This is a genomic window from Nocardiopsis alkaliphila YIM 80379 (assembly GCF_000341005.1).
Taxonomy (GTDB): Bacteria; Actinomycetota; Actinomycetes; order Streptosporangiales; family Streptosporangiaceae; genus Nocardiopsis; species Nocardiopsis alkaliphila.
The window spans coordinates 1-56,626 of the sequence record NZ_ANBD01000071.1; the positions used below are offsets into that span (position 1 = coordinate 1).

Annotated in this window: 58 protein-coding genes, 2 pseudogenes and 1 riboswitch (1 of these 61 cut by a window edge); of the genes and pseudogenes, 18 read left to right on the forward strand and 42 right to left on the reverse strand. The window is 68.9% G+C overall.

The features are described from left to right. Positions 1-18: 18 nt before the first annotated feature. The gene (locus tag D472_RS25310) at positions 19-168 is read left to right on the forward strand and encodes a homocysteine S-methyltransferase family protein (RefSeq protein ID WP_083903441.1); all 150 of its coding nucleotides are present in this window, start codon (positions 19-21) and stop codon (positions 166-168) included. Positions 169-224: 56 nt separating this feature from the next. Here D472_RS25310 and D472_RS0110970 read toward each other — a convergent pair whose 3' ends face one another. The 4 genes from D472_RS0110970 to mraZ all read right to left on the reverse strand — a co-directional run bounded on the left by D472_RS0110970 (position 225) and on the right by mraZ (position 4,394). After that, entirely contained in the window at positions 225-2,204 is a 1,980-nt protein-coding gene (locus tag D472_RS0110970) for a peptidoglycan D,D-transpeptidase FtsI family protein (protein WP_083903438.1), read from the reverse strand. Beyond that, positions 2,201-2,650, reverse strand: coding sequence for a hypothetical protein (locus D472_RS27555; RefSeq protein WP_026117578.1), 450 nt, complete (start codon positions 2,648-2,650; stop codon positions 2,201-2,203). Before D472_RS27555 ends, D472_RS0110970 begins: the two co-directional genes overlap by 4 nt. Positions 2,651-2,662: 12 nt before the next feature. Next, complete coding sequence (gene rsmH / locus D472_RS0110980; RefSeq protein ID WP_026117579.1) at positions 2,663-3,691, reverse strand: 16S rRNA (cytosine(1402)-N(4))-methyltransferase RsmH; 1,029 nt, start codon at positions 3,689-3,691, stop codon at positions 2,663-2,665. A gap of 271 nt (positions 3,692-3,962) precedes the next feature. Beyond that, a complete protein-coding gene (gene mraZ / locus D472_RS0110985; protein ID WP_017604535.1) occupies positions 3,963-4,394 on the reverse strand; it encodes a division/cell wall cluster transcriptional repressor MraZ in 432 nt (143 codons plus the stop codon). Positions 4,395-4,865: 471 nt separating this feature from the next. Between mraZ and D472_RS0110990 the strand changes: the two genes are divergently transcribed. From D472_RS0110990 to D472_RS0111000, 3 genes are all read left to right on the forward strand, one after another. Continuing rightward, positions 4,866-5,858 (forward strand): AAA family ATPase, encoded by a 993-nt coding sequence (locus D472_RS0110990; protein ID WP_017604536.1) that lies wholly within the window; start codon positions 4,866-4,868, stop codon positions 5,856-5,858. Positions 5,859-5,927: 69 nt separating this feature from the next. Beyond that, a complete protein-coding gene (locus D472_RS0110995; RefSeq protein WP_017604537.1) occupies positions 5,928-7,184 on the forward strand; it encodes a DUF58 domain-containing protein in 1,257 nt (418 codons plus the stop codon). Between the two features lie 8 nt (positions 7,185-7,192). Beyond that, complete coding sequence (locus D472_RS0111000; protein WP_017604538.1) at positions 7,193-9,529, forward strand: transglutaminase family protein; 2,337 nt, start codon at positions 7,193-7,195, stop codon at positions 9,527-9,529. 202 nt (positions 9,530-9,731) lie between these two features. Here the strand turns inward: D472_RS0111000 and D472_RS0111005 are convergent, their stop codons facing one another. From D472_RS0111005 to D472_RS0111055, 11 genes are all read right to left on the reverse strand, one after another. Further along, positions 9,732-10,151: a DUF3040 domain-containing protein gene (locus D472_RS0111005; protein ID WP_026117580.1), complete on the reverse strand. Its 420-nt coding sequence runs from the start codon at positions 10,149-10,151 to the stop codon at positions 9,732-9,734. 245 nt (positions 10,152-10,396) lie between these two features. Beyond that, positions 10,397-11,683, reverse strand: coding sequence for a DNA polymerase IV (gene dinB, locus D472_RS0111010; RefSeq protein ID WP_017604540.1), 1,287 nt, complete (start codon positions 11,681-11,683; stop codon positions 10,397-10,399). A 65-nt stretch (positions 11,684-11,748) separates the two neighbouring features. Beyond that, complete coding sequence (locus tag D472_RS0111015) at positions 11,749-12,546, reverse strand: methyltransferase domain-containing protein (protein ID WP_017604541.1); 798 nt, start codon at positions 12,544-12,546, stop codon at positions 11,749-11,751. Between the two features lie 47 nt (positions 12,547-12,593). Then, on the reverse strand, positions 12,594-13,007 hold the full coding sequence (nusB, locus tag D472_RS0111020) for a transcription antitermination factor NusB (protein WP_017604542.1): 414 nt from the start codon (positions 13,005-13,007) through the stop codon (positions 12,594-12,596). Then, positions 13,007-13,570, reverse strand: coding sequence for an elongation factor P (efp, locus tag D472_RS0111025; protein ID WP_017604543.1), 564 nt, complete (start codon positions 13,568-13,570; stop codon positions 13,007-13,009). Before efp ends, nusB begins: the two co-directional genes overlap by 1 nt. A gap of 155 nt (positions 13,571-13,725) precedes the next feature. Then, positions 13,726-14,826 carry a 3-dehydroquinate synthase gene (aroB, locus tag D472_RS0111030; protein ID WP_017604544.1) on the reverse strand — a complete coding sequence of 367 codons (1,101 nt, stop codon included), beginning with the start codon at positions 14,824-14,826 and terminating at the stop codon, positions 13,726-13,728. Next, a complete protein-coding gene (locus D472_RS0111035; protein ID WP_017604545.1) occupies positions 14,823-15,326 on the reverse strand; it encodes a shikimate kinase in 504 nt (167 codons plus the stop codon). The genes aroB and D472_RS0111035 overlap by 4 nt, the downstream gene beginning before the upstream one ends. Positions 15,327-15,558: 232 nt before the next feature. Continuing rightward, entirely contained in the window at positions 15,559-16,740 is a 1,182-nt protein-coding gene (aroC, locus tag D472_RS0111040) for a chorismate synthase (protein ID WP_017604546.1), read from the reverse strand. Between the two features lie 199 nt (positions 16,741-16,939). Further along, a complete protein-coding gene (locus D472_RS0111045; RefSeq protein ID WP_017604547.1) occupies positions 16,940-17,872 on the reverse strand; it encodes a prepilin peptidase in 933 nt (310 codons plus the stop codon). A 91-nt stretch (positions 17,873-17,963) separates the two neighbouring features. After that, positions 17,964-18,677 (reverse strand): SseB family protein, encoded by a 714-nt coding sequence (locus D472_RS0111050; protein ID WP_017604548.1) that lies wholly within the window; start codon positions 18,675-18,677, stop codon positions 17,964-17,966. Between the two features lie 192 nt (positions 18,678-18,869). Continuing rightward, a complete protein-coding gene (locus D472_RS0111055) occupies positions 18,870-19,337 on the reverse strand; it encodes a MarR family winged helix-turn-helix transcriptional regulator (RefSeq protein ID WP_017604549.1) in 468 nt (155 codons plus the stop codon). Between the two features lie 143 nt (positions 19,338-19,480). On the opposite strand from D472_RS0111055, the gene D472_RS0111060 reads away from it, so the two are divergent. From D472_RS0111060 to D472_RS0111075, 4 genes are all read left to right on the forward strand, one after another. Further along, entirely contained in the window at positions 19,481-20,023 is a 543-nt protein-coding gene (locus tag D472_RS0111060) for a YceI family protein (RefSeq protein ID WP_017604550.1), read from the forward strand. Between the two features lie 203 nt (positions 20,024-20,226). Then, the gene (locus D472_RS0111065) at positions 20,227-20,535 is read left to right on the forward strand and encodes a DUF2470 domain-containing protein (RefSeq protein WP_017604551.1); all 309 of its coding nucleotides are present in this window, start codon (positions 20,227-20,229) and stop codon (positions 20,533-20,535) included. Positions 20,536-20,770: 235 nt separating this feature from the next. Beyond that, complete coding sequence (locus D472_RS0111070; RefSeq protein ID WP_017604552.1) at positions 20,771-23,428, forward strand: protein kinase domain-containing protein; 2,658 nt, start codon at positions 20,771-20,773, stop codon at positions 23,426-23,428. A 47-nt stretch (positions 23,429-23,475) separates the two neighbouring features. After that, positions 23,476-24,420: an aldose 1-epimerase family protein gene (locus tag D472_RS0111075; RefSeq protein ID WP_017604553.1), complete on the forward strand. Its 945-nt coding sequence runs from the start codon at positions 23,476-23,478 to the stop codon at positions 24,418-24,420. Positions 24,421-24,465: 45 nt separating this feature from the next. On the opposite strand, the gene D472_RS0111080 is transcribed toward D472_RS0111075, so the two are convergent. The 10 genes from D472_RS0111080 to fmt form a co-directional block, all read right to left on the reverse strand. Continuing rightward, on the reverse strand, positions 24,466-25,038 hold the full coding sequence (locus D472_RS0111080; protein ID WP_017604554.1) for a nucleotidyltransferase family protein: 573 nt from the start codon (positions 25,036-25,038) through the stop codon (positions 24,466-24,468). Positions 25,039-25,211: 173 nt separating this feature from the next. Then, the gene (locus tag D472_RS0111085) at positions 25,212-26,378 is read right to left on the reverse strand and encodes an XdhC family protein (RefSeq protein WP_017604555.1); all 1,167 of its coding nucleotides are present in this window, start codon (positions 26,376-26,378) and stop codon (positions 25,212-25,214) included. A 170-nt stretch (positions 26,379-26,548) separates the two neighbouring features. Continuing rightward, on the reverse strand, positions 26,549-27,010 hold the full coding sequence (locus D472_RS0111090) for a PH domain-containing protein (protein ID WP_026117583.1): 462 nt from the start codon (positions 27,008-27,010) through the stop codon (positions 26,549-26,551). A 95-nt stretch (positions 27,011-27,105) separates the two neighbouring features. Next, a complete protein-coding gene (ribH, locus tag D472_RS0111095; protein WP_017604557.1) occupies positions 27,106-27,579 on the reverse strand; it encodes a 6,7-dimethyl-8-ribityllumazine synthase in 474 nt (157 codons plus the stop codon). Between the two features lie 66 nt (positions 27,580-27,645). Next, the gene (locus D472_RS0111100) at positions 27,646-28,932 is read right to left on the reverse strand and encodes a bifunctional 3,4-dihydroxy-2-butanone-4-phosphate synthase/GTP cyclohydrolase II (RefSeq protein ID WP_017604558.1); all 1,287 of its coding nucleotides are present in this window, start codon (positions 28,930-28,932) and stop codon (positions 27,646-27,648) included. Between the two features lie 39 nt (positions 28,933-28,971). Continuing rightward, positions 28,972-29,622 carry a riboflavin synthase gene (locus D472_RS0111105; protein ID WP_017604559.1) on the reverse strand — a complete coding sequence of 217 codons (651 nt, stop codon included), beginning with the start codon at positions 29,620-29,622 and terminating at the stop codon, positions 28,972-28,974. A 115-nt stretch (positions 29,623-29,737) separates the two neighbouring features. Then, a riboswitch (FMN riboswitch) is annotated at positions 29,738-29,868 on the reverse strand. A gap of 44 nt (positions 29,869-29,912) precedes the next feature. Then, positions 29,913-30,932 (reverse strand): phosphatase PAP2 family protein, encoded by a 1,020-nt coding sequence (locus D472_RS0111110; protein ID WP_033303611.1) that lies wholly within the window; start codon positions 30,930-30,932, stop codon positions 29,913-29,915. Positions 30,933-31,247: 315 nt separating this feature from the next. Beyond that, positions 31,248-31,916 carry a ribulose-phosphate 3-epimerase gene (gene rpe, locus D472_RS0111115; protein WP_017604561.1) on the reverse strand — a complete coding sequence of 223 codons (669 nt, stop codon included), beginning with the start codon at positions 31,914-31,916 and terminating at the stop codon, positions 31,248-31,250. 144 nt (positions 31,917-32,060) lie between these two features. Then, positions 32,061-33,524, reverse strand: coding sequence for an RsmB/NOP family class I SAM-dependent RNA methyltransferase (locus D472_RS0111120; protein ID WP_026117584.1), 1,464 nt, complete (start codon positions 33,522-33,524; stop codon positions 32,061-32,063). Positions 33,525-33,605: 81 nt separating this feature from the next. Next, the gene (gene fmt / locus D472_RS0111125) at positions 33,606-34,541 is read right to left on the reverse strand and encodes a methionyl-tRNA formyltransferase (RefSeq protein WP_026117585.1); all 936 of its coding nucleotides are present in this window, start codon (positions 34,539-34,541) and stop codon (positions 33,606-33,608) included. 124 nt (positions 34,542-34,665) lie between these two features. Between fmt and D472_RS0111130 the strand changes: the two genes are divergently transcribed. Beyond that, the gene (locus D472_RS0111130; protein ID WP_017604564.1) at positions 34,666-36,861 is read left to right on the forward strand and encodes a primosomal protein N'; all 2,196 of its coding nucleotides are present in this window, start codon (positions 34,666-34,668) and stop codon (positions 36,859-36,861) included. A gap of 14 nt (positions 36,862-36,875) precedes the next feature. Here the strand turns inward: D472_RS0111130 and D472_RS0111135 are convergent, their stop codons facing one another. Together D472_RS0111135 and D472_RS0111140 are read right to left on the reverse strand one after the other, a co-directional pair. After that, a complete protein-coding gene (locus tag D472_RS0111135) occupies positions 36,876-37,424 on the reverse strand; it encodes a DinB family protein (RefSeq protein ID WP_017604565.1) in 549 nt (182 codons plus the stop codon). Then, entirely contained in the window at positions 37,415-38,125 is a 711-nt protein-coding gene (locus D472_RS0111140; protein ID WP_017604566.1) for an SAM-dependent methyltransferase, read from the reverse strand. Before D472_RS0111140 ends, D472_RS0111135 begins: the two co-directional genes overlap by 10 nt. Positions 38,126-38,669: 544 nt before the next feature. Here D472_RS0111140 and D472_RS0111145 point away from each other — a divergent pair. The 4 genes from D472_RS0111145 to D472_RS0111160 all read left to right on the forward strand — a co-directional run bounded on the left by D472_RS0111145 (position 38,670) and on the right by D472_RS0111160 (position 42,158). After that, complete coding sequence (locus D472_RS0111145; protein ID WP_017604567.1) at positions 38,670-39,053, forward strand: DUF3870 domain-containing protein; 384 nt, start codon at positions 38,670-38,672, stop codon at positions 39,051-39,053. Beyond that, the gene (locus tag D472_RS0111150; RefSeq protein WP_017604568.1) at positions 39,050-40,327 is read left to right on the forward strand and encodes a CaiB/BaiF CoA transferase family protein; all 1,278 of its coding nucleotides are present in this window, start codon (positions 39,050-39,052) and stop codon (positions 40,325-40,327) included. Before D472_RS0111145 ends, D472_RS0111150 begins: the two co-directional genes overlap by 4 nt. Before the next feature lie 46 nt (positions 40,328-40,373). Continuing rightward, positions 40,374-41,567, forward strand: coding sequence for an acyl-CoA dehydrogenase family protein (locus D472_RS0111155; protein ID WP_017604569.1), 1,194 nt, complete (start codon positions 40,374-40,376; stop codon positions 41,565-41,567). A gap of 120 nt (positions 41,568-41,687) precedes the next feature. After that, positions 41,688-42,158: a nitroreductase/quinone reductase family protein gene (locus D472_RS0111160; protein WP_017604570.1), complete on the forward strand. Its 471-nt coding sequence runs from the start codon at positions 41,688-41,690 to the stop codon at positions 42,156-42,158. Positions 42,159-42,386: 228 nt separating this feature from the next. Here the strand turns inward: D472_RS0111160 and D472_RS0111165 are convergent, their stop codons facing one another. The 8 genes from D472_RS0111165 to ruvC form a co-directional block, all read right to left on the reverse strand. Then, positions 42,387-43,295 (reverse strand): GNAT family N-acetyltransferase, encoded by a 909-nt coding sequence (locus D472_RS0111165; RefSeq protein WP_017604571.1) that lies wholly within the window; start codon positions 43,293-43,295, stop codon positions 42,387-42,389. A 68-nt stretch (positions 43,296-43,363) separates the two neighbouring features. Beyond that, positions 43,364-43,570: a hypothetical protein gene (locus D472_RS25315; RefSeq protein ID WP_017604572.1), complete on the reverse strand. Its 207-nt coding sequence runs from the start codon at positions 43,568-43,570 to the stop codon at positions 43,364-43,366. Between the two features lie 14 nt (positions 43,571-43,584). Then, the gene (locus D472_RS0111175; protein ID WP_026117587.1) at positions 43,585-45,765 is read right to left on the reverse strand and encodes a RelA/SpoT family protein; all 2,181 of its coding nucleotides are present in this window, start codon (positions 45,763-45,765) and stop codon (positions 43,585-43,587) included. A 628-nt stretch (positions 45,766-46,393) separates the two neighbouring features. Beyond that, positions 46,394-46,948 carry an adenine phosphoribosyltransferase gene (locus tag D472_RS0111180; protein WP_017604574.1) on the reverse strand — a complete coding sequence of 185 codons (555 nt, stop codon included), beginning with the start codon at positions 46,946-46,948 and terminating at the stop codon, positions 46,394-46,396. A 113-nt stretch (positions 46,949-47,061) separates the two neighbouring features. After that, a complete protein-coding gene (yajC, locus tag D472_RS0111185; protein WP_017604575.1) occupies positions 47,062-47,430 on the reverse strand; it encodes a preprotein translocase subunit YajC in 369 nt (122 codons plus the stop codon). A 255-nt stretch (positions 47,431-47,685) separates the two neighbouring features. Further along, complete coding sequence (gene ruvB / locus D472_RS0111190; protein WP_017604576.1) at positions 47,686-48,744, reverse strand: Holliday junction branch migration DNA helicase RuvB; 1,059 nt, start codon at positions 48,742-48,744, stop codon at positions 47,686-47,688. A gap of 9 nt (positions 48,745-48,753) precedes the next feature. After that, positions 48,754-49,368, reverse strand: coding sequence for a Holliday junction branch migration protein RuvA (gene ruvA, locus D472_RS0111195; protein WP_017604577.1), 615 nt, complete (start codon positions 49,366-49,368; stop codon positions 48,754-48,756). 47 nt (positions 49,369-49,415) lie between these two features. Then, positions 49,416-49,964: a crossover junction endodeoxyribonuclease RuvC gene (gene ruvC, locus D472_RS0111200; RefSeq protein WP_026117588.1), complete on the reverse strand. Its 549-nt coding sequence runs from the start codon at positions 49,962-49,964 to the stop codon at positions 49,416-49,418. Positions 49,965-50,171: 207 nt separating this feature from the next. Between ruvC and D472_RS27560 the strand changes: the two are divergent. Next, positions 50,172-50,611 (forward strand): annotated as a pseudogene (locus tag D472_RS27560) (NUDIX domain-containing protein); the annotation flags it as partial. Between the two features lie 433 nt (positions 50,612-51,044). Here the strand turns inward: D472_RS27560 and D472_RS29395 are convergent. Further along, a complete protein-coding gene (locus D472_RS29395; RefSeq protein WP_338036514.1) occupies positions 51,045-51,173 on the reverse strand; it encodes a hypothetical protein in 129 nt (42 codons plus the stop codon). 155 nt (positions 51,174-51,328) lie between these two features. Here D472_RS29395 and D472_RS29500 point away from each other — a divergent pair, with 155 nt between their 5' ends. From D472_RS29500 to D472_RS29050, 4 genes and pseudogenes are all read left to right on the forward strand, one after another. After that, the gene (locus tag D472_RS29500) at positions 51,329-51,508 is read left to right on the forward strand and encodes a hypothetical protein (protein WP_017604582.1); all 180 of its coding nucleotides are present in this window, start codon (positions 51,329-51,331) and stop codon (positions 51,506-51,508) included. Between the two features lie 56 nt (positions 51,509-51,564). Continuing rightward, positions 51,565-51,618: pseudogene (locus D472_RS29505) on the forward strand (hypothetical protein); the annotation flags it as partial. A 118-nt stretch (positions 51,619-51,736) separates the two neighbouring features. Continuing rightward, positions 51,737-51,955 carry a hypothetical protein gene (locus D472_RS29510; protein ID WP_394295615.1) on the forward strand — a complete coding sequence of 73 codons (219 nt, stop codon included), beginning with the start codon at positions 51,737-51,739 and terminating at the stop codon, positions 51,953-51,955. Positions 51,956-51,969: 14 nt separating this feature from the next. Beyond that, positions 51,970-52,125 (forward strand): hypothetical protein, encoded by a 156-nt coding sequence (locus tag D472_RS29050; protein WP_017604583.1) that lies wholly within the window; start codon positions 51,970-51,972, stop codon positions 52,123-52,125. Positions 52,126-52,161: 36 nt separating this feature from the next. Here D472_RS29050 and D472_RS0111240 read toward each other — a convergent pair whose 3' ends face one another. From D472_RS0111240 to D472_RS0111265, 6 genes are all read right to left on the reverse strand, one after another. After that, positions 52,162-52,656 carry a DUF4282 domain-containing protein gene (locus tag D472_RS0111240; RefSeq protein ID WP_017604584.1) on the reverse strand — a complete coding sequence of 165 codons (495 nt, stop codon included), beginning with the start codon at positions 52,654-52,656 and terminating at the stop codon, positions 52,162-52,164. Positions 52,657-52,828: 172 nt separating this feature from the next. After that, entirely contained in the window at positions 52,829-53,575 is a 747-nt protein-coding gene (locus D472_RS0111245; RefSeq protein WP_017604585.1) for a YebC/PmpR family DNA-binding transcriptional regulator, read from the reverse strand. Continuing rightward, positions 53,491-54,180: a pyridoxal 5'-phosphate synthase glutaminase subunit PdxT gene (gene pdxT / locus D472_RS0111250; RefSeq protein WP_017604586.1), complete on the reverse strand. Its 690-nt coding sequence runs from the start codon at positions 54,178-54,180 to the stop codon at positions 53,491-53,493. The genes D472_RS0111245 and pdxT overlap by 85 nt, the downstream gene beginning before the upstream one ends. Positions 54,181-54,280: 100 nt before the next feature. Then, entirely contained in the window at positions 54,281-55,192 is a 912-nt protein-coding gene (pdxS, locus tag D472_RS0111255; protein WP_017604587.1) for a pyridoxal 5'-phosphate synthase lyase subunit PdxS, read from the reverse strand. Between the two features lie 230 nt (positions 55,193-55,422). Then, positions 55,423-55,962 carry a hypothetical protein gene (locus D472_RS0111260; RefSeq protein WP_017604588.1) on the reverse strand — a complete coding sequence of 180 codons (540 nt, stop codon included), beginning with the start codon at positions 55,960-55,962 and terminating at the stop codon, positions 55,423-55,425. Between the two features lie 17 nt (positions 55,963-55,979). After that, positions 55,980-56,626, reverse strand: partial view of a glycosyltransferase family 4 protein gene (locus D472_RS0111265; RefSeq protein WP_017604589.1) — the 3' portion only. The gene runs 553 nt beyond the window's last position; the window shows 647 of its 1,200 coding nt (coding positions 554-1,200); its start codon lies off the right edge, out of view; it ends in the stop codon at positions 55,980-55,982.

Here is a 56,626-nt window from a genome sequence, read left to right on the forward strand (position 1 = left end):
TGGGACGCACGCGCAAGGATGTGGACCGGCTCGGGGTCGGCCGAGGGCTTCGGGGAGGCGGCGGCCGGCTGGTGCGCTGACGGCGCGGTGGTGGTGGGCGGATGTTGCCGTACCGGGCCCGACCACATCCGGTCCGTCCGCAGCGCGCTGAACGCACGGTTCGGCTGAATCCGAGTGTGGTCGGGCCCGGCGAGCCGGTCACCTCCGGGCCGACCCGATCCCTCTCAGCTCCTGGCCCCCTCGTCCTCGGTCAGGCGGATGGCCGGGGCCTCCTCGTCCGTGGGTGGAACCTTGAAGGTCTTCAGGGCGAAGGACATGATGTCGTTGAACACCGGTCCGGCCGCCTCACCTCCGTAGTAGGTGTCCTGCGGGTTGTGCAGCACCACCTGGACCACGAGTTCGGGATCGTCCGCGGGGGCGAAGCCCGCGAAGGTCGCCGTGTAGCCGCCATCGTCGTAACTCCCGGTCTCCGGATCGATCCGGTTGGCGGTACCGGTCTTGCCCGCGACCCGGTAACCGTCGATACGGGCCTGGGGCGCGGTGCCCGCGTCGCTGGTGACCGCTTCCAGCATCAACCGCAACTGATCGGCGGTCTCCTCGCTGATGATTCGTTCACGCGTTGGCTCCTCGGCCGGTGTGAACTCGCCCTCCGGATCGACCGTTCCGGCGATCAGACTGGGTTCGACCCGTACTCCCCCGTTGGCGATGGTGGAGTAGACCGAGGCCATCTGTACGGCGTTGACGGACAACCCGTGGCCGATGGAGACCGAGGGCAGCTGGGTCCCCCACCAGTCATCGGGGTCGGTGAGCACCCCGGTCTCCTCGCCCGGCAGGGCCAGACCGGTGGGCTGTCCCAGCCCGAAGTCCGTCATGTACCGATGCAGGACCCCGCCCCCGACCTCGTCGGCGATCTTGATGGTGCCCACGTTGCTGGACTCGGCCATGATCCCGTTGACGGTGAGGCGTTGGGTGCCGTTGTTGGTGGAGTTACGGAAGGTCTGGTCGTAGTACTGGAGTGCGTAGGGCACGGTGTAGACCGTCTCCGGGGTGGTCTTGCCCTCCTCCAGTGCGGCGGCCACCGTGATGACCTTGTTGGTGCTGCCAGGCTCGAAGGTGGAGGCCACCGCCCCGTTGGACCACTCCTTTGGTCCGCTACCGGATATGTCGCTCTGGGAGTAGGTGGGGTAGTCGGCCATGGCCAGAATCCGCCCTTCCTTGTCGGAGACCACCACGCTGCCCGCCTGGGCCTCCAACTCCTCGACCCGATCGGCCAAGGCCTGTTGGGCGTACCACTGAAGGTCCCGGTCCAGGGTCAGACGTACGTCCCGACCGGCCTCGGGTTCGCGCACCAACCCTCCGGCCATCGGGATCTGGGTACCGTCCTGGCCCACCTCGACCTGCCGTTTACCGGCCTCACCGGCCAACGTCTCGTCCAGGTAGCCTTCCAGCCCCTCCAGTCCGTGGCCCTCCGCGCCCACGAACCCGATCAGGTCCGCGGCCCCGGTCTCCTCGGGATAGACGCGCTCGTAGTCGACCTCGGCGCCCACCCCGGACAGGCCCAGGTCGCGTACCTCCCGCCATTCCTCGGGGGTCACCTTCGTGGCCACCACCTGGTAGCGGCTGGGCGCGGCGTCGACCTTGCCGGCGACCTCCTCCTCTTCCAGGTCGAAGCGGGTGACCAACTCATCGATGAGGCGGTCACGCTCTGCGTCCTCGACCTCCTCGGGGTCCACGAAGACCTTGCGCGTCTCCACCGACAGGGCGAAGGGGTGGCCGTTGGCGTCGGTGATCTGTCCACGCAGGGTGGGAATGTCGATGGTCTGCATACGCAGGTTCGCCGCGGCCTCGGCGTAGGTGTCGGCGTCGATCCCCTGGATCTGGGTGAGGCGCCCGGCGAAGAGCAGCAGGATCACCACGATGATGGCCCCACCGATCTTGATCCGCTTGCGTGGATCACCCGCCCGGAAGGTGCGGCGTAGCAGCGGTGGGGGCGGGGGCGGTGCGCTCCCTCTACCCGGTGGACGTCTTCCACCGCGCCGTACCGGGCGCGCGTTGCTGCCCGAGCCGCCGCCCACGCGGGTACGGCCGCCCGGGGCGGGGCGCCGTGGTCGTCTCTGTGGCCCCTTGCCCGGCCGCGACCCGGAGCGGCTGGTCGCTCCGGGTCTGCGAGGGTCGCGCGGGCGTCGGTCCCGAGGGGTACTCACTCATCGCTCCCGGCGTCCCCGGTGATCTCACCGTTGTCCAAGTCCAAAAAGAGCGGGGCCTCTCCCGGTTCCATGCCCATCTCCTCGGCCTCGCGCGCGATGCGTTCGGAGGTCTCCAGGCGGGCGACGGACTCCTCCAGCCGCTGTTCCACGTAGGACAGCTCGCGGTTCTCCGATTGCAGACTGGTGATGGCGTACGCTTCCTGGGCCACGACGCTTCGCAACAACAGCAGGCTCACCAGGGCCCCGCCCAACAGGCAGAGGATGAGCAGCACGAAGGGGATCTTCGGGGCACGTCCCGGCCCGGAGGGACGCCGCGTACTCGTTCTGGCCGCGGGGCCCTTGGCGGATACGTGGCCCCGGGACACGGTAGGACGCCTGCCCGTCCCGGTGCGTTCGGCCACCCGCCCTTTGGCGGTACGGCGTGTGTCCGTCTTCGTGCCCATCTGCTCTCCCTACTACCGCGACGGTTCGCGTACGCGTTCGGCCGCCCGGAGGCGAGCGGACTGCGCACGCGGGTTACGTTCGTTCTCTTCTTCCGTGGGGAGTTCGGCTCCCCTGGTGAGGAGCTTCAGTTCCGGTCGACGATCCGGGAGGGAGACCGGAAGGTCGGCGGGAGTGGTGTCGGTGGCGAGCGCCGCGAAGGCCTTCTTGGTCATCCGGTCCTCCAAGGAGTGGTAGGACAGCACCGCGATGCGGCCACCCACCGCCAGTCGGGACAGGGCCGCGGGCAGGGTCTGGTCGAGGATGGACAGTTCGGCGTTGACCTCGATACGAAGCCCCTGGAAGGTGCGCTTGGCCGGGTGGCCACCGGTGCGCCGGGTCGCGGCCGGGATGGCCTCGCGAACCAGGTCGGCCAACTCCCGAGTGGAGGTGATGCGGCCCCGGGCCCGGCGGCGCTCGATGGCCCTGGCCACGCGGGGAGCGAACTTCTCCTCCCCGTAGGAGCGGAGCACCCGGATGAGTTCCCCCACGGGGTAGTCGTTGACGACCTCCTCGGCGGTGAGCCCTTGGGTGCGGTCCATGCGCATGTCCAAGGGCGCTTCCTGGGCGTAGGCGAAGCCTCGGTCGGTCTCGTCCAACTGTGGGGAAGAGACTCCGAGATCGAGCAGGACCGCATCGGCCCGGGTGTGTCCGGCTTCCTCCAGGGCGCGCGGGATCTCGGAGTAGAGGGCGTGTACGAAGTGGGTGCGGTCGGCGTGGGGCGCCAATCGTTTCGCGCTGCGCTCCAAGGCGGTGGTGTCACGATCCACCCCGACCAAGCGCATCCGTGGGCAGGCCTGGAGGAGGGCCTCGGAGTGGCCGCCCAAGCCGAGGGTGCCGTCCACGAATACCGCGCCGGGGCGGGTGAGCGCCGGAACGAGCAGTTCGACGATTCGGTCGAGCATCACCGGCACGTGTGCCGGGGACGCGGTGGCGTGGTCTTCGTGGTCCTGGTGTGGCGTGTCGTCCCCGTCGGGCCGATCATGCTGCCGGGTGTCCCCCATGCGGTGCTGTTCCTCCACGCTGTCGCGGTCTCCCCCTGAGTCCGTGAACACGCCTGGGGCGTGCCACGGTGTCCTTCGCGTGGTCCGACCGGGAGCTACCGGCGGGCCTCCGGACACGGCCGCTATTGTCCACCCTTTCGAGGGACGTGCGCTCACGACCTGGCACCGGGGAAGTCGCGCCAGCTCGAGTCGACCATCTCCGGAGACCACCACCGGCCCCGGCGTTGCATGGACTGTGTGCCGTCCACGGGGCGGCCGAGAGCCGCTCCGTTCACAGCACCCCGGGCAGCACCTCCTCTGAGAGCCGTGCGAACGCCTGCTCCTGTTCGGCCTCGTAGTCCGACCACGTACGAAAGTCCCAGATCTCCAGACGCGTGTTGGCGCCGATGACGACGCACTCGCGGTCCAGGCCCGCGTATTCACGCAGCTTCGATGGAATGGTGATCCGGCCCTGTTTGTCACAGGCCTGTTCCGACGCGCCGGCGAAGAGGACGCGGCTGTAATCACGAACCGCCTTGGCGGTCACCGGTGCCGAACGCAGGGATTCGGTGAGACGAGCGAACTCATCCGTGGGGAAGACGTAGAGACAACGCTCCTGCCCCTTCGTGATCACCACACCCCCCGCCAGCTCTTCGCGGTACTTCGCGGGGAGGAACAGCCGCCCCTTCTGATCGAGGCGGGGCGTGTGGGTACCGAGGAACATGCTCACCCCTCACCCCCTGAAGTGGAGAATTCGCCCTCTCCACATTCCCCCACCTTACTCCACTCTTCCCCACCGTCAACAGCTTCAATCGGTGCGCATCACCTGAATCGCCGATAAGTCCGCAGGTCACGGCCGCAGCACCGAGGGGGAGGTAGGAGGGCTTGCTGGTGTGGACAGGAGGGTGCCACGTCTTGACCACCACCACCTGGCCGGGCCGGGCCCGCCCGACCCGGTCTCCCCCGAGGGCGCGCGCACCACCCGGCGACCCGACATGCCCGGTTTTCCATATCCGTCCCGCTTCCCCAAGACACCGCGTTACCAATGATCAGAAGCGTGTTTCGGAAGCATGAGGCACATAGGTCTTTGAAACCCCCGTTCGACGACTGATTCCGGCACTTTGGTTTGCAATCGGCCTGATTGGGCCTAGCCTCGGATCGATAACACCGGGGCGTACGGAGCGGGAGGAGTCTCGTGTCACTCGGCACACAGCACGACGGTCACGGGGGTGACGTCCGAGAGGACACGGACACCGTCGCCGCCGTCGCCGACCGCGTCCGCGGCGCGATCGAGACGGTCATCGAAGGAAAACCCGACGTGCTGCGCATCGCGTTGACCGTCCTGCTCGCCGAGGGCCACCTGCTCATCGAAGACGTTCCGGGCGTGGGAAAGACCATGCTCGCCAAGGCCTTGGGGCGGGCCGTGGACTGCTCCGTGCAGCGCGTGCAGTTCACCCCCGACCTGTTGCCCAGCGACATCACCGGGGTCAGCGTCTACCACCAGGACCGCAACGAGTTCGAGTTCAATCCCGGTCCGGTGTTCGCCAACATCGTGCTCGGCGACGAGATCAACCGCGCCTCCCCCAAGACCCAGTCCGCGCTGTTGGAGTGCATGGCCGAGCGCCAGGTCAGCGTGGACGGCCGGACCCGAGCCCTGGAGCGACCGTTCATGGTCGTGGCCACCCAGAACCCCGGGGACATGGAGGGCACCTACGCCCTGCCCGAAGCCCAACGGGACCGCTTCATGGCCCGTGTCTCGGTCGGTTACCCCTCACCCCAGGCCGAACTCGACATGATCGACTCGCACGGTTCCCGCTCTCCCTTGGAGAACCTGGCCTCCGTCACCAACGCCGCCGAGATCCGGGACCTGATCGAACGCGTTCAACGCGTCCACGTCGCCCCGGGCATGCGCCGTTACGTCGTCGACCTGGTCAACGCCACCCGGACCGCCCCCGAACTCAAGCTGGGCGCCTCCCCGCGCGCCACCTTGCACCTGGTGCGTGCGGCCCGTGCACACGCCGCCTTGGAAGGGCGCCACTACGTGGTCCCCGATGACGTACAGACCCTGGCCGTGCCCATCTTGGCCCACCGACTCCTGCCCGGCCCCGAAGCACAGATGGAACGCCTCACCGCCGAGCAGATCGTGGCCAAACTGGTGGCCAGACTCCCGGTACCCGCACCCCGCTGACCTCGGACCCTGGCCGACCCGTCCCGGTGACATCCGAACCACCTCCGCCCCGACTCCGAGAGACGGACCATGCGCCCGCAACGAACCCTCACCGCCCGTGGCGGCCTGATGATGTTCTTCGGCCTGGTCGCACTCGTGTGCGGATTCGCCATCGGCCAACGAGAGATCGTCGGTGCCGGCCTACTCCTGCTCCTGGTCCCGGCGATCGCCGCGCTGACGATCCTCGGCGCGGCCGACCGCGTCTCCCACAGCCGGGACCTGCGTCCCCAACGGATCCCCGCAGGCACCGACACCCAGGTGCTGATACGGATCACCAACACCTCCCCCACCTGGCCCGTGGGGTGGATACGTTTGGAGGACACCCTCCCGGTCCGGCTGGGTCACGAGCCTCGATACACCATGGGCTACCTGGGACCGGGTTCCGCCCACGACATCGTCTACCTGGTGCGCCCGGCCGTACGCGGCCGTTACCCGGTGGGGCCTTTACGGGTCAGTGTGCTGGACTCCCTGGGATGTGTGCGGGTGACCCGAACCCTGGGGACGCCCACTCCTTTGCTCGTGACCCCGCGATTGGTGCCCCTTCCCGAACTCGGCCGGGCCGACGGGTCCCAGGGAGAGGACGCCCCGCGCCGTTCGGTGACCGGAACCGGCGAATCAGACCCCATCCCCCGCGCCTACCGGCACGGCGACGACCTGCGCCGGGTGCACTGGCGCTCCACCGCCAAACACGGTGAATTGATGGTGCGACGGGACGAACAGTACCGACGTGAATACGGCAGCCTGCTGCTGGACACCCGCGTCGGCGCTCACTCGGGCGAGGGCCCGCACAGTTCTCTGGAGACGGCCGTGAGCGTGGCGGCCTCGGTGGCCTTGCACCTGTTGGAACACGGACACGAACTGCGTTTCCACACCGAACGAGGCCGCCTGGCCAACGACACACCCTCGGGCGTGCTGGATGGTCTGGCCGTGATGGAGCCCTCCGAGGCTCCCGGACTCATGGCCGGTATCAACGGGCTGGAGGGGGCGCACGGTACCTCTAGCGACCTGGTCGTGGCGGTCCTTGGCGCTTTGACCCCACAGGACGCCGCCGCGCTGGCCCGGGTGGGCGGATCCGTTCCCCGCGTGGCGGTGCTGTGTTCCCATGCCGCCTGGCCCGACGCCCAGGCCTCGCACCGCGTGGGCGACCTGCTGAGCGCCAACGGCTGGCGGGTCCTGCCCGTGACCGATCCCACCGAACTCCCCGCGTTGTGGCACCGGGCCCTCACCCCCGCAGGGGACCACGCCACCTCCGCGGGCATCCGAGCCCCCTGGGAGAGCCCGCGTTGAGAGCACTGATGCCCCTGGCCACCCTGGTCACGATGTGGTCGGCGCTACCTCTGTTGGGCGGTCTGATCCGTGGGGACCAATGGTGGGTTCCGGCCGCCGTACTCATGACGGTGGCGGCACTGGCCTCGGCGCTGTACCGGTGGTGGCTACGCGACTCCTTGGCGGTGCCCTTTCTCCAGTCGTTCGCGGTACTGCTGCTGTACACCCCGCTGTTCGCTCCACAGACCGCCGTGGTGGGGATCTTCCCCACCCTGGACACCCTCGACCACACCCTGGCCCTGTTCGAGCAGGGCGTGCACACCATCGACACCAACGCACCACCGGTCTCGCCCACACCGGGGCTCGGCATGATCATCGCACTGGTGTTCGTGGTGTTCCTCATGACCGCGGACTTCCTGGCCGTGACGGCCCGCTGCCCGGGCATGGTGGGCGGGCTCCTGCTGGCGCTGATGCTGGTCCCCCTGGTCGTGGACGAAGCAGGGTTGGGCTGGGGTCGGGCCGCGATCTGCGCTTTCGGCTTCCTGGCGCTGTTGGCCGTGGACATGTGGGTCCGTGGTCGCGAGTGGGGGGTCCCGATCCCCTCGGGGCACGGCCCCGAATCCCGCGCCGGGGCCGTCTTCGGCCGAGTGGGAATCGCCGCCGCCTCCTCGGTCCTGGCGATCACCCTGGCCCTGCTATTGCCCTTGTCCATGCCCTCGCTGAGTTCGGACGCGGTCTTCACCAAGGCGGAGAACACTCAGTTCGGCTCGAACGGCTCGGTGACCACCACACACCCGATGGTGTCCCTGCGTCGAGACCTGACCTCCGCCTCGGACCGGACCGTGCTGACCTACCGCACGGACGAGGAGAACCCCGAATACCTGCGTACCTTCGTCTTGGACGAATTCGATGGCGAGGACTGGACGATGACCCCGGTGCACGCCGGCCGCGACAACAACGCCGACGAGGCCTTGCCCCTGCCTGCCGGCCGGGAGGGGGAACCACCCGAGGAGGAGATCGTCACCACCAGGGTCTCCATGGACTCGGACACCGTCCCCATGGACTTCCTTCCCCTGCCCTACCCGGCCCGTTCGGTGGAGATCGCCGGAGACTGGTACGTCGACGAGAGCACCCTGATGGTGTTCACCACCGAAGCGCCCCCGAGCGGCTACAACTTCGTGGTGCGGTCGGCACGGAACCGACCCAGCGCGCAGACCCTCGCCTTGGCGGGGTCCCCCCGGTCCTTGACCGATGACCAACTCCACCTACCCCGTGAACTGGACGCACGGGTCCAAGAGCTCACCGACTCGCTGGTCGAGGGGACCGAAACCGACTACGAGCGGGCCCTGGCCCTGCAGAACTTCTTCACCGACGGTGACTTCACCTACGACCTGAACCCCCCGCCGGTACCCGAGAACGCCGACCCCCTGACACACTTCCTGTTCGAGGACCGGATCGGCTACTGCCAGCAGTACGCGAGCGCGATGGCGGTCATGGCTCGACAAGCCGGGATCCCGGCCCGGGTGGCGGTGGGATACACCTCGGGTCGCCCCAGCGGTGACGACCGGTGGACGGTGTCGGTACGGGACGCGCACGCCTGGCCCGAACTGTACTTCGAGGGCTCCGGCTGGATGCGGTTCGAGCCCACCCCCGCCGACCCGAACAGTGGCCAGGGCAGCGCCTCGCCACCGGACTACGGCTCGGGTTCGACCGAACCACCGGATGATGAGGGCTCCGAGCCGGAGCCCTCGCCGACCTCCGAGGCCGGTGATTCGCCTCGGGAACCCTCCCCCGACCCGGAGGACGACGAGTCCGCGCCGGAGGAGGGCCCCGCCGCCGCGGGGACGGACGAGATCTCGTCGAGCGACGGAGCATCGCCGGTGTGGGCGCCGATCGTCGGAATCGGGATCGCCGTATCGGCACTGATGGCCACGCCCGCACTGGGTCGAATGTTCCTTCGTTGGTCACGAAGGTCGACGATGGCCGCGGGTGGGGCCACCGCCGCGCACGCCGCCTGGCGGGAGCTGCACGACACCTGTCTGGACCTAGGGATGTCCTGGGACTTGGCCGAGAGTCCGCGTGCCACCGCCAAGCGGCTGGCCTCGCTGAGTGTGGCCGATGGAGGCGAGCCGACGGAGGTCGCCCGGGGCGCGCTGTGGCGATTGGCCTTGGCCGAGGAGAACGCCCGCTACGCACCCGAACCGCAGGGCGGTCAAGAGCTGGGGGGCGATCTGGACGCGGCCCAAAGGGCCCTGCTGGCGGCGGCCTCCCCCGGGCGGCGATCGCGTGCGCTGCTATTGCCACCTTCCCTGGCCCCGTGGCGGCGCTCCAGGACCGAGTCGAAGCCGCTGCCCACCGTTTTCTGAAGGCCCTACGCTCGCCTCGGGCGGTCCTTCGAGGAGGGCCGCCCAATCCCAGAACGGAGGGCCCGATGCGCCCTCCTCCACACGACGACGGTGGGGCCCGGCAGCGACCATGAATGGTCGCTGCCGGGCCCCACCGTCACACACGCTCGTGTTCCAAGAGCGGCGCGACCGACGTCGAAGGGGCCGCGCCCGCCTTGCTCGACTACTGCTCGTCGCCCTCTTGGCGGCGACGCCAACGCTCCTCGAAGCGGTTCATCATTCCGGGCTTCCGGTCGCCCTTGCGCCGCTTGGGCGTGGGTTCCTCGACGGCCATCTCGGCGCCGCCACCCGTCGACTTGCGCCAGGCGTTGGCGCCCATCAGGAAGGAGGACAGCATCAAGACGAAACCAAGAACACTGATGGTCACCGGAAGCACCATCGAGGCGTCCGGATCGCTCAACAGCAATCCCATGAGCAACAGCACGATACCGGCGACGAAACCGACACCGGCTCTGATGATCCAGCGCTTGTAATGCACGGAGGGGTTCGTCTGCCGAACGGTGTTGGCGAACTTCGGGTCCTCGGCATACAGCGCCCGCTCGATCTGGTCGAGCATGCGCTGCTCGTGTTCAGAGAGCGGCACGGCGCCTCCCTACGGCAGTCCCCGGGTGGGGTGACGGGTACTGGTGAACAATCTCTTGATCAGTGGTATGCCCAGAATACGGGGCGCTAGCGCCTGGTGGAAAGAAAAGCTGCGTGCGTACCTGGCCCACCACAGCCACGATACCCCCGCCCTGTAGAGGAATCACCGGCTCCCATGCCTCTCTTCTTACCCTGGCTTCCGGTCCTACCTTGAGTAACGCTCGAAGGCTCCCAGAAGTTGCCGTATCATACGTCGTTTTCGTCACGCTTGGCCAATACGGCCGACTGTATCGCGCCTGGGCCGAAACGTGCCGTTACACGGTCCATAACCCGTTCGACATCCCTCCAACCCGGTTCCTCCTCCCCCAACGCCAACTGACGATGAGCCCGTTCCGCCGGCACGACCCCCTCCACACGCACCCCCACCAGGCGCAACGGGGCCCCTTTCAGCCCTGATGCGGCGTGAAGTTCACGCGCCACGGCACTGATCCGGCGGGCCACGTCGGTGGTCTCGGACAAGGTGCGAGAACGGGAGATCGTGGAGAAGTCGGACCGACGTAGTTTCACGTTCACCGTGCGCCCTACCTGGCCCGAGGCACGGAGTCTGCGCGCCACCTTTTCGGATAGACGCAGCAGTTCACGGTCGATCAGTTCCGGGTCGTCCACGTCGGTGGGGAAGGTCTCTTCCGCTCCGATGCTCTTGTCCGGGGTATCCGAGACCACGGGGCTGGGATCATGTCCACGCGCGAGCTCGGACAGGCGGGTACCGGCCTTGTTCCCCAACTCCATGCGTAGCAGTTCGGTGTCCAAGCGGGCCAAGGCGCCGATCGTGCGCACCCCCAACCGGGACAAGAGCCGCTCGGTCTTGTCCCCCACCCCGGGCAAGGCCCCCACCGGAAGCGGGTCCAAGAAACCGCGGACCGCGTCGGTGGGCACCACCAACAACCCATCGGGCTTGCAGTGGGTGGAGCCGAGCTTGGCCACGAAGCGGGTGGCGGCCACGCCCACCGAGCAGGTGAGGCGTTGTTCTCGACGCACCCGTTCCCTGATCATCGCAGCGATACGGGCGGGGCCTCCCAGGCTCCTACGGGCCCCGGAGACGTCCAAGAACGCCTCGTCCAGGGACAGGGGTTGGACCAGGGGCGTGACCGATCGCAGGATGTCCATGACCGCCTCGGAGACCCGCCGATAGGCATCGCCGTCGGGCGGATAGACCAGGGCCTGCGGGCAAAGACGCATCGCCTGGGCCATCGGCATGGCCGAATGTACCCCGTGACGACGGGCGATGTAGTCGGCGGAGGAGACGACACCGCGTGGACCCGTACCGCCCACGATCACCGGTCGACCGCGCGCCTCGGGGTGGCGTAGCCGTTCGACGCCGGCGAAGAACGCGTCCATGTCCAAGTGGAGGATGTCGCAGTCGAAGTCCGGGCCCGTGCCGTCGAGGGGGAAGTCGGCGTCGAGCGCGGCGATGCCCTCACGCGTCACCACACCCCGCAGAACGGCCCCGCGTTCCAGCTGACGTCGGCTCATACCGTCAGATTATGCCGTTTCCCACACCGGTCGTCCCCGGCCCGTGCCCACGGGGAGCGGCCACTTCAGCCACGATGGGCGATCAGGTGCAGCTGGGTGGCGATACCGGTGAGCTCGGGGTGCTCGGCGGCCGCCTTCTCCAACTCCACCAAGTGCTGGCCGACCTGGGCATCCCCCTCCCAGGCGTGCCCGGGCAGGACGTCGGCGAACACCCGAACCCCACGGATACTCGTCTCGGTCAGGCCTGCCCGGCCGATGAGCTCCAAGAGTTGGTGTCGCGTGAAACGCCGCGGCATCGGGTCGGCCTCGCCCCATCGGCCGTCGGGGTCCGACAACAGATGGTGGGCGTCGGTGATGTGCCCGGCCAGGGCGCGGTGCAGGGCCCCGGCGACCGCGTTGGTCGCCAACAGGCTGACCGCGCCCCCGGGCCGGACGATTCCGACGACGTCGGCCAGTGCCGCGACGGGTTCGTCGACGTACTCGAGAACGTTGTGCATCAGCACCAGGTCTGCGCCACCCTCGGGGAACAGGGAAGGCAGGTCCCGGGTCTCACCCTGGAGCCCGCGCACCGTGACACCGCTCTCCGCCGCGCGGCGCTCCAAGGCGGCCAAGGAGTCCGGGCTGGGTTCGACCACGGTCACCCTGTGGCCGAGTTCGGCGAGTGGGACGGCCACGCCCCCGGTGCCACCACCCGCGTCCACGATCTCCAGGGGGCCGTCCTCGGAGAGGCCGGCCAGCAACTGCGAGAGCGCGTCCCACACCACCGCGGTCCGCGCGGCGTTGGCCGCTCGTGCCGGGCCGGTCACACCGCTCGCCCCGAAACCACCCGTGGCGGTCGCGGACGTGCCGCTCCTGTCAGTCACCTGTTCCCTCAATCAGCTAATGGGCCCTCGCCCGGCCCCGGTGGACCTCAGAGCGAGAGCGTCGACTTGTTCTCCATCAGCCTAGACAGAAGTCCGCTGATGAAGCCCGGCGACTCGTCGGTGGACAGTTCCTTGGCCACGCCGACGGCCTCGGCGATCGCCACACCGTCGGGGATGTCCTCGGCCCACAGCAGCTCGTGGGCGCCCATCCGGAGGATGTTGCGGTCCACGACCGGCATGCGTTCCAGGGTCCAGCCGATGGCGTACTCGTCCAAGAGTTCGTCGATACGTGCGCGCCTCTCGTCCACGGCGCGGGCGAGGCGCTCGGTGAACTCGTTGATCGGCGGTTCGGGTTGGGCCCGGCGGCGCTCGATGACGTCCTCGACGGTGATGCCACGAACCTCGGCCTCGTACAGGACCTCGATCGCGCGGCGACGGGCCTTGCGCCGTGCACCGCTCATCAGTTGACACGCCCGAGGTAGTCACCGGTACGGGTATCGACCTTGACACGCTCGCCGGTGGTGATGAACAGCGGCACCTGAATGGTGGCGCCGGTCTGCACGGTGGCGGGTTTGGTGCCACCGGTGGAGCGGTCGCCCTGCACGCCCGGGTCGGTCTGGGTGATCTCCAGTTCGACGGCGGCGGGCATCTCGATGTAGAGCGGGTCACCCTCGTGGGTGGCCACGGTGACCGTGGTGTTCTCCAACAAGAAGCCCTTCGCGTCACCGACGACGGTCTCTGAGACCGGGATCTGGTCGAAGGTCTGGGTGTCCATGAAGATGAAGGACTCGCCGTCGTGGTACAGGTACTCCATGTCGCTGCGGTCCACGTTGGCGAACTCGACCTTGGTACCCGCGTTGAAGGTCTTGTCGACGATCTTGCCCGTGACGACGTTCTTCAGCTTGGTGCGGACGAACGCGCCGCCCTTGCCCGGCTTGACGTGCTGGAACTCCAGGACGTTCCACAGAACGCCACCGTCGAGTCGAAGGGTGGAGCCGTTCTTGATGTCGTTCGTCGTAGCCACTTCGGTCGTCTCTCCAAGGGGTCTGACACGTCGGAGACCGGCACTGGTCGGTCCGGTCGGTGGTTCGGGTGTGGACTCCACGCTCCGTCGAGGCTCTGCGGCCACGGAACACATGCGCGTCCTCGGTACGCGGGCACTCCCCGCCCTCACGCAGTCTAGTGGCTTCGCGGAACCCCGGAACCGTCTGAGACCGCACGGTAGGCCTCGCCCAGCAGCTCGGGGGACGGGCCGGCGAGGATGGTCGGGCTGGCGAGGTCGTCCAGGACCACGAAACGCAGGGTGTTTCCGCGGGCCTTCTTGTCCACGCTCATGGTGGCGCGCAGCGCCTCCCAGGAATCCGCGGTGTAGGAGGTCGGCAGGCCCACCGAGGCGAGCACGTCCCGGTGGCGTCGGACCAGATCGGCGTCGATCCGCCCGTCCAGACGAGCCAGTTCGGCGGCGAAGACCATACCGACCGAGACCGCGTAGCCGTGCCGGAACGTGTAGTTCTCGGCGCGTTCGATGGCGTGACCGAGGGTGTGCCCGTAGTTGAGGATCTCCCGGCGACCGCTCTCTCGTAGATCACCGGAGACCACGTCGGCCTTGAAGCGAATGGCCCGCTCGATCAGTTCCCGGGTGTGTCCACCCTTGGGGGTGGTCGCGCCCTCGGGGTCGTCCTCGATCAGGTCACAGATGACGGGATCATCGACGAACCCTGCCTTGATGATCTCCGCGAGCCCACCGATGTAGTCGGCCTGGGGCAGACTCTCCAAGGTGGAAAGGTCGCACAGGACCCCGACCGGTGGGTGGAAGGCGCCCACGAGGTTCTTGCCTTCGGGGGTGTTGATGCCGGTCTTGCCGCCCACGGCGGCGTCGACCATGCCGAGCAACGTGGTGGGCACCAGCACCGAACGCACCCCGCGCAGCCAGGTCGCGGCGACGAAGCCCGCCAGGTCGGTGGCGGCGCCACCACCCACGCCCACCACCGCGTCGCTTCGGGTGAAGTTGAACGAGCCCAGCCGCGACCACAGCTCGGTGGCGACCGCGGCGGTCTTGGCCGCCTCCCCGTCCGGTACCGGCATGGGACGGACGGTGTACCCACCGTTGCCCAGGGCGTCGATGACGCTTCGGGCGATGTCGCCGAGTCCCTCCGGGTGGATGACCGCGACCTGGGCGGCCCCCTCCACCAGCGCGGGAAGCTCGCCGAGCAACCCTTCCCCGACCAACACCTCGTAGTGTCCGGTGGGGTCCCCCACACCGATCCGGGTCACGGTCACTTCCGGGTCTTCCCTTCGGGCAGTGAGGAGACGATGGTGTCCACGATCTCCTCGGGGTGGTGGTCCGTGGTCGGCACCGTCACCGAGGCCAGGCCCTCGTAGATGGGCAGGCGCTCGTTCAACAGCTTGCGCAGCCGCGTGCGGGGGTTGCCGGACAGCAGGGGGCGGGCCACGTCCATGCCCACCCGTTTGGCGGCCTCGCCGAAGTCGACCTGCAGGTAGACCACGTGGTGTTCGCCGAGGTCTTCACGGGTGTCCTCGTCCAGGATCGCGCCGCCACCGACCGCGATGACGCCCTCCCAGGACCGCAGACCCTCCGCGACGACCTCGCGCTCCAGGGTCCGGAAGTGCTTCTCCCCGTCCTCGATGAAGATGTCGCTGATGGGTTTGCCCGCGCGCTTTTCGATCTCGGTGTCGGTGCACAACAGGTCCGCGCCCAGACGCCGGGCCAACGCCTCACCGACGGTGGACTTGCCCGAACCGGGCGAACCGATGAGCACCGCGATCGCTCTTGCCACGCTCTGCCTACCTATGGGGGTCGCGCTTCCCGCACGCGCGGGAAGGAAAATCGCTGCCGTTCGCCTTCTTGTCTAGCAGAATCCCCACCCGGACGCGCACGTGGAGCCACGACGGGCTCCGCTCCGGTGGCCGGGCGAGGGGGTGGTGCGAGGAGGCCTCGACGGGAAGGGCCCGCCCCCCAGGAACCGTTTCGGGGAGGCGGGCCGTCGATCTCTAGCGGATCGCCAACGAGTCCAGGTAGTTCTGGAGGTTGCGGGCGGTCTCGGGGACCGAGTCACCACCGAACTTCTCGATGGCGGCCTCGGCGATGACCAGGGCCACCATCGCTTCGGCGACCACGCCCGCGGCCGGGACCGCGGTGACGTCGCTGCGCTGGTGGTTGGCCCGGGTGGGCTCGCCGGTCTCGACGTCGATGGTGTCCAGCGCGCGGGGCACGGTGGCGATGGGCTTCATCGCTGCGCGCACCCGTAGCGGGTCACCTGTGCTCATGCCCCCCTCGACGCCTCCGGCGCGATTGGTGCGACGACGCACTCCGTCCGGGCCGGGCTCGATCTCGTCGTGTGCCCGCGAACCACGACGGGCCGCGGTACGGAAGCCGTCACCGACCTCCACGCCCTTGATGGCCTGGATGCCCATGAGGGCACCGGCCAGACGCGAGTCCAGACGACGGTCCCAGTGCACGTGGCTGCCCAGCCCGGGCGGCAGGTCGTAGGCGAGCACCTCGACCACGCCGCCCAGGGTGTCACCGGACTTCTTGGTGTCGTCGACCTCTTCGACCATGCGTGCGCTGGTGGCCTCGTCGAAGCAGCGCAGTGGGTCGGCGTCGATGGCCGCCAGGTCCTCTGGGCGTGGTTCGGGTGCGTCGTCCGGGACGGAGACCGGCCCCATGGACACCACGTGGCTGAGGATCTCCACCCCTAGGGCCTGTCGGCAGAACTGTCGGGCGACCTCACCGATGGCCACTCGCGCCGCGGTCTCGCGGGCGCTGGCGCGCTCCAGGATGGGACGGGATTCGGTGTGCCCGTACTTTTGCATACCCACGAGGTCGGCGTGACCGGGACGGGGGCGGGTGAGCGGCGCGTTGCGCGCCACGCCCTCCAGTTCCTCGGCGGGAACCGGGTCCGGTGACATCACCTTCTCCCACTTGGGCCACTCGGTGTTGCCGACCTCGATGGCGACCGGCCCCCCTTGGGTACGGCCGTGTCGGATGCCTCCGATAACGGAGACCTGGTCTTTTTCGAACTTCATCCGGGCGCCTCGACCGTACCCGGCGCGGCGGCGGAGCAGCGCGGCGGCGATGTCGTCAGAGGTGACGGACACACCGGCCGGGAGGCCCTCCAAAATCGCGACGAGTGCCGGTCCGTGGGACTCCCCCGCGGTCAGCCAACGCAACATGTGCACGATCTTCCCACGGATCGAGGGCCGAGGTGTCACTCGGGATCGATGTTCGGGCGCCCTCAGGCCGGGTTCGTTCCGACACCGCGCGAGCCGGGTCGATCCGCGAACACCCGCCAGGGCTGCGCGGCGGACGTCCGTGGAGGGCGGGACCGATGAGGTGGCGGGTGAGAGGAGCACAGGGCCCGAAGGAGCACGCTCAAGGGAGGAGGGGGCGGCCGGCCAGGAGCGTGGCGAGGGTGGCGGCGACCATGAACGGGCCGAGCGGGAGGGGGTCGGAGCGGGTGACCCTGCGCAGCAGCAGGAGGAGCAGGCCCACCACGGAGAAGGCGGCGAAGGCCCAGAACGCTCCGGCCAAGGCGCCGACCGGGCCGGCCGCCCACCCCGTGTACAGGCCGGTCAGCCCGGAGAACTTGACGTCACCGAAACCGAGCCCACGTGGGTGGACGCGCCACAGGATCCAGTACAGGACCGTGATGAGCACCATGCCGACCAAGGCCCGGGCTCCGCGGTTCAGGTCCGGGCCGCTGGGTGGTAGGAGCACCGCGGCGGTCAGCAGGAGTCCGGCGACGGGGTAGGCGGGGGCGACCACGGCGTCCGGCAGCCGCATGACGCGCAGGTCGATGGCGGAGAGCAGGGTGCCCAGGGCCACGAACCACAACACGGCCAACGATCCGAACAGGGCCCACTGCTGTAGGTGGAAGGGCAGGACCGCACCGACCAAGGCGAAGAGCAGCATGGTGACGATGGTCACCGGGACGTACGGGGCCACTCCGTGGGCGCACTCGGGACAACGGCCATCTCGGTGGAAGCCACGGACGGCCACGGCGGGTAGGCCCCGAACGAAGCGGAGTTCGGTGTGGCAATGCGGGCAGCGGGGGGGTGGCGGCCGATCGTCTTCGAGCGTGCCCTCCCCTGCCACCGGTTCCGGCATGGCACCGTCCTGGTTTGGCGGGCCCTCGGATCTGGTAGGCGCCATGGGAACCGCTTCGGTGTGCGGGTGGGCCGGACCGAAGAGGTGGACCAGGCGTCCGGTGGCGCGCCCGAGGGCCAGGCCGAGCACCCCTAGGAGGAGAGCCGCCGGGATCGACCACAGTGCCGCGGAGAGTGTGAGCGCCAAGGGGGTGGACATGTTCGGAAACTACCCCTTGGCGCGGCCCGACGACAGTGCTTCGGCCGCCCTGTGGACGACTCCGGTGAGGACGGCGCGGAGCCGCCCCCGCTCATTCCTCCTTCTCGCCGCGAGGAGCGCGCACCACGGCGCTGAGCTCGATGCCACCGGGCAGGATGTGCCGGAGTTCGGTGGAAAGGCGTTCGGCCACGCGACGCAGCGACTCGTCGTCACGTTCGTCCAACTCGAGACGGATACCGATGTCACCGTGCTCGGAGGGGTGGATGCGAACGCGTTCGATCCCGAACTCCGTGTGGGTGATCCGGTAGATCAGGGCCAGCACCTGCGGGTCGTCCTTGGGCTCCGGGACGCTTCCTTGCTCGGCGAGCATGCTGAGGAAGCGACCCTGGATGGTGTACGAGACCGGGCCGGACACGTCCAGGACCAGTGCGTCGGCGTTCTCCTCCACGGTGGCCCGGCAAGCGTCCTGGGTGGTGAAGGGGACCGGGCGGGCGTCGGGACGCCAGCGTCGTACCGCGTCCACCGAGGTGAAGGCGAGCACACCCCGACGACCGTCCTTGCCGGTCATGATGGGTATGGCGACCTCACTGTTCTTGTCCTTGGTCAGACCACCCACGCCTTCCTCTGTCTCGGTGGCCACGGCCACGACCGGAATGAGCACTCGGGAGTCACTGAGTGCGGCCAACACCTGACGGTCACCGACCTCGCCCGCCGCGTGGTCGCGCAGCCGCTCCTCGACTGCCGGATCGGCGCCGCCGTCGTCGTCACGGAAGTTCTGGGCTCCGATGATGGATGGTCTGCTCACGATTCCCGACTCTACCCGGGGTGCGTGTCCACCATGGGAACACCTCTCGAACGGGACCATGTGACCTCTCCCCCGCTCCCGTACCGGGTCGGCCCCTCGAACACCCGCCGCCCCCTCTCCGGTTTCACGGGTGCGAAGGGTGGATACCCATGGTTTCGCCGAGAAGGCCCGAAGGGGTCGCACCGGCCCGGCTCATCGCCGCCCCTCCTCGGGCGTGGGCCCACCGCCCAAGGCGCCGACGATCTCGCGCAGGTGCGCGACCTGCCGTGGATCGAGACGGTCGAAGAGCAGGGAGCGCACCCGCTCGGCGTGGCCGGGGGCGGCCTTCTCCAGTGCGGCGGTCCCCGAGTCGGTGAGGACCGCCCAGAGTCCACGACGGTCGTCCTGGCAACTCTCCCTACGTACGTGACCGGCGCGCTCCAAACGAGCGACCTGGTGGGACAGTCGGCTCTTGGAGACGATGACGGATTCGGCGAGCCCGCGCATACGCATACGCCGCCCCGGTGCCTCCGACAAGTGGGCCAGGATGCCGTACTCGATGAGCGAGAGCCCCTCACGTTCACGCAGGTCGCGTTCGAGTTCGTCGTAGATCGAGGAGTTCATCCGCAAGAACCCGCGCCAGAGCTCCTGTTCGCCGGAGGCGAGCCACGCCTTGTCCATGGCCGAAATTCTAGCGGGAGGGCTTGCGTTCCGAAGATAGCTCCCATAAGCTACTTCCCAGGAAGATATTTCCAAAGTACTTTGTTCTTGGTTAGAGAATCAGCCCCGCAACGCCGGGGCACCACGACACGAGGAGAGACAGCATGGCCACTCAGGAACTCAAGCCCGGCACCTGGAAGATCGACACCGCGCACAGCATCGTCGGCTTCTCCGTCCGCCACATGATGGTGAGCAAGGTCCGCGGTCGCTTCGAGAAGTTCGACGCCACCCTGACCGTGCCCGAGGACCCCACCCGGTCCTCCGTCGAGGCCACCATCGACGCGGGCTCGATCAACACCGACAACACCGACCGCGACGCCCACATCCGCTCCGCCGACTTCTTCGGCGTCGAGGAGAACCCGGACTTCCGCTTCCGGTCCACCGGAATCGAGACCAAGGGCGAGGACTTCGTCCTCAAGGGTGAGCTCACCATCAAGAACAACACCCACCCGATCGAGTTGGACCTGGAGTTCAACGGCTCCACCCTCGACCCCTACGGCCTGGACCGCGCGGGTTTCTCCGCCACCACCACCATCAGTCGCAAGAAGTTCGGTGTGGACATCGAGATGCCGATGGACGGCGGCGGCGTGGTCGTCGGCGACAAGATCACCATCGAGCTCGACGCCGAATTCACTCGCCAGGCCTGAAGAACCGCCGCTGGGAAGAGCCCTGGGGGCACGGGTCACCCCAGGGAGACGGCGTCCGAGAGTGGCCGATCGGGGGAACGGCCACCACTCGAGACTTGACGACACTTCGTCGTCAAAATCGCGGGGCCTCGGATATCGTCGATGGGGGAGGGCGCCACGGCCCTCCCCCATTTCTCGTGTGCCCACCACCAGGAGCCCTCACCGTGTCGTCCAGCCCTTTCTCCCCCGAGGTCGTCGCCGCCGTCACCGGCCACATGAACGGCGACCACCCCGAGGACACCCTGATCATCTGTCGTGCCTTGGGCGGCGAGCCCGAGGCCACCTCGGCCCGGATGACCGGCCTGGACGCCGAGGGCGGCGACTACGTGGTGACCGTGGCCGGAGCCGAACGCCCGGTACGCGTCCCCTGGGCCGAACCGCTCACCGAGCGCGCCCAGATCCGCAAGGAGGTCGTGCGCATGTACCGCGAATCCTGCGTCGAACTCGGTATCACCCCTCGCGGAGAACACTGAGTCGACCCGCGGCTTCGGCCCACACGAGGTTTCGCACCGAAACCCGCACGTGATCGGAACCCGAGCGGCTTCGAGGGAGTCCAAGGCGGTACACGGGGAAGGGGACGCGCGCACCCCGCGGCGAGGGGTGTTCGTACCACCCCGTTCCGGCACGCGCACGGCCTAGGCTGATGGGGTCCGCCCCTCCCCCGAACGTCCGTACCGCAACGCCGATCGAAGGGTGGCTCAGGCCTCGATGGTCACGCCCGACCCCGGTGACGAGAGCGCACCGACTCAACGGATCGACCCCGTCCCACCCACCACCCGAATCGACCCGACGGTGGGACCCACACGCTGGGTGACGCGTGTGTTCCGCCCGGGAGCGAACCGACCACCGGAATCCGACCCCGGCGAGGACCGCACCCGGATCCTGCCATCCGGGGATACCGACCGCACCAGCGTTCTCTCCCCACAGGCCACTCGTGTCCGACGCCCCTCCGGTCGGCCTCAAGACTCCGCCCGTCCCGGTGGCCCGGTGCGCACCCCCTGGTGGCGAGTGCTCTTCGGTCCCTTGCTGGACTGGATGGCCCGTCTGGTCTCCCGTGTGGTCATCGGCCCCGCCGGCGACCTCGACTACGCCGTGCCCGCCGAGCTACGCCGCCGCTACCAGGTCCTGGACCGATTGGGCGCGGGCGGCGAAGCCATCGTCTACCTGGTCGAACCCATCGACTCCCCCGGCCACAGGCTCGCGTTGAAGGTGTACCGTCCCGGCCACGACATCAACCGCGAACTCCTGGACCGGCTGCGCGCCCGCGGTACCGCCTCCCCGTACACCCCCGCCATCCAGGGCTACGGCACCGCCACCAGTTCCTGGGGCGAGGAACTGGCCTGGGAGGCACAGGAGTACTTCTCCCACGGCACCCTGCGCGAGGTCATCGATGAGGCACCCTTGGAGGACGAACGGGCCCGAGCGGTGGTCCGTGCCGTCGCCGATTGCCTCCACCATTGGCAGAGCGAACTCCAGCACAACCACACCGACGTCAAACCGGAGAACCTACTGGTCCGCTCCCTGGACCCGCCGGTGGTGGCGCTCACCGACTTCGGCGGTGCCGTACGCGCCACCATGAGCCGTGTCTACGGCGGACAGGCCATCACCGAGGACTACGCCGCCCCCGAGGTCATCGAAGGCCGCCGTGAAGCACCCGCCGCCTGGTGGTCCCTGGGGGTGATGGTGCACGAACTGGTCACCGGCCGCCGCCCCGAACGCGGAGGGAACTGGCTGACCGCCCGCAACACCGAGGTGGACATCTCCGCGATCACCGACGAACGTTGGCGGCTGGCGGCCCGTGGCCTGCTCACCCCCGCCCCGTCGGCCCGATGGGGTCACGAGGAGGTCGCCGCCTGGTTGGCCGGGGAACGGCCACGGATCCGAACCGCCCGACGGTTGCGCCCGATCGACTTCGCCGGGGCCTCCCACGAGGATCCCCCGAGTCTGGCCTTCGACCTGCTGGACCGTTCCGACACCGGTGCCCTGTGGCTGCGCACCCACTGGTCCGAGCTGCGCACCTGGCTGGATCGCGAGGTCAACGACTACACCTTCGACCGGTCCTACCTCACCGGGTTGGACGAGCGGCCCGACCTGGCCCACGTGGCCATCAGCGCGCTGGCCGCCCGCTACGTGCCCGGCATGCCGCCTCGCTTCCGAGGCCACCAGATCAGCGCTGACGGACTGCTGTCCCTGGCCACCGGTGACGCCAGCCGGCACTCGGTGATACGCGAGGCCGTCCAGACGGGCGTGGTCGGGCTCGGCTCCCAGCACTGGTGTCCCCACCCCTCCTGTCGATCGGGAGGCTCGGGGCGCTGTGCCCTCCTGGAACGCGTCCAACACGAGGTACCGCTGTTGATGCGACGGGTCCAGGAGGACCTCGACCACCTGGTGGGTTCTGGACCCGACGCACCGCGCCGACCCGCCGCCCACGAGATCGACACCACGTGGGCGCGCGCCGTCGAACTGGTCCTGGCCGATGAGGTCGGTTCCCGACACCGTTCACTACTGCGCCGCCAGTCCTGGCATCCCCGGCAACGCAGCTTCGCGCCCAACGCCCCCTGGTGGTCGGAACAACGCCGTGTCGCACTACGCGACGGAGGGGACGGCCTGGCCTCGCGTGGCGCGCTCCTCACCGCTCTGGTCCTGTTGCCCGAAGCCGATCGGATCGGTCGAACGATCTCCGAACGTGAACGTGCCGACGGCCGGGCCCGCCGCCAAGACCGCTGGGCCTCCCTGGCCGGTGCGGCCCGCGCGAAGTGGGACAACACCAAGGAGAAGGCCGGCTCGGCCCGACAGCGACGGGCCCAAGCCGCCGGCCGAGCGGACGACCCGGCGCGACCCGAGGACCCGAGCCGTGCCCATCAAGCCGACACCGCCAAGGAACGCCGACGGCGGGAGAGGGCCGAACGCCGGGTGGAGCGGACCATGGGGCAGATTCAACGGGCCATGCGTGCCGGCCGCTGCCGCCGCTTCGCCTACCCCGCGGCCCTACTCGGACTACTCGACGGGCTCGGTCGGGCGCTGCGCCCGGAGGAGGGATTCTTCCCTCGGAACACGTGGGTGATGGACACCTACACCGGCCTTTTGGATTTCAGCGCCAACCCGGTGAGCGAAGCCGCCGCGGCCCTGCTCGGGCTTCTACCCGGCGACGTGGGCACCGCCTGGTGGTTTCCCGTCCTGCTGTCGGTGACGCTGCTCTACCTGGGGCGGACCGCGGCCGGGCAGAAGGTGAAGGCACGTCGCCGACTCGCCGCCTTCCGACTGGCGGTGGGCGGATCGGCGCTGATGCTCGTGGTACTGATGTCCACCGGCCTGCTCGCCCTCGGCTCTGGAATCCTCATCCCGCTGGACGGACTCCTCGGTTGAGCCGGGCCACGCGCTAGGATCACCGGGGTTCGACGGGGATCGGCCCCATGAAGGAAGGCGGACAGGTGGGCGAGGTGTTCGAGCTGCGCTGCGGTGACTACCGGGCGCGCGTGGACGGGATCGGTGCGGGTCTACAGGCACTGACCTGGCGAGATCGGGACCTGGTGTGGCCCTACACCCGTGGGGAGGGACCGCTCGCCTTCCAAGGGCAACTGTTGGCTCCTTGGCCCAACCGGGTGTCCGGGGGCCGGTACTCCTTCCAAGGCACCGAGTACCACCTGGAGATCGACGACCCGAAGACCGGTTCGGCCATCCACGGCCTGGTCCACGCCCTGGACTGGTCGCCCGTCGAAGTGGACGCGGAAGCGGTGAGGCTGCGGCTGACCTTCCCCGGCACCCCCGGCTACCCGTTCCCGTTGGAACTCACCGCGAGCCACCGGCTCTCCGATGAAGGACTGACGGTCACCGTGGAGGCGCGCAACGTCGGAGACGGGGAGGCCCCCTTCGGGGTGGGCTTCCACCCCTACCTCACTCTGGGGCGCCCCATATCGGAGCTATCCGAGCGCGGCGAACTCACCGTCTCCTCCGATGCCGGCAGCAGCCAGCCCTGCGACGAGCGACTCATCCCCCAGGGCGCCCCGGTACCGGTGGCCGACGGAGAGTTCGATCTGCGCCCACCCGGCCGTGACCTGGGTACCACCGTGTTGGACACCGCCTTCACCGACCTGTCCCGGGACGAGCGGGGACGGGCGTGGGTGCGGCTGAGCGGCCCCGAACATGGAGTGGCCCTGTGGGCCGGGCCCGGGTTCGACTGGCTCCAACTGTTCAGCGCCGACACCCTGGGCGGGGACGCGCACCGCGCCCACCTGGCCGCCGAACCCATGACCTGCCCGCCCGACGCCCTCAACAGCGGTACCGACCTGCTGGTCCTGGCCCCGGGCCAGAGTGTGGAACGTACTTTCGGCATCCTCGCAGAACCTCTGGCGGGGTGACCGGACCCGCGCGTTCGCACGCGCACTCGAAGACGTCCAGTCGGTTCAGGGCCGGTCGAGCATCTCGCTGAGGCGGGCCAGGTCCTCCGTGGTATCGATGTCGTCAGGGCTGGCGACGTCGTCACAGGAAATCGAGGTCACCAGGTGGGAGTAGGCCCGCAGGAAGGGCCGTGCACCCACATCACGTTCGGCCATGGAATAGACCGTGGACCAGTGTTCACGGCCGAGCATCACGGGGTTGCGGGGGTTGCCGTGGTAGGTGGCCACGGCCGCCCGCGCTCCATGCTCATAGGCCTCCACCAGACGGCGGACGGCTTCGGGTGTGACCAAGGGCTGGTCGGCCAGAGCCACGAGAACGGCGTCGACACTGTCGGGCAGCGCGTCGATCCCCGCACGCACGGACGAACCCATGCCACTGGTCCAGTCGGGGTTGTGCACCGTCAAAACCCCGTCGACGATCGTGTCGGCCGCTCCCAGCACCACCATGACGGGAGTACACCCTCCCTTGCTCAGGGTGCGCACCCCTCGGTCGACCAGACGTTCCCCTCCCACTTCGACGAGCGCCTTGGGACGGCCGAGTCTGCTTCCCGCACCGGCCGCCAACAGCAGACCCGCCACCAGGCCCGCACGCTCGGCTCCCCTGCCCTCCGCTTCCCCTGTAACCATGACGCGATGATGCCACGGGCCGGCACCCCGGGTGGCCGGCCTTGCCCAGACCGATATCGATTTTCAAGGCCGCGACCCAGAAGAACCCTCACGATCAGGGCTTTTTCCGTCCCTGACGATTCGGTTCACTCCTGGGCATGACCGAATCCGGCCGGAACCAGGGGCGCGAAGGACACATCGCGATGGATGCGACCACTGGTCTCACGCAACGCTCGGCCGCTGCCACCCCACCGGGTCTGCACCAGTTCCGCGGCGATCGACACCGCGGTCTCCTCCGGAGTGCGCGCACCCAGGTCCAACCCGATCGGCGAATGCAGCCGCTTCAGTGCCTCCCGCGAAACCCCGGCCTCCCGCAGGCGTTCCAACCGGTCCTGGTGGGTACGCCGGGAACCCATCGCGCCGATGTACCCGGCCTCGGTGGCGAGTGCCCGTTTGAGCACCGGTACGTCGAACTTGGGATCATGGGTCAGCACACAGATCGCGGTGCGCCGATCGATCTGGTCGGCGATCTCGTCCAGGAAGACGTGCGGCCACTTGACCACCACCTCCTCCGCGGTGGGGAACCGCTTGGCGGTGGCGAAGACCGGACGTGCGTCGCACACCGTCACCCGGTAACCCAGGTAGGTACCCAGGTCCGCCACGGCCGCGGCGAAGTCGATCGCGCCGAACACCAACATGCGCGGGGCCGGAGCGAACGACTGCACGAACACCTCCAACTCGTCACCGCGCCGCTGGCCGTCCACGCCATAGTGCAGCAGCCCCGTGCTTCCTTGGGCGAGCATGCCGCGCACGTCGTCGTCCAGGGCGGCGGCCAGGCGCTCCCCACCCGTACCCAGATCACCCTCGGCGCTCTCGGGCCAGACCACACGACGCCGCCCCATCCTGTCCGCGTCCGAGGGGTCGGACACGATGGTGGCCACCGCCACCGGCTGGTGCTCGTCGATGGCGCCCAGCACCGCGCCCAACTGTGGGAAGGTCTCCCGCGAGATCCGCTCCACGAACATGTGCAGGGTGCCGCCACAGGTCAGACCCACGCTGAAGGCGTCGTCATCGCTGACTCCGTAGGTACGCCGCGCCGGAACCCCGGTCCGGATGACCTCCAGGGCCTCCTCGTAGACCGCGCCCTCCACGCAGCCACCGGACACGCTCCCGGTCACCTCACCGGAGTCCTCCACCAGCATGGCCGCTCCGGCGTCCCGAGGCGCGCTCTTGTAAGTGTCGATGACCGTGGCCAAAGCGAACGTCTCACCCGAGGTGTACAGCTCGGACACGGTCGCTCGGATATCACGCACGTGGCACCTCTTCTCAGAATCCCTTGTGGCGGGCCTCTCCCGACACCCACAGGGCTCGGTACCAACCTATGTGCCCCACACAACACGCAAGAGCCCCCGTCCCGCCAGGAAACGAGGGCTCGATTCGGTTGCGTCCACGAACACGCCAGGTCACGGTCGGTCGAGAAAGGTCACTCGGGCCGTTCCGGCTCGGAGCCCTCGCCCCGGCTCAGCATGGCCCGGAACTCCTCCAGGGAGCGTTGGGCCGACTCCCCGTCGGTGCTCTGGATCCCCATCACCGGCAGCGCGGTCCCGTCGGACAGGTCCAGGCACGGCCAGGGTTCCCCCACCGGCATGCGGATGTCCAACACCTCCGGCCAGGCCAGGTAATGGGTCCGGATGCCGTTGATGACGATCACGTTCTTCTCGGTGGCGATCAGCCTCGGTCGACCCAGCATGTGCAGCCCACCGGCGACGGCCAATCCCAGTCCCACGATCAGCAACCGGTCCAACAGGCGCCAATCGGCGGGCATGATCACCGCCATCACCACCATGGTCACCACGATCAGCAACCCCAGACCGTAGGCGACCCACCGCACCACCCGAGGTCGCCAGGTCCTCGGCAACTCCGGTCGTTTCGACGCCTCGTCCACAGCCTGTTCCTTCGTCCGCACCAACTGCTCCATCCGTGTTCACACGGTCCTCAAGCCACCCGGTTCGCGGCGCGCACCGTGCAGGAGGATGTACGTCAGCGGCGCAGCCCACGCAGGACCACCGCCGTGTCCAAGGCGGCCAGCGCGGCCTCGGCGCCCTTGTTCTCCACGCTCCCAGGCAGGCCGGCGCGGTCACGCGCCTGTTCAAGGGTGTCACACGTGAGCACACCGTTGCCCACGGGGGTGGATTCACGCAACGCCACCTCGGTCAGCCCGTGGGTGACCGATCGGCACACGTAGTCGAAATGCGGCGTGCCCCCACGGATGACGGCCCCCAACGCGATCACCGCGTCGTACCGTCGGGCCAACTCCTGGGCCACCACCGGGATCTCCACCGCCCCGGCCACCTTGACCACCACCGGGGTGAGGACCCCCGATGCCTTGACCACCTCCAACGCGTTGGCGAGCATCGGCTCCACGATCGGGGCGTTCCACCGGGTGGCGACGAGGCCCACCGAGAGCCCTCCGGCATCGACGCTCTCCTGCTCCGGGCGTCCCGTACCGCTCATGTCCGGCCTTTCCAAGAAATCGACGAGATGTGCGCTGTGGGCGGCGGAGTGAGCCGCGGCTCCTCGCTAACGAAGGGCATCGTCCAGGTCGTGGCCCATACGGTCCCGCTTGGTCAGCAGATAGGAGAGGTTGTCCTCGGTGACGAACGTGGGCATGGCCACACGCTCGTTCACTCGCACCCCGTGCTGTTCCAAGGCCTCGGCCTTGACCGGGTTGTTGGTCAACAACCGCACCGAGGACACCCCCAGGTCCGTGAGGATCTGCGCGCCCGCACCGAATTCGCGTGCGTCGGCGGGCAGGCCCAACTTCAGGTTGGCGTCGACGGTGTCCTCGCCCCGGTCTTGGAGACTGTAGGCGCTCAACTTGTGCAGCAGGCCGATCCCTCGGCCCTCGTGCCCACCCAGGTAGACCACCACGCCCCGGCCGGCCTTGGCGATGTCGGCCATGGCGGCGTCCAGCTGGGCTCCGCAGTCGCACCGGTGCGAACCGAACGCGTCACCGGTCAGACACTCCGAGTGCAGACGGGCCAAGACGTCGGTGCCGTCGGTCAGGTCGCCGTACACCAGGGCGACGTGCTCCGCGCCGTCCGTGGTCCCCCTGTACCCGACCGCCCGCCACTCACCGTGCCGGTTGGGCATACGGGTCTGGACCATACGGCTGACCAGCGGCGGCGTGGCCTGTTGGGCGGTCAGGGTCTGGCCCAAGGCGAGGCGATGGGCCGCCAGCTGCTCCACCGAGACGAGTCTGAGGCCGTGTTCGTCGGCGAACCGGCGCAACTGTGGCAGACGGGCCATGGTGCCGTCGTCGTTGACCACCTCGGCCAAGACCCCGGCGGGACGCAGACCCGCCAGCCGGGCGAAGTCCACCGAGGCCTCGGTGTGCCCACGCCTGGCCAGTACGCCTCCCGGCCGAGCCCGCAACGGCAGGATGTGACCGGGGCGCACGAAGTCGGTTGGGGCGCTCTCGGCCGCGGCCAGCAACCGGATGGTGCGGCTCCGGTCCGCAGCGGAGATCCCGGTGCTCACACCTTCCCGGGCGTCGACGGTGACCGTGTAGGCGGTACGCAGGCTCTCCTCGTTGCGCGCGGTCATCAGTGGCAGGTCGAGACGGTCCAGGTCCTCGCCCTCCATGGGCACGCACACCACTCCGGAGGTGTAGCGGATCATGAACGCCAACAGAGCGGGGGTGGCCAGTTCCGCGGCGAAGATGATGTCGCCCTCGTTCTCACGGTCCTCGTCGTCCACCACCACGATGGCCCGACCAGCGGCGAAATCGGCGATGGCGTCCTCGATCGGGTCGAGGACCACGGCCTGCTCGGTGTCGGCGGCCGGAGTGGTTTCGGTGACGGTCATTCCCGCTCCCTGAAGATACGTCGGTGGTGAGGTGGTGTCCTAGACGTGGGCTCGGACCGGAGCCTCGTTCCGGGACCGGGCGACGGCGGTGATGCGCTCCACGTACTTGGCGATGACGTCCACCTCGATGTTCACGGTGGCGCCCACGGTCAAGCCGCCCAGGTTGGTGGCCTCCAGGGTGGCCGGAATGAGGCTGACCTCGAAGTACTCCTGCGCGGCGCCGGGCGCGCTGACGGCGGAGACGGTGAGGCTGGTGCCGTCCACGGTGATGGAACCCTTCTCCACCACGTACGGGGAGAGTTCCGGGGCCATGGCGAAACGTAGAACGTCCCATTTGTCTGCGGGGTCCCGGGAAAGCAGGCGAGCGGTGCCGTCCACGTGTCCTTGGACGATGTGACCGCCCAGGCGACCGTCCACGCGGGCGGCACGCTCCAGGTTCACCGGCGCGCCGGGGGCCAGGGAACCCAACGAGGAGCGGTCCAGGGACTCCTTCATCACGTCGGCGGTGAAGGTGCCCTCTCCGAGTTCGACGACGGTCAGGCACACACCGTTGACCGCGATGGAGTCGCCATGGTGGGCGTCGGAGGCGACCAGGGGGCCGCGCACGGTGAGCAGCGCGGCCTCGCCGGTGTTTCCGGCCGCCCGGAGGGAGATGACCTCGCCGAGCTCTTCCACGATTCCGGTGAACACGCCCTACGTCCCTTCGCCTGTGCGGCTCCGGGGAAAAGGGTGTGGAGAAACGGGTCCACGACAAGGTCGGGACGAACGGATACGCCGGTGGGCGTGCGCGCTCGAAACCGTCCCAACGCGCACTGCCTCCCATCCGGACTTTAACCGTCGGTACCGGAATTCCACCGGTTCAACCGGCCGATGGATTCGGCCGGGTCGCGGACTATCACCGCCGGTTCGGACTTTCACCGACCCCGGAGCACGCGTTCGATCTGAACGGTTCCGATTCTAACCCCTCGTCGAGCAACCGCCTAGACGCTGTGACCGGTCTCACGGGCACCGGTGGGGCCCACCTCTTGCGCCGAGGCGGCCAGACCACTGCGGACGAACATCCTCGGCGCACCATAGGTGGCCCAGAACGCCATCCCCGCGTAGGTCACGAAGGAGAGCAGGGCGGCGGCCATCCCGGTCGGTTCACCGAACAGGACCTCCTCCAAGACCATGATGAGCACGACGACCGAGATGCCCAGGGCGAAACGCGCCACTCGAGCGGTGACGGTGCCCTCGGCGCTGTACCAACCCCGCCGGTACAGCAGGGTGAAGCCGAACACCCCGCCCAGGAGACCACCGCAGGCCGTGTAGAGGCCGGCCAGGGAACTTCCGGCCGGATCCGCGGAGGTGGCCCCGATCCACTCCGTGTGCGGAACCACCCAGTCGCCCCGAGCACCGTACTGCCAGGCCGTGATGAGCAGGCAAGGCACCAGCGTGGCCACCAGTAGGTAGGACACCCAGCGGCCGGTGGCCAACGACCGCCACCAGAGGAGCACGCGATCCTCGTAGCGCAGCACCAGCCAAAGGATCAGAGCGCCCACAGCCAACCCGGCCAGGACGTCGCTGAAGAAGTGGACACCCAGGTAGACGCGGGAGAAGGCGACCAGGAGGATGACGGCTCCGGCCGCCCAGATCAGGCCCTGCCGGCCCGTTCTGAGACCCAGATAGCCCCAGGCGACCATGGCCGCTTGGCTGTGCCCGGAGGGCATACCGAAACTTCCGTGGTGGTGGTGGCCGGTGACCTGGGCGTCGAACCAGTAGGGGCGCGGTGTGTAGGACACCGACTTGAGCAGACCGTTGACCGCGCCGGAGGCGATGACCGCGACGAACAGTCGGGCGCCCGTTCCCGCGTGCACACTCCAAAAGACGGCGGCCAAGAGGACGATGATGAGGCCCTGCGAGCCCAGATGGGTGATCGCCCCCAAGGGGTGGGCCAACCAGTCACCCGCGCCCTGCAACCAGCGGATCGCGGTGCTCTCCGCTTCCCAGAGGGCGTCCATGGCCAGATACTCGGAGTTCACGCGTACTCTCCACGGGTCCGCGCCTGGCAACGCGCTCACGCCGCGCCGCTCCCCCGGACGCACGGAGGGTCGTGCAGGGGAAGACGGAGCCGCGACCAAGCGAAATCTACGACTACCGCGGGAAGCATAGGCACCATCGGTCCTCGGTGACCAGGCCCACGGGGACGACGCACCGGGATCGTTATGGGAAGACTCGTTCGGGAGGGCGTCCCGGACGGGGAAGGGGGCGGGGCGCGGCCGCACCGGGGTGGTGGGTGCGGGCGGCCGCGCCCCTTTCGGAGATGGTCTTGAGTGTCAGTCCCTGCCGCCGGCCCTACGGGCCTGCGCGCGCAGTGACTCGATCGCGCCTGCGGGGTCCTGGGCCCCGTAGACGGCCGATCCGGCGACGAAGACGTCGGCGCCGGCCTCGGCGGCCCGCTCGATCGTCTCGTCGCTGACCCCACCGTCCACCTGGAGCCAGACGGAGGCGTCCCTGTCGTCCAGCATCTCACGTGCGCGACGGATTTTGGGCAGGACCAGGTCAAGGAACTTCTGTCCACCGAAGCCCGGCTCGACGGTCATGAGCAACAGCATGTCCATCTCGCCGATGAGGTCGGCGTAGGGTTCGACCGGTTCGGCGGGGTTGAGGGCCAGTCCGGCGCGGGAGCCCTGCTTGCGGATCTCCCGCAGGGTACGCACGGGTGCGTTGGCGGCCTTGGCGTGAATGGTGACGCTGCCCGCCCCGGCCTCTGCGTAGGCGGGTGCCCAGCGGTCGGGGTCCTCGATCATCAGGTGGCAGTCCAGGGGCGTGGAGGTCGCCTTGAGCAGGGATTCCACGACAGGCAGGCCCAGCGTCAGGTTGGGAACGAAGTGTCCGTCCATGACGTCGACGTGCAGCCAGTCCGCGGTCGGCACGGCGGCGGCCTCGTCGGCCAAGTGCGCGAAGTCCGCACTCAGGATGCTGGGAGAGATCTGAATTGCCACGTCAGCAGTGTATACAGCTTTGATCGGCCGCAGATCCACCCCCACCGATTCGACACCTTTACGGGGTAGATCTGTATATGTCCGATTTAACCCGCGCCGTGGATCGATGCGGGTCCAAGCGGCGGTTCGAAACGACCCCTCGGGCTATACGCTCTTGCGACGCAACAAGGCCAGGAACATGGCGTCGGTGCCATGGACGTGCGGCCAGAACTGCGCATACCTGCCCTCGGGTCCGGACGCCAGGTCGGGGACCTCGTCCAGGTAGTCGGGGGCGCGCAGCAATTCCAGGTCGTCACGCCGGCCGATCACGTCCTGAACGATGGTGTGGGTCTCACCCAGATGCGGCGAGCAGGTGACGTACGCCACCACCCCGCCCGGACGGACGGCCTCCACCGCACTGACCAGCAGGGCGCTCTGTAGTGGAGCCAACTCGGTGACGTTGTCCGGGCCTCGCCGCCAACGCGATTCGGGTCGACGGCGCAGGGCGCCCAGACCGGTGCAGGGCACGTCCGCCAGCACCCGATCGAAGACCCCCGGTTTCCAAGCGGGCCTGGTTCCATCGGCGACGATGGCTCGACCGGCGTCTCGAGGCGCGCGACGCACCGCGGTGGCCACCAGCCCCGCACGAGCCGGCTGCGCTTCGGAGGCGACCAGACGGGCCTCACGCTGACCGGCCAGGGAGGCCAGCAACCCCGCCTTGCCCCCCGGGCCCGCGCACAGGTCCAGCCACCGGGAGTCGTCGCCGTGTGTGTCCACTCGGGTCAACGCCAAGGCGACGAGTTGGCTGGCCTCGTCCTGGACCGCGGCCCGGTTCTGCCGCACCTCACGGATGGCTCCGGGGTCACCTTCGGGAAGATAGGCGGCGAAGGGCGAGTAACGGCCCGGCTCGGCCCCCGACTCTCGCAGGTCCGAGACCTTGGCCCGGCCCGGTTTGGCCACGAGGGTGACCTTGGGGCGTTCGTTGTGCGCCTTGAGCAGTTCCTCGGTACGCGGCAGACCCGCGTCCTTGGCCCTCTCCCCCAAGGCCCGGGCCAATTCCTTGACCACCCAGCGCGGGTGGCTGTGCACCACCGACAGATGACCACTGGGGTCACGATCGCGTTCGGGGGCCACGATCGGCAGCCAGGCGTCCAGGTCACGGGCGCTCACCTTGCGCAGGATCGCGTTGACGAACCCGGAACGATGGTGACCGACCACCTTACGGGCCAAGGCCACGGTCTCACCGACCGCGGCGTGCGGCGGGATGTTGGTGGACAGCAACTGGTGGGACCCCATGCGCAACAGGGGCAGCACCTCCTGATCCACCGACGCCAGAGTGCGGTCCACACAGGTCTGCAGGATGGCGTCGTAGGTGCCCTGATGACGCAGGGTGCCGTAGGTGAGTTCGGTGGCCAGGGCCGCGTCACGGCCATGGACACCGCGTTCACCCAGCAGCGAGGGCAGCAGCAGGTTCGCGTAGGCGTCACGTTGCCCCACCGCCCGCAACACGTCGTAGGCGACCCGCCGGGCGGGGTCTCGGGGCTGGGGCGGCCCGGACCGCTGACCACCCTGTCGGGGTTTGGCGCCCCGTCGCGGACGGCGGCTTTGGGAACGGGACTGCTCGCTCAACGTGTGCTCTGCCTCAACAAACCGGGGACGTGTGTCGGCGCGCGCTCGCACGCGCCCGCCGACTATCGAGACTACGGCAGGTCAGTCGCCCCGACGGTCATCTTCGGTGGGACGCACACCACGCGCCCAGTCCACCGCCGCCATGGCCTTCTTGCCCTGCGGTTGGACCTGACCGAGCTCGACCGGATGGGTGCTGGTGCCCGCCAAGACCCGCTTCTTGTCCACGTGTAGGCGGCCGGGTTCCAGCTCGGGCCGATCGGCGTCGGTGATCGGACGCACCGGTCCCACCTTCAAACGTGTACCGCGGAAGGTCGTCCAGGCGCCGGGAGCGGGCGTGCAGGCACGGGCGAGGCGATCCACGCGCCGGGCGGGCGCGGTGAAGTCGAGTTCGGCGTCCTGCGGGGTGAGCTTGCCCGCGTAGGAGACATCGGCCTCCGGCTGCGGGACCGGGGTGAGCACGCCGGCGGCGATGCCATCGATGGTTCGCGTCAGCAGGCCGGCCCCGGAAACGGCCAATCGGGTGAGGAGTTCACCGCTGGTGTCGGTGGGGCGGATGGTCTCGGCGAGGGTGCCGAAGACCGGACCGGCGTCGAGTTCCTTGACGATGCGGAAGGTGGAGGCACCGGTGACGTCGTCACCGTGCAGGATCGCGTGCTGCACCGGGGCGGCTCCACGCCATGCGGGCAACAAGGAGAAGTGCAGGTTGACCCAGCCGTGTTCGGGGACGTCCAGGGCGGCCTGGGGCAGCAGGGCCCCGTAGGCGACCACGGGGCAGCAGTCCGGGGCGATCTCGCTCAGGCGCTCCAGGAATTCGGGGTCCCCGGCCTTGGCCGGCTTGAGTACTTCGATACCCTCGCTCTCGGCGAGTTCGGCGATCGGGCCGGGCGACACCTTGCGACCGCGCCCGGAACGGGCGTCGGGTCGGGTGACCACGGCCGCGACCTCGTGTTCGGAGTCGATCAGCGCCCGGAGTGAGGGCACCGCGACCTCCGGTGTCCCGGCAAAGACGAGCTTCATGGCGTTGAACTTTCCCTCCACAGCGGCTACGGGTCACTGTTCTACCAGGGTTCGAGGGCTCGGCTCGCGGTGTCGGGCTCTTCCTGCCTCTGGCCTGTCGTGGCCGTCTGATAGACCAAGAGTGATGACAGCGCAACCCGACCGGCCCGACGAGGTCCTTTTCGACCTGCCGAGGCAGGAGAAGAAGGAAACGGCGAAGGAGAAGGCCGTCGCCGCGAAGAGCCGCCGACCGGCCAGGCGCAGGCCCGCCGACCGGCTCCCGATCGCGCGCGTGATCGTGGACACCCCACTGCCCCACTTGGACCGTTACTTCGACTACCGGGTTCCCGCGGACATGGACGAGGCGGCCGTGCCCGGGTGCCGGGTGAAGGTGCGCTTCAACGGCAGGCTGCTCGCCGGTTTCCTCGCCGAACGGGTGGAGAGCTCCGAGTTCTCGGGACGGCTGGCCTACCTGGAGAAGGTGGTCTCCCCCGAACCCGTGCTCACCCCCGAGATCCTGGGGTTGTCCCGCGCCGTGGCCGACCGCTACGCGGGCACGCTGAGCGACGTACTGCGGCTGGCGGTGCCACCACGACACGCGCGGGTGGAGAAGGAGGTCGACCAAAGGGAGCAGGCTCGGGCCGAAGACCTCCAGGGACACGACCCGGAGCCGGTGGCTCCCGTCCCTTCGGACACAGGCCCCTCCGACGCCGTGCCCGCGGCGCCCGGCGACCCCTCAGCGGTCCAGGAGACAGTGGGGGCCGCCATACTGGAGGTCGACCCCGGCCCATGGGACGCCTACCCCGAGGGGCCTGCCTACGTTCGGGCGCTGCGGGAGGGGCGACCGGCCCGCGCGGTCTGGAACGCCCTCCCTGGAATCGGTTGGACGGACGCGATCGCGGTGGTGGCCGAGGCGACCCTGGCCGCCGGAAACGGCACGGTGATCGTCCTTCCCGATGGCCGTGACGTGGCCCGGGTGGACACGGCGCTCACCCACCGACTGGGGGCGGGACGGCACGTGGCCCTCACCGCGAACCTGGGGCCGGCCGAACGTTATCGACGGTGGCTGTCGGTGCTACGCGGACAGGTACGTGTGGTGGTCGGTACCCGGGCCGCCGTCTTCGCGCCCGTACACGACCTGGGGTTGGTGGTGCTGTGGGACGACGGTGACGACGTGCACGTGGACCAGCACGCGCCCTACCCGCACGCGCGCACGGTGTTGGCCATGCGCGCCCACCGCGCCGGCGCGGGCGCGCTCATCGGCGGGCACACTCGTACCACCGATTCCCAACTGTTGCTGGAGTCCGGGTGGGCCCATCCCCTGGTCGGCGATCGAGCGACCCTGCGTCGCTACGCCCCGGTGGTGCGGCCGGCCGGGGACGACCGGGAGTTGGCCCGGGACGAGGCGGCCCGTTCGGCACGGATGCCCAGTGTGGCACTGCGGTCGGCCCGGGAGGCCGCCCGGGGTGGACCGGTGCTGTTCCAGGTGCCGCGCCGGGGTTACCTCAACAGTCTGGCTTGTGCGGGTTGCCGTGAACCGGCCCGCTGTGACGCCTGCCGTGGCCCGTTGGCGGTGCGCGGTTCGCACGCCATGCCCTCGTGCGGCTGGTGCGGCCGGGTCGCCGGGCAGTGGGCCTGTCCCGGGTGTGGGGTGAGGCGGATGCGCGCGGTGGTCGTGGGGGCGCGCCGCACCGCCGAGGAACTGGGGCGGGCCTTCCCCGCCTTGACCGTGCGTACCTCCGGGCGCGAGGAGGTGTTGCCGGAGGTCTCCGACCGCCCGGCCCTGGTGGTGGCCACACCGGGAGCCGAGCCCGTGGCCAAGGGCGGGTACGCCGCCGCGATCCTGTTGGACGGATGGGCACTGCTCAACCGCGCCGACCTGCGCGCTTCGGAGGAAACCCTGCGTCGCTGGTTGAACGCGTCGGCGCTGGTGCGGCCGGGCGGCACCGTGGTGGTGTCGGCGGACGCGGCTCTACCGGTGGTGCAGTCCCTGGTGCGATGGGATCCGGGCGGTTTCGCCGAACGGGAGCTCTCCGAGCGGCGCGATCTGGGGTTTCCCCCCGCGGTGTCGATGGCCTCCATCACCGGTGGGCCCGAGCACGTGCGCGAACTCCTGGACCAGGTCGACCTGCCGGAAGGCGTCGAGCTGCTGGGGCCGGTTCCGGTGGGTACGGAGCTCACCGAAAAGGGCACCCACCAGACCGAACGTGCGCTGTTGCGGATACCGCGCGGCGGGATCGGCGAGCTGGCCAGAGCGTTGAAGACGGCCGCGGTGGCGCGCAGCGCCCGCCGGGACGAGTATCTGGCCCAGGTACGGGTGGACCCGCTCCGCGTGATCTAGGTGTCGGCCAAGGTTCACCCCAGAGCGACACCTCGGCGGTCGCGGTACAGGTCGCGCAATAGGGCGACCTCGGCGCCATGGTGGATGAACTCCCGGTTCAGGTGCAGCATGAGCACCACCATCGGAAACTCCGACCATTGGGCCGCCTCGGCACCGCCCACCGGTTCGGCCAGGGCGTCGTCGTCGAGTCGGCCCACCTGTTCGGACCAGGTGAGGTAGGCGGTGCGCAGACGTTGGCGGGCCTCGGCCGCGGTCGAAGGCCAGTCGATGGTGTCACGGCTCGCGGTGCGGTCGCCGAAGTGCCAGTTGATTCGGGTCTCCAGCACGTCCACCACGACGTGGCCCAGGCGCCAAGCGATGGTGGTGAAAGGGGGCGGCTCGGGTTCGGGGTAGGCGCCGTCGGGGGCGTGGTGCCCGTCTCGGTTCGGACGCACGGTCCAACAATTCGGTACGGGTTCCCAGTAGAACTCGTCGTCGGTGAGACCTTCCAGGCGGGGCCACAGCGAGTATTCCCAGTAGAACTGCGTCTGAGCGAGGATCTCGCCGTTCCAGTTCACCGCCATCGGCCGGCTCCCCCTCTTCGTACGGGTACGCGTCCCAGTCCGGCCAGGATGCCACAGCCCGACGCGGCCACGTCCTCGTCGGGATAGGGCCACCAGGTGAGGTCGGCCACCCCGGGTTCGAGGAGGGAGAAGGGGGCGAAGGCACGTTCGACTTCGGCGCGGGGAGCCGTGGAGGTCAAGGCGAGGTGGCCACCGCCGCGCATGAGGCCGCGTAGGTCCTCCAATCCGCTGGGTGGGCAGTCCGCACCGAAGGTGCGGGTCATCAACACGCCGACGGGCTCGTCGAAGTCGACGAGCCCGCTGGTGTGGAGTCTACGCAAAAGGGCCTCGGATTCGGACCCGTCACCGGAGAGTACGGCGGCGTGCTCGGGGGAGGTGAGGAGTCCCGCCGCTCCCTGGGGGGCGACGTGGACCACGGTGGCCTCTGGGGCGACCCGACGCACCCGTTCGGCCGTCCCAGGGACCGGACAGCCCCAGTCCACGAACTGGCGTATCCCGGCGTCGGCGCACAAGTAGTCGATGACCCGGCCGAGGAAGGCCTGGTGGAGGCGGACGTGTTCGGCCCAGGCCGGGTCGGGGGACGTACGGGCGCCAGAATCGAGTGCGACCACGCGTGGACGGCCTCGGTGGGACGGTGGGGGTTCGCTTCGGCGGAACACGGCCGTGAGGGGACCCGCCTTGGGTCCTCGGACGTCCGTCACGATCACGCTCCCCCAGCCGATTCGGTCGTGGGCGGTGGGGCGCGGTGTCGGTGGACCGATCGGATCCGCGACGGTGCGCCCTACCGTCAGGGCCAGATAGTACAGCTTGTGAACGTGATACCCGGCACATGCTTACGTGAAATGCACCCTAATACACCATTTGTGATGACCTGCGTCGCGGGTTTCTGTGAGAACAAGGTCCCGAACCTCACCCTCGAACACCCGCCGAGCGCACTCGTGAGGCCACCCGACGCCGTATCTCCGTCGACAACGCGGCGATCGACACCACGGTGCCCGGGACGTCGAGGCTTGTCCCGGATGCTCGTGACCTGTTCGGCGACGTGACACACCAGACGTGGGGGAAGCGGCCGCACGTTCGTGTGGCCTGGGACACGACCCTGCTTGACAGTCGGCGCGGCGCCTGGGACATACTGTTCCCGAACTGCCCTCACGTCGCGGGTGTCCGGTTTCCCTGGCCACCCTCCAGACGCGAGACTCCAGTGCGTTGGAGTTTTCGCATGCCCGCAGACGAGAGGTGTGTCCGTTGCACGGCGACGACCGCGTTCAGCAGCTCTTCCGCAACCCTCGGGTGGTCCTGATATCCGGCTACGCCCGTCTTCCCGATTCCGTGGCGAGCCATTCCCAGTACCAGCGACTCGGTGTCGTGCTCGCGGTGGACTCCACCGACGGTCGCATCGTCGCCGCGGACACCACCCTGCTCACCGACCTGGCCAAGGACTTCTTCCGCGCCCTGGTGGAGGGTGCTTCGGTGACCGAGGACATGGCGGAGATCGTTCAACGAGTCCAGACACGGTACGCGGGCCAGTCGGGCGCCGCCCTCACCACCGCCCTGCGACGCTGCCTGGAGACCTACTACCAGCTGCGCGACGGTGACCAGCTGCCCGGCGCCCTCGACGGCAAGGAGTGACCCTTGAACCCTTCCCATCCCGACTCCCCTCCGGACCAGGCCCCACCGCCACTGGCGGGGGGGCGGGNGTCCTGGCCGGCCCCTACGCCACCATGCTGCTGGCGGACATGGGCGCCGAAGTGATCAAGGTCGAGCAGCCCGGACGAGGGGACGACACCCGCGCGTGGGGGCCGCCCCACGCCGAACCCACCGAGGAGCACCGTAAGGCGCACTCCCCCGGCGAGTCCGCCTACTTCCTGTCCGTCAACCGCAACAAGCGCAGTCTGGCCATCGACCTGAAGGACCCCGACGGACTGGCCGCCGTGCAGGAGTTGTGCGCCACCTCGGACGTGGTCATCCAGAACTTCCGCCCTGGGGTGATCGACCGACTGGGCCTGGGATATGAACAGGTGAGCGAGCGCAATCCGGCGGTCGTGTACTGCTCGGTGAGCGGTTTCGGCTCAGAACACGAACCCGCCACGCGGCCCGGATTCGACATCGTCGTACAGGCCGAGAGCGGTCTGATGGCGACCACCGGTCCGGCCCAGGGACCCGCTAGCAAGGTGGGGGTGGCGCTGACCGACGTGCTCACCGGGCTCAACGCCGCCGTGGGCGTCTTGGGCGCGCTCATGCGGGCCCGGGCCACCGGCAGGGGCGAGAACATCAGCGTCTCACTGATCAACTCCACCCTTTCCGGCCTGGTCAACCTCACCCAGCAGGCACTGGTCACCGGGGCCGAACCGGCCCGAATGGGCAACGCGCACACCACCATCGTGCCCTACCAGGTGTTCCCCACCGCCGACGCCGAGATCGTGGTGGCGGCCGGCAATGACTCCCTCTACCGAAGGCTGTGCGCGGCGATCGACCGCCCCGACCTGGCAGAGGACCCGCGTTACGCCACCAACTCCGAACGGGTGGCGCACCGCGCGGAGCTGGTCGAGGAACTGACCACGACTTTGCGCTCCCACCCCGCCGACCACTGGATGGAGGTCCTGGTAGAGGCGGGGGTCCCGGTCGGCCGGGTGCGCGGGGTCCTGGACGCGCTGCGCACCGCCGACGCCTCGGGCGACGACGTCCTGCGCACCGTGGAACATCCCACCGCCGGCCTCCTCGAACAGGTCCGCGCCGGTTTTCGCATGGCCGACACGCCCGTCCCGATGCACGCTCCCCCACTGCTCGGGCAACACTCCGCGCAGATCCTCACCGAGTTGGGCTGGGACACCGAGCGCATCGACGCACTGATCAAGCGCGGTGCCGTCCAACAGACCGACGTCGACCCCTCGGGTTCGGTCTGAGAGCCCACCGACCTCGCACAGCAAGCACCACGAAGGGACATCCAGTATGAGCGACTCCCAGCGCAAGGCCGCCGCCCCCGACCCGCTCGACTTCCTGGCGGTGGACGCCGACCTCTCCGACACCGAACGCGACGTCCGCGACGCCATCCGCGAGTTCTCCAGCCGTGAACTCCTGCCCAACGTCGCCGACTGGTTCGAGGCGGGAACCCTGCCCGACCCACGCGGCCTGGCCAAGGCCTTTGGAGACCTCGGTGTGCTCGGTATGCACCTGGAAGGTTACGGCTGCGGCGGTTCCAGCGCCGTCGCCTACGGCCTGGCCTGCCGTGAACTGGAGGCAGTGGACTCCGGGCTGCGCAGCTTCGTGTCCGTGCAGGGTTCCCTGGCCATGGCCGCGATCCACAAATTCGGCTCCGAGGAGCACAAGAACGAGTGGCTGCCGCGCATGGCCACCGGTGAGGCCATCGGTTGCTTCGGCCTGACCGAACCCGACTCCGGCTCCGACCCGGGCTCGATGCGTACCCGCGCCCACAAGGACGGTTCGGACTGGGTGCTCAACGGCACCAAGATGTGGATCACCAACGGTTCGGTGGCCGACGTCGCCGTCGTGTGGGCCGCCACCGACGAGGGCATCCGCGGGTTCGCCGTACCCACCGACACTCCCGGGTTCACCGCCAACGTCATCCACCGGAAGCTGTCACTGCGCGCCTCCATCACCTCCGAACTGGTCCTGGAGGACGTACGGCTGCCCGCCGAGGCGGTGCTCCCCGGGTCCAAGGGACTGGGCGCGCCGCTGTCCTGCCTGAACGAGGCCCGCTACGGCATCGTGTGGGGCGCCGCCGGCGCCGCCCGTGCCTGCTATGAGGCCGCACGGGAGTACTCGCTCACCCGTGAACAGTTCGGCAAGCCGATCGGTTCCTTCCAGCTCACCCAGCGCAAGCTCGCCGACATGGTCGTGGACGTCGGTCACGCGAACATGACGGCACTGCGCATCGGCCGTCTCAAGGACCAGGGGAACTGCCACCACAACCACGTCAGCTTCGGCAAGTTCGCCAACGTGGCGGCGGCCCAGCGGGTGGCGGCCTCCGCGCGCGGACTGCACGGCGCCAACGGCATCACCTTGGAGTACCCGGTGATGCGTCACATGGTGAACCTGGAGACGGTGGCCACCTATGAGGGCACCGAGGACATCCACGCCTTGAGCATCGGCCAAGCCGTCACGGGTCTGTCCGCCTTCCGGTAGGGCTTCGGGCGGTCACCGGAACGGTGGATACTCCGCGCGCCGCCCCGGCCGGCTCCCCAGGTGTCATCGAAGGCCCGTACCCAGCACAATGGAGACAGCCGAGTGAGGGAGTTACCCAAGATGGTGAACGAACCGACGAAGCGGTTCGAGGCGACCAAATTGCGCCGCGTCGCGGACGCGATCGTCAGCAACTTCGTCAAGTACGGGGTCTGCCCGCCGGAGATGCACCTGCTCACCACCCGGGGCCGTAAATCCGGTTTCCTGCGCACCACCCCGGTGAGTGTGCTGGACGGTGAGCACGGTCGGTATCTGGTCTCCCCGTACGGCGAGGTGAATTGGGTGCGCAACCTGCGCAAGGACGGGTTCGCGACCCTGCGCCAGGGTGGCTGGATCGAGTTGGTGAGCGTGCTCGAGGTGGACTCCGAGGAGGCTGGAGCGGCACTGAAGGAGTACCTGGACGACGCCGGACGTTCGGCGATCGTGGGTCCGTACTTCGAGGTTCCCCCGGAGGCCCCGGTGGAGGCGTTCGTGGCCGAGGCGAATCGGCATCCGGTCTTCCGGATCGTGCGTTCCACGACGGTTCGGATCTGATCCGGGTGTGATTCGGGTCCGGTTCGGGCTTGGCTCGGGTGTGCGCGGCCTCGGATGCCTCTAGCGGGTGTCCGGGGCCGTGGTCCGTCCGGGTCACGGCGGGTGCCCGGAGCTCCTGCGGGTGGTGCTTGCGCTGGTCGGCCTGATGGTGGGTGGACGAAGGCGCTTCAGGTGGAGAGTCTGCTGGTCGGGCACACCCGCCCGACCACCCCAAGCACTCCACGCACTTCAGCCGCGACGAACGTACAGGTGACCGCGCTCGCTCACCTCGTATCCCACGGTGGCGTAGGTCCTGGCCGGAGCGGGATACAGGTCGTTGGGCGCGGTGTTGATGAACACCCGATCCCCACCACGTCGAAAGGTCAGGGTGCACGCCTCCAGCACCAGTGCGGCGGCCAGTCCCCTGCGCCGGTGGTCGGGCACCACACCCAACGGTTCGACCTCCGAGGTCGCGCTCCGCGCGTCGAACCACACCACGCAACACGCGGCCAGGGAGCCGTCCGGCGCCTGCACCACCAGGTCGAGTTCGCCGTCGTACAGCAGGGAGCGACGTGTGTTGTCGTAGTACTCACGACAGAACCGGCTGTTCAGGGCCGGATCGACCGGCCCCACGTTCTCCGGCCAAGGCAGGGTGGCGGGTTTCCAGGCGGCCCGGTGGCACTCCACCCGGGCGTCCTCCTCGCCCTCCCGCACCGGCCGGATCGTGTAGCCCTCGGGCAGGGTCGGTTCCTCTTCGCCGGCGGCGCGACACATCCAGGTTTCCGGGGTGCCTTCGGGAACGAACCCGTATTCCTCGGCGAGGTCCGACAACGCGCCATCCCCGTGGAAGACCGGCAGGCGCACCTCCCCCTCGCTCTGCTCCAGGGCCCACCGCAGGAGCGCGGCCCCGGCCTCCGGGTCGGCCGAAGCACCCTCCAGGGTGATCCGGGTATGGGCAGAGATGGCGTTGGCTCCGGTGATTCCGGCCCAGGCGACGACCGCACCGTCCCGTTCGGCGACCACCATCGGCTCGGGCATGTCCTCAGTGGCCTGTTGCCAGCCCAATCCACCGGGGTGGGTACTCAGCGGCCAGAGTCTTCGGGCCAGCGACTCCAGCGCACGGGTGTGTTCGGGGCGCGGAGGACGGAGTTCGAGCACGGCGGTGACCTTTCCAAGGCGGGGCGGGCTCACCCTAGGCCTCCGGGTCGGAATGGCACCATCGGTTTTCAGCCGGAGGCGTCTCTCCCACCGTCGTCGGCACCCGTCACGAAGTCGTCGGGCCGGGTGCCGCGCAGGTACTCGTAGCGCTCGTCGAACAGGGCGATCGCCGCACCGATGTCCATGGGCGCTCCCCGTTGTCGAATGAGCGCGAGGGCTTCCCCCGCCTCTCCGGCCAGGATGAGCCGATCGATCGACTCCCACCTCTGGGCCACCTCGTGTCCTCCGGTCAATTGCGGACCCGGAAGACGTCGTAGACGCCGTCCACGCCACGGACGGCGCGCAGGACGCTGCCCAGGTGGGTCGGGTCGGCCATCTCGAAGGTGAAGCGACTCTGCGCCACCCGGTCGCGGCTGGTCTGCACCGTGGCGGACAGGATGTTGACGTGCTGGTCGGACAGCACCCGAGTGATGTCCGACAGCAACCGGGAACGGTCCAAGGCCTCCACGTGCAAGGCCACCAGGAACATGGAGTCCTCGGTGGGGCGCCACTCCACCTCCACCATGCGTTCACGGTCCAGGCTGGCGGCGTTGGCGCAGTCGGCGCGGTGCACCGACACCCCGTGTCCCTGGGTCACGAAACCAACGATGTCGTCCCCGGGCACTGGCGTACAGCACTTGGCCAGACGCGCCCACACGTCGCCGTCGCCGGCCACCACGACACCCGGATTGCCCGACCGTTGACGGCTGGTGGCGGCCTTGGTGGGGATCGAGGACTCGGCGATGTCCTCGGTGTGGTTCTCCAGCCCGCCCAGGGAGTCCACGAGCTTGCTCACGATGCTCTGGGCACTCACTTGATGCTCGCCCACGGCCGCGTACAACGCGTCCAGGTCCGCGTAACGCAGATCGCCGGCCAGGGCGATGAGCGCTTCTCCGCTGAACAGGCGCTTGACCGGAAGCTCCTGTTTGCGCATGACCTTGGCGATCTCTTCCTTGCCCTGCTCGATCGCGGCCTCGCGGCGTTCCTTGGTGAACCAGTGCCGGATCTTGTTACGGGCCCGGGCGCTCTTGACGAAGTTGAGCCAGTCACGGCTGGGCCCGGCGTCGGGGTCCTTGGAGGTGAGGATCTCCACGGTCTCGCCGTTGTGCAGTTCGTTCTCCAGCGGCACCAGACGGCCATTGATCCGGGCGCCCACGGTGCGGTGGCCGACCTCGGTGTGCACCGCGTAGGCGAAGTCGACGGCGGTGGCGCCTTGGGGAAGGGAGATGACGTCGCCCTGGGGGGTGAAGACGAACACCTCCTGCACCGACAGGTCGAATCGCAGCGACTCCAGGAACTCGCCCGGGTCCTTGGTCTCCTGTTGCCAGTCGATCAGCTGACGCAACCATTGCATGTCCGTGGTGGCCTTGGGCTTGGCCTCGGAGCGGGAGGAGTTGCGATCCTCCTTGTACTTCCAGTGGGCGGCGATGCCGTACTCGGCCCGCCGGTGCATGGCACGGGTGCGGATCTGCAACTCCACCGGGTTGCCGGAAGGTCCGATGACCGTCGTGTGCAACGACTGGTACATGTTGAACTTCGGCATGGCGATGTAGTCCTTGAACCGACCGGGCACCGGGTTCCACCGCGCGTGGATGGTCCCCAGGGCCGCGTAACAGTCCCGGACGCTGTCCACCAGGACCCGCACGGCGATGAGGTCGTAGATCTCGTCGAAGCCGCAATTACGGGCGATCATCTTCTGATAGATCGAGTAGTAGTGCTTGGGCCGGCCGCGCACCGTCGCCTTGAGCTTGGACTCGCGCAGATCGGCCGAGACCGCCTCGATGACCTCTTGGAGGTAGACGTCGCGGCGGGGAGCGCGTTCGGACACCAGACGGGCGATCTCGTCGAAGCGCTTGGGATAGAGGGTGGCGAACGCCAAGTCCTCCAGCTCCCACTTGATGGTGTTCATCCCCAGGCGGTGGGCGAGCGGGGCGAAGATCTCCAGGGTCTCGCGGGCCTTCTTCTCCCGCTTGGCCTTCTTCGGCAGGTAGCGCAGGGTGCGCATGTTGTGCAGGCGGTCGCACAACTTGATGACCAGGACACGAATGTCCCGGGCCATGGCCACGACCATCTTGCGGACCGTTTCGGCCTGGGTGGCCTCACCGTACTTGACCTTGTCCAGCTTGGTGACTCCGTCGACGAGTTCGGCGATCTCGTCACCGAAGTCCGCGCGCAGCTCCTCAAGGGAGTAGTCGGTGTCCTCCACCGTGTCGTGCAGCAGGGCGCCGGCCAAAGTGGCCTCCTGCATACCGAGCTCGGCGAGGATGGTGGCGACGGCGAGCGGATGGGTGATGTAGGGGTCGCCGCTCTTGCGTTTTTGGTGTCGATGGTGGTGCGCCGCGACCTCGTAAGCACGCTCGATCAGCCGGACGTCCACCTTCGGGTGGGTGGCACGCACCGTCTTGATCAGTGGTTCGAGCACCGGGTTCATCGTCACTCCCCGCTGGGCGCCGAGTCGGGCGAGCCTTCTGCGTACTCGCACGGTGGAGGGCGTGGTGGAGGTCGGCCGTCGTTCCGGGTTCTGTCGTCCGGAGACGTCGGAGGGCGCCGCTTGCGTGGCGGCGCCCTCCGGCCGTTCTTCCCGCGATCTTTGCTCGGCGGACACATCGTGATCGTCGATACGCTCTCCCGACATACCGGCACGGGCGTCCCCTCCAGGGGTCCGGCCCTTGTCGGTGGCCGCCCCCCGGAGCGCCTCCGGCTCCTGTTCCCCCACGGGCACCACTCCGGTCGAGACCACTTCGCTTGGCATGTCTACCTCCCGCGGATCCGCCCGGGGCGCCGACGGTCCAAGGATCGGCTTCTCCGGTGCGCGTGCGTGTCATCAGGGCCGGTCGCCGACGCGGCCGCCGCGGTCACCGTTCCCGCCAGTCTAGTGGCCCCGCCCCCGCCAGGGCGGCGCGCGGACCGGCCTCCGAGGCCCCGTCATGTCACCTACCCGGTGGTACGCGTGGTGACCCACGTCACCAGCCGCGTCACACCGGGTGTTGGAGTACGTCAACGAGAACGGACCGTCACGGTATTCCCAGGTCGGTGACGGTCACGGCGAGGTTCGCCGGTCAGACCGAAAGGAGGGTGTGCAGCTCCACGTCGGGCAGCTTCTCGCGTCCTTGGAGCGCGGAAAGCTCCATCAGGACGGAGAATCCCACGACCGTACCACCCGCTCGACGAACCAGCTCCACCGCGGCCCTGCCGGTGCCGCCGGTCGCGAGGACGTCGTCGACGATGAGCACACGGCTGCCCGGAGTGATCGCGTCTGCGTGGATCTCGACGGTCGCGGTGCCGTACTCCAGATCATAGGCCTGTCCGATGGTTTCGGAGGGCAGTTTCCCGGCTTTGCGTGCCGGAACGAAACCCGCACCCAGTTCCATGGCGACCGGGGTACCGAAGATGAACCCGCGCGCCTCGAGGCCGACGACGTGGTCGACGCCCATCCCCCGGTAGGGGGCGGCCAATGCGTCGATCGAGGCGGCGAAGGCCTTTCGGTGGTTGAGCAAGGGGGTGATGTCCTTGAACAGGATTCCCTCACGCGGGAAGTCCGGGACGTCGCGGATGTGGGCCTCGATCAGGGCGATGTCCACGGTGGTCTCCGGGATCACGGTGTCGTTGGGCATGGCGGGTGGGCCTTCGTTTCAGTGGGATCGGGTTCGGCCGAGAACGCCGAAAACAGCGGTACCGACCCCGGTTGTCGGGGCCGGTACCGAAGTCTGTGGTGAGTCGGTGCGGGCTAGCCCTTGGGCTTGTCGTCGTCACCGAAGTCGGGACGGTCCTCGACCGGGGTGTCGTCGGCCTGGGGCGTGATGACCTCGCCGACACCGGCCTTGAGCATGCGGATACGAGTACCCGGAGCGATCTCCAGCAGCACGTCCTGCTCGTGGATCTCGACGACGGTCGCGAAAATCCCCGCCTTGGTCATGACCTCGACACCGGGTACCAGGGAGCTCTGCATCTGCATCTCCTGTTGGCGGCGTTTCTGGTTCGGGCGCCAGAAGAGGAGCCAGAAGACCAAGAGGAGAAGCGCGAACGGGAGCAGCATACCGAGGATGCCGCCCTCGCCCTGAGGGGCACCGTCGGCGAGATTGATAAGGCCCTGCACGGGGGCGTCCTTCCTGACGTTTCTCGTGGACGACGGCTGTCGATGTACAACACCCGCGACGACCACCTTCTCCGGGTCGCCCGACCACGGCGGCCGGATTCGCACCCGGCGTCTACAACGCGCAAGGGTGCCAACTCGTTCCACCGATGCCGAAACGACACCTCACGGGGTGGTGCCCCGCTGATGGCTGTCGTGGCCAGTTTACGTGGCGACGGTCACCGGTCATCATCCGCTCGGGTTCGAGGCGCTAACGGTTCAGGAAGCGGCACCGTCACCACCGACCGACACCGCCTGGGCCGCACCGAAAGCGGCGTCGGGCGGCGGGATCAGCCCCATGTGGGCCCAGGCCTGCGGCGTGGCGACCCTCCCTCGAGGGGTACGCGCCAGGAAGCCGGAACGGACAAGGAAGGGTTCGGCGACCACTTCGACGGTCTCGGCCTCCTCCCCCACCGACACCGCCAGGGTGGAGAGACCGACCGGACCGCCACGGAAACGGTTCATGAGCACGTCGAGAATGGCCCGGTCCAATCGGTCCAGCCCCAGGGCGTCCACCTCGTACAGCTCCAGAGCGGCCCGGGCGTTGGCCAGGGTGAGTCGTCCGTCGCCGCGCACTTCGGCGTAGTCGCGCACCCGACGCAGCAGCCGGTTGGCGATGCGGGGGGTGCCACGGGAACGACCCGCGATCTCGCGGGCGGCGTCCTCCTCCAGGGGTGCGCCGAGCAGCCCGGACGAACGGTGCAGGATGCGTTCCAGTTCGGCGGGCTCGTAGAAGTCCATGTGAGCGGTGAAGCCGAAGCGATCGCGCAGCGGGGCGGGCAGCATGCCGGCACGGGTGGTGGCGCCGACCAGGGTGAAGGGGGCGATGTCCAGGGGGAGGGCCGTGGCACCGGGGCCCTTGCCCACCACGACGTCCACCCGGAAGTCCTCCATGGCGACGTAGAGCATCTCCTCGGCGGGGCGTGCCATGCGGTGGATTTCGTCGAGGAAGAGGACCTCGCCCTCCTGGAGGGTGGACAGCACCGCGGCCAGGTCGCCGGAGCGTTCGATGGCCGGCCCGGAGGTGATCCGCAGCGGCGCGCCGAGTTCGGCGGCGATGATCATGGCCAGGGTGGTCTTGCCCAGACCGGGCCCGCCGGACATGAGGATGTGATCGGGGGCGCGGTTGCGTCGCTGGGCACTGTCCAAGACCAGGGAGAGCTGTTCACGGACCCGCTCCTGGCCGACGAACTCGTCCAGGGCGCGGGGGCGCAGCGCCCCTTCGATGTGGCGCTCGTCGACGTCGGCCTCGGGTGAGACCGCCTCGCGTTCGTGCATGGTCGGCTCCTAGGCGCGGCTGAGTTTGCGCAGGGCACTGCGCAACAGGATGGTGACGTCGGTGGTGTCCTCTGCCTCGGCGGCCACCGCGGACGCGGCGGCCTCGGCGTCCTTGGCCGACCAGCCCAGGTTGGTCAGACCGGAGACGACCTGACCACGCCAGGCTCCGTTGGGCTCGGTGGCGGAGGTCTGCGCTGCGGGCAGGGTGCCGTCGGTACCGATCGGCGCGTCGAGTTTGCCCTTCAACTCCAAGACGATGCGCTGGGCCCCCTTCTTGCCGATACCCGGCACTCGGGTCAGGGCGGCGGTGTCCTCGGTGTGCACGGCCTGGCGGAGGCTGTCGGGACTGTGCACGGCGAGCATGGCCAGGGCCAGGCGGGGACCCACGCCCGAGGCGGTCTGTAGCTGTTCGAACAGATGCTTCTCGTCGTTGTCCGCGAACCCGAAGAGGGTGAGGGAGTCCTCGCGCACGACCATGCTGGTGGCGACGGTGCCCTCCTCCCCCACGTGCAGGCGGGACAGGGCCGAGGGGGTGCATTGAACGGTCATACCGACCCCGCCGACGTCGATGACGGCGCTGCCGGCGCCACGTGCGGCCACCCGGCCGGTGAGGAACGCGATCATCTGTCTGGGGCACCGGGAGGGGTGCCGCCTCCTTCCTGGGGGCGGTGTCAGCGGCCGCGCGCGCGGCGGGCCAGCTCCACCTTGCGGGCGAAGTCCTGTTGGGCTTGGGCGACACGGGCCTGGGCCCCGCCGCGCCAGATGTTGCAGATCGCCAGCGCCACCGCGTCGGCGGCGTCGGCGGGTTTGGGAGGGCTGTCCAGTCCGAGGATACGCGCCACCATGGTGCCGACCTGTGCCTTGTCCGCGCGGCCACTGCCGGTGATGGCGGCCTTGGCCTCACTGGGGGTGTGGGTGGCCACGGGCAGTCCACGGCGAGCGGCGCAGACCAGGGCCAGGCCGCTGGCCTGTGCGGTGCCCATGACGGTGCTGAGGTTGTGCTGCGCGAAGACGCGTTCGACGGCCACCGCGTCGGGTTCGTACTCGTCGAGCCACTCCTCGATCCCGCGCTCGATGGCCAAGAGGCGTTGCGGGAGTTCGGCCTCGGGCGTGGTGCGGATGACATCGGCGGACAGCAGGCGCAAGGGACGGCCGATGGCCCCTTCGACGATACCGACACCGCAACGGGTCAACCCCGGGTCGATTCCCAACACGCGCACGTGGTCACCCTGTTCCCTCACCTCGTCGAACGTTCGTTCGCACCATGCTAGCGGCGCACGACGACACGGATCGCCGCGCGCGGGGCGTGTCGTGCGCGCCCACGGGCCTGCACCCACTTCGGCTCGCGGCTGGACAACGACCCCCCATTCGGGGCTTGTTCTTCTCATAAAGAGAAAAACTCACAACGAGAACAACAAGGAGGACGGGTGCCCAAGGAGACCCGCGGGCGACACGACGAGGACGAAACCAGGTTTCTCACCTCCTACGATCCCCAGGTGTACGCCCCCGCCGCGGTGACCGTGGACGTGGTCGCACCGACCATCCGCGAGGGCCTCCCCCACGTCCTGCTGGCTCGCCGCGCCGCACAGCCCCAACGTGGACCGTGGGCACTGCCCGGCGGATTCGTTCGGGCCCAGGACTCCAAGGCCGGCCCCGCGGACCCCGACCTCCCGGACGCCGCACTGCGCGTCCTCGCTGAGAAGGCCCCCTGCCCACCGAGATCCACCTCGAACGACTGGGTACCTACGGCGCCGTGGACCGCGACCCACGTATGCGGGTCATCTCGGTGGCGTGCATGGTGTTCGCCCCCGACCTGCCCGACCCCGGCACCGGACGGGACACCACCGAGGCCGCCTGGATCCCCTGGACCATGTCGAAGGAAACGGCCTTCGACGCCGCCCTGAGCGAGATCGACTCGGCCACCGACCCCACCGTCCTGTTCGGGACAACGACCTGATCCGGGCGGAGGCCGCCGCACTGCGTCGGATCGACGAACGTGGTCTGGAGCGTTACCGGGCCTTCGCGCCCCGGCTGGTCGGAACGATCCGCCACCGCGACCCGAAAACCCTGGTCGAGCGGAACGGCAACGTACTGGACCGACTGACCGGCTTCCACGATCTGACGGCGGTGCGACGCGCCTACCCCGAGGGCATCGACCCTCGCGACGCGGCCTGGATGTGGCGCCGACCACTGGTGGCCATCGGTAATGCCCACCAAGCCGGGGGCGTACACGGCGCCGTGGTACCCGAACACGTCCTCATCCACCCCGCCGAGCATGGGCTGGTGCTCGTGGACTGGTGTTACTCGGTGATCTTCACCGAACCCGGTAGCGCGTCGCACGTTCCGGCGATGGTGCCGCACCGTGCGGACACGTACCCGCCCGAAGTCACCGAACGGCGCCCGGCCACCCCCGCCGTGGACGTGTACATGGCCACTCGATGCGCGGAGTACCTGACCGCCGGGCCCTTACCACTACTTCCACGATGTCCGGATCAGGGACTTCTGGGAGGAGCACCTGGGCCAGAACGTCCTGTACCTGGACGACCTGGACGCGGTCTGCGAGACCATCGCCGTCACCGTCGGATTGGGTGAGGAGGCCATCGACCTGGAGGAGGATCTGCGGGACCTGGCCGATACCGGTTCCGACGCGGGCGAGGCCGTCGGTAAGGCGCTAAGGCCGCTGGCCCGTCACCGGGGCACGGTGGCGACCGTCCCGGGCGTGGCCGATCTGGCCGGAGACGGGCCAGGGGTGGAGCGCCTGTGAACGAGCACACCATCGTCGTCGATCTGGGTCTCGGGGACGCCGGCAAGGGCGTGACCGTGGACCTGCTCTGCGCGGCCGGAGGGTACGGTGCGGTGGTCCGGGCCAATGGAGGCGCCCAAGCGGCGCACAACGTCATCACCCCCGGAGGGAAGGCATCACACCTTCTCCCGGTTCGGGGCGGGTACGCTCGCCCCGAGCGGTCCGGTCCCCACCCACCTGTCCCGCTTCATGGTGTTGGATCCGTTCGCGCTGGCTTCGGAGGCCGCCCACCTGGCCTCCCTCGGTGTGGTGGACGCCTTGGTCATCACCCACGCCGACGCTCCCGCTCGGCTCGGTCACGGGCTGAAGTGGTGCACCGGTTATCACTCCCAAGAGGGGAAGCGGTGCGGATCACTCCGGGGCACCCACCCGATCTGGAGCGACAGGCCGCGCTCACACGGAGGTTGAAGGGAGCCCTGCCGATGCTCGCGCCGATCCCCGGCGACCCCGCGGAGGCGATCTCCCACGCCTTGGGGCTACCACTCGCCGCCGTGTTCGCCGGTTCGATCCGGGTCGACGCCCACGTATCCACCCGGTGCTCGCCCAGGACCGGGACGCTCCCACGGCGACTTCCGTGAGGCGACCCGGGTCCGGACGAGGTGGAGCGGCTCCGGCTACATTCCGCCGCGTTGGCGGATCGCACCGAGGTCCTCACTGATACGGAAGACCACGATGAGCAGTTCCAGCACGACCCGGCTCAGCAACACCGCGATGGCACCGCCGACCAGGACCGCGAGCAGCATGAGGAAGCCCACGAAGAAGTTGAGGCTCATGCTCGCGATCGCGGAGACCAGGCCGGAGACGACGCCCAGCCCGATGCCGATCAGCCACAGGACGTAGAGCACCTTGATGACACGACTGGTGACGAACTCTCGGAAGGAGAAGTCGAACAGCGCGCCGAAGAAGCTCGTTCCCCCCGCCGGGGTGGCGGGGGCGGCGGTGTAGCCGGGCTGGGCCTGCTGGGCGCCATAGCCCTGACCCAGGCCTTGGTGGTACCCGCCGGAGTCCATTCCGGGGTGCCCACCGGTGTGGGGCTGTTGTGGCTGCTGCGGCTGCTGACCGTAGGGCTGCTGCGAGGGGTCGTAGGGGTATTCCGGGGGAGTGGTCATCTGTTCGTGGTCCTCGAACCTGTCTCGTGGTGATCGGCCCGTCACCGGGGACAGAGGTGACGGCACCACTGTACTCAGCCGGTCGCGCCGGCTCCCCGAAACGCCCTGGCTCGGGCGAACCGGAAGTAGGGCGCGACCGACCGTTCACCGGCTCGGACCGACCCGAGTCCGATCAGAGTTCAGCGAGGACCTCGTCAGGGATGTCGGCGTTGGTGAAGACGTTCTGGACGTCGTCGGAGTCCTCCAGAGCCTCCACCACGCGCATCACCTTCTTGGCGGCCTCGGCGTCGACCGGGACCTCCATGCTGGGCAGCCAGCTGGAGTCGGCCGAGTCGTACTCGATGCCGGCCTCCTGCAGGGCGGTGCGAACCGGGACCAGGTCGGTGGCCTCGCAGATGATCTCGAAGGAGTCGCCGATGTCCTCGACCTCCTCGGCTCCGGCCTCCAGGACCGCCATGGTCACGTCGTCCTCGGTGGTGCCCTCCTTGGGCACGATCACGACGCCCTTGCGGTTGAACAGGTACGACACCGAACCGGCGTCGGCCATGTTCCCACCATTGCGGGTGACCGCCACGCGCACCTCGGAGGCGGCGCGGTTACGGTTGTCGGTCAGGCACTCCACCAGCAGCGCCACTCCGCCGGGGGCGTAGCCCTCGTACATGATCGTCTCCCACTCTGCGCCACCGGCCTCCTCACCGGAGCCACGCTTGCGGGCACGCTCGATGTTGTCGAGCGGAACGGAGTTCTTCTTCGCCTTCTGAATGGCGTCGTAGAGCGTCGGGTTTCCGTCGGGGTCACCGCCGCCCGTCCGGGCCGCCACCTCGATGTGCTTGATCAGCTTGGCGAAGAGCTTGCCGCGCTTGGCGTCGATGATGGCCTTTTTGTGCTTGGTGGTGGCCCACTTGGAGTGGCCGGCCATGGAAGTCCTTTCACGATGTCGACGAACAGGTGGTGGATACGCGTGTCGCCGGTCAGTTCCGGGTGGAAGGACGTGGCGATCGAACCGCCCTGCCGTACGGCAACGATTCTATCGTTCCCATCGGGGCCGGGGGCACTGGCCAGAACGGTGACCCCCGAGCCGACCCGTTCCACCCAGGGGGCGCGGATGAACACCGCGTCGAAGGGCCCGTCACCGACCCCGGCGACCCGCACCCGAGCCTCGAAGGACTCGCTCTGTCGACCGAAGGCGTTGCGGCGCACTGTCATGTCGATACCGCCGACGGTTTGTTGGCCGGGGACACCACCGAGGAGGTCGTCGGCGAGCATGATCATGCCCGCGCAGGTGCCGAAGGCGGGCATCCCGGTCTTGACACGTTCGCGCAGCGGTTCCATCAGCCCGTAACGGACAGCGAGTTTGGACATGGTGGTGGATTCGCCGCCGGGCAGGACGAGGCCGTCCACGGAGTCCAAGTGCTCCGGGGACAGGACCTTCACGGCGCGCGCTCCCGAGGCTTCCAAGGCGACGAGGTGTTCGGCGACGTCGCCTTGGAGGGCGAGGACACCAACGGTGGGTGTGGCGGTCAAGTACGGCCTCGCTCGGTCGGCGGGAAGGGTTCGTGTCGGTGGTGGAGAGGCGGGGTGGTGAGCCGCGAACCCACCACCCCGCTCGCTCACGGATACGCCATTACCAGCCGCGTTCGGCGTAACGCTGGGAGTCGGACAGCTCATCCAGGTTGATGCCGACCATGGCCTCGCCCAAGCCACGGGAGACACGGGCGATCACGGCGGGGTCCTGGTAGTGCAGGGTGGCCTGCACGATGGCGTCGGCACGCTTGGCGGGGTCGCCGGACTTGAAGATGCCCGAGCCCACGAAGACGCTCTCGGCTCCCAGTTGACGCATGAGCGCGGCGTCGGCCGGAGTGGCCACGCCACCGGCGGAGAACAGGGGCACCGGCAGCTTACCCAGGCGCGCCACCTCCTTGACGATCTCGTAGGGGGCGCGCAGTTCCTTGGCGGCTCCGAACAGTTCGGGCTCGTCCAGGGTCCCCAGACGCTTGATCTCGCCGTTGATGGAACGCATGTGCCGGGTGGCCTCGACGACGTTCCCGGTGCCGGCCTCACCCTTGGAGCGGATCATGGCGGCGCCCTCGGCGATCCGGCGCAGGGCCTCACCGAGGTTGGTGGCACCACAGACGAAGGGGACGGTGAACGCCCACTTGTCGATGTGGTAGGCCTCGTCGGCGGGGGTAAGGACCTCGGATTCGTCGATGAAGTCGACGCCGAGGGACTCCAAGACCTGGGCCTCGACGAAGTGGCCGATGCGGACCTTGGCCATGACCGGGATGGAGACCGCCTCGACGATGCCATCGATCATGTCCGGGTCGGACATACGGGCTACGCCGCCGTCCTTGCGGATGTCGGCGGGCACACGCTCCAGGGCCATGACCGCCACGGCACCGGCGTCCTCCGCGATCTTGGCCTGCTCGGGTGTGACGACGTCCATGATGACGCCGTTCTTGAGCTGTTCGGCCATGCCGCGTTTGACCCGCTGCGTGCCGACGGCGTTGTCGGTGCTGTTCGATGCGTTGTTGGCCACGGTGGTGGGCTCCCGTTTTCGTCTGCTGGTTGGGGCACGACCCTGGGGTCAGGGCGTGGGCACTTCCTGAACGCGCTGCTCGACGAGACCGCGCGCGGGTACGCGGACGTTGTAGGCACCGCGCACCCTTGGGCCGGCCAACATCTCATCCTACTTCCACCCACTTCGGGGCGTTTGGCCAGATAGGCGTTTGTGGCTTCCGCATCGCTTCACAGCGCGACCCTGCGGGTTCAGCGGGCGGTCGTTCCGCCTTGGGGCAGAGCGGTTCCGGGGGCCCGATCGTCCATCTCGAAGTAGTGGGGCAGGGCCGCGGTTCCGGCCGGCCGGAGCAGGCGAACCAGACGGGAGCGGCGGGCCCTTCGGGTGTCGGAGACCGCGTCGTTGTGGAAGACCCGGGCCAGGTGCACTCCCCGAGCAGCGACGAGCACCTCGTCCAGGCGCGGGGCACAGGCGGGGCCGGAAGGGGTGTCCGTGTGTTCCAGGGCCTCGCGCAGGGCGGCGGACAGGGCGCTCTCGGCGAGTTCGCGCTCGTCGTCTCCGGCGCGGCGGGCCCGATTGGCGGCTTCGGCCAGGGCCCGAGCCTCCCCCGGCCGCAGGGCACCGGAGGCGGTGAGGTCCAGCACCGCTGCGGCCCGACGCAGCAGGGCCGCGTCCAAGGCCGCGCGTGCGATCTCCACCCGGTGGTGGAGGCGGTCCAGGCGGGTGGCGCGCCAAGAGAGGTAGAAGCCCAGCAACACCAAGAACAGCAGTGTCGCGGCCACGGTGGCCACAAAGGTCGCGTCGCCGGTCAGGACCGCTCACCTCGACGGAGCAGGGTCGTGCTCAGGGGTCCGTTGTCCAGGCGGACCCCCGCGATACCTTTCCGGTCGTACCCGGTGCTGGTCAGGACGGTCTCGTACACGTGCGCGATGTCGGCGGCGACGGTGTCCCAGTCATAGGCGCTCACGGCGGCGTGGGCGGCTCTGGACAACCGGGACCGACGCTGAGGATCGTCGAGCAGGGCGGCGGTCTGTTCGGCCAAGTGTGTCGGGTCACCGACTCGAAAGAGTGTGCCCGCGCGCCCGCCGTCCAGGACGGCGTCGAAGGCGGGGATGTCGCTGGCGACGATGGCGGCTCCGGCGGACATGGCCTCGGTGAGGACGATGCCGAAGCTCTCCCCTCCGAGGTTGGGCGCGCAGAACACGTCCGTGGAGTGGTAGGCGCGGATCTTGTCGGCGTCGTCGAGGCGGCCGAGAAGGACCACGCGTTCACGTACTCGCTCGGGGACCTCGGACAGGTCGGCCGTCCCGGGCCCCGCGACGAGCAGGCGCAGGCCCGGCCGCTGTGGGGCCAACCGGGCGAAGGCCGCCAACAGCACGCCCAGGCCCTTGCGAGGTTCGTCCAACCGGCCCAGGAACCCGATGGATCCGCCCGGTCCGGGCCACCCGGGAAGCG

What these genes read in the sequence shown, in the direction of transcription:
- D472_RS25310 (WP_083903441.1), top strand. Translation starts at nt 19, where the DNA reads ATGTGGACCGGCTCGGGGTCGGCCGAGGGCTTCGGGGAGGCGGCGGCC.
- D472_RS27555 (WP_026117578.1), bottom strand. Translation starts at nt 2,650, where the DNA reads ATGGGCACGAAGACGGACACACGCCGTACCGCCAAAGGGCGGGTGGCC.
- rsmH (WP_026117579.1), bottom strand. Translation starts at nt 3,691, where the DNA reads ATGGGGGACACCCGGCAGCATGATCGGCCCGACGGGGACGACACGCCA.
- mraZ (WP_017604535.1), bottom strand. Translation starts at nt 4,394, where the DNA reads ATGTTCCTCGGTACCCACACGCCCCGCCTCGATCAGAAGGGGCGGCTG.
- D472_RS0110995 (WP_017604537.1), top strand. Translation starts at nt 5,928, where the DNA reads ATGCGCCCGCAACGAACCCTCACCGCCCGTGGCGGCCTGATGATGTTC.
- D472_RS0111000 (WP_017604538.1), top strand. Translation starts at nt 7,193, where the DNA reads ATGCCCCTGGCCACCCTGGTCACGATGTGGTCGGCGCTACCTCTGTTG.
- dinB (WP_017604540.1), bottom strand. Translation starts at nt 11,683, where the DNA reads ATGAGCCGACGTCAGCTGGAACGCGGGGCCGTTCTGCGGGGTGTGGTG.
- nusB (WP_017604542.1), bottom strand. Translation starts at nt 13,007, where the DNA reads ATGAGCGGTGCACGGCGCAAGGCCCGTCGCCGCGCGATCGAGGTCCTG.
- aroC (WP_017604546.1), bottom strand. Translation starts at nt 16,740, where the DNA reads ATGTTGCGTTGGCTGACCGCGGGGGAGTCCCACGGACCGGCACTCGTC.
- D472_RS0111045 (WP_017604547.1), bottom strand. Translation starts at nt 17,872, where the DNA reads ATGTCCACCCCCTTGGCGCTCACACTCTCCGCGGCACTGTGGTCGATC.
- D472_RS0111055 (WP_017604549.1), bottom strand. Translation starts at nt 19,337, where the DNA reads ATGGACAAGGCGTGGCTCGCCTCCGGCGAACAGGAGCTCTGGCGCGGG.
- D472_RS0111060 (WP_017604550.1), top strand. Translation starts at nt 19,481, where the DNA reads ATGGCCACTCAGGAACTCAAGCCCGGCACCTGGAAGATCGACACCGCG.
- D472_RS0111070 (WP_017604552.1), top strand. Translation starts at nt 20,771, where the DNA reads ATGGTCACGCCCGACCCCGGTGACGAGAGCGCACCGACTCAACGGATC.
- D472_RS0111075 (WP_017604553.1), top strand. Translation starts at nt 23,476, where the DNA reads ATGAAGGAAGGCGGACAGGTGGGCGAGGTGTTCGAGCTGCGCTGCGGT.
- ribH (WP_017604557.1), bottom strand. Translation starts at nt 27,579, where the DNA reads ATGAGCGGTACGGGACGCCCGGAGCAGGAGAGCGTCGATGCCGGAGGG.
- D472_RS0111100 (WP_017604558.1), bottom strand. Translation starts at nt 28,932, where the DNA reads ATGACCGTCACCGAAACCACTCCGGCCGCCGACACCGAGCAGGCCGTG.
- D472_RS0111110 (WP_033303611.1), bottom strand. Translation starts at nt 30,932, where the DNA reads ATGGACGCCCTCTGGGAAGCGGAGAGCACCGCGATCCGCTGGTTGCAG.
- fmt (WP_026117585.1), bottom strand. Translation starts at nt 34,541, where the DNA reads ATGAAGCTCGTCTTTGCCGGGACACCGGAGGTCGCGGTGCCCTCACTC.
- D472_RS0111130 (WP_017604564.1), top strand. Translation starts at nt 34,666, where the DNA reads ATGACAGCGCAACCCGACCGGCCCGACGAGGTCCTTTTCGACCTGCCG.
- D472_RS0111135 (WP_017604565.1), bottom strand. Translation starts at nt 37,424, where the DNA reads ATGGCGGTGAACTGGAACGGCGAGATCCTCGCTCAGACGCAGTTCTAC.
- D472_RS0111155 (WP_017604569.1), top strand. Translation starts at nt 40,374, where the DNA reads ATGAGCGACTCCCAGCGCAAGGCCGCCGCCCCCGACCCGCTCGACTTC.
- D472_RS0111160 (WP_017604570.1), top strand. Translation starts at nt 41,688, where the DNA reads ATGGTGAACGAACCGACGAAGCGGTTCGAGGCGACCAAATTGCGCCGC.
- D472_RS0111175 (WP_026117587.1), bottom strand. Translation starts at nt 45,765, where the DNA reads ATGAACCCGGTGCTCGAACCACTGATCAAGACGGTGCGTGCCACCCAC.
- D472_RS0111180 (WP_017604574.1), bottom strand. Translation starts at nt 46,948, where the DNA reads ATGCCCAACGACACCGTGATCCCGGAGACCACCGTGGACATCGCCCTG.
- ruvB (WP_017604576.1), bottom strand. Translation starts at nt 48,744, where the DNA reads ATGCACGAACGCGAGGCGGTCTCACCCGAGGCCGACGTCGACGAGCGC.
- ruvA (WP_017604577.1), bottom strand. Translation starts at nt 49,368, where the DNA reads ATGATCGCGTTCCTCACCGGCCGGGTGGCCGCACGTGGCGCCGGCAGC.
- D472_RS29395 (WP_338036514.1), bottom strand. Translation starts at nt 51,173, where the DNA reads ATGTACACGTCCACGGCGGGGGTGGCCGGGCGCCGTTCGGTGACTTCG.
- D472_RS29510 (WP_394295615.1), top strand. Translation starts at nt 51,737, where the DNA reads ATGGTGTTGGATCCGTTCGCGCTGGCTTCGGAGGCCGCCCACCTGGCC.
- D472_RS29050 (WP_017604583.1), top strand. Translation starts at nt 51,970, where the DNA reads ATGCTCGCGCCGATCCCCGGCGACCCCGCGGAGGCGATCTCCCACGCC.
- D472_RS0111240 (WP_017604584.1), bottom strand. Translation starts at nt 52,656, where the DNA reads ATGACCACTCCCCCGGAATACCCCTACGACCCCTCGCAGCAGCCCTAC.
- D472_RS0111245 (WP_017604585.1), bottom strand. Translation starts at nt 53,575, where the DNA reads ATGGCCGGCCACTCCAAGTGGGCCACCACCAAGCACAAAAAGGCCATC.